45 protein-coding genes are annotated in these 43,351 nt (G+C 64.5%); 15 read left to right on the plus strand and 30 right to left on the minus strand.

The features are described from left to right. Positions 1 to 233: caspase family protein (locus AC0L21_RS34475; protein WP_473266190.1), on the minus strand; the 233-nt coding region annotated here is incomplete at its 3' end. Positions 234 to 654: 421 nt separating this feature from the next. On the opposite strand from AC0L21_RS34475, the gene AC0L21_RS34480 reads away from it, so the two are divergent. Continuing rightward, a complete protein-coding gene (locus AC0L21_RS34480; protein WP_473266191.1) occupies positions 655 to 1,338 on the plus strand; it encodes a response regulator in 684 nt (227 codons plus the stop codon). Beyond that, positions 1,335 to 3,272: an ATP-binding protein gene (locus AC0L21_RS34485; protein ID WP_473266192.1), complete on the plus strand. Its 1,938-nt coding sequence runs from the start codon at positions 1,335 to 1,337 to the stop codon at positions 3,270 to 3,272. Before AC0L21_RS34480 ends, AC0L21_RS34485 begins: the two co-directional genes overlap by 4 nt. Before the next feature lie 121 nt (positions 3,273 to 3,393). Here the strand turns inward: AC0L21_RS34485 and AC0L21_RS34490 are convergent, their stop codons facing one another. Further along, on the minus strand, positions 3,394 to 3,675 hold the full coding sequence (locus AC0L21_RS34490; RefSeq protein ID WP_473266194.1) for a hypothetical protein: 282 nt from the start codon (positions 3,673 to 3,675) through the stop codon (positions 3,394 to 3,396). 234 nt (positions 3,676 to 3,909) lie between these two features. Here AC0L21_RS34490 and AC0L21_RS34495 point away from each other — a divergent pair, with 234 nt between their 5' ends. After that, positions 3,910 to 4,134, plus strand: coding sequence for a cysteine rich repeat-containing protein (locus AC0L21_RS34495; protein WP_007597470.1), 225 nt, complete (start codon positions 3,910 to 3,912; stop codon positions 4,132 to 4,134). A gap of 184 nt (positions 4,135 to 4,318) precedes the next feature. Here AC0L21_RS34495 and AC0L21_RS34500 read toward each other — a convergent pair whose 3' ends face one another. The 6 genes from AC0L21_RS34500 to AC0L21_RS34525 all read right to left on the minus strand — a co-directional run bounded on the left by AC0L21_RS34500 (position 4,319) and on the right by AC0L21_RS34525 (position 8,646). After that, positions 4,319 to 4,507, minus strand: a complete 189-nt coding sequence (locus AC0L21_RS34500) for a hypothetical protein (RefSeq protein ID WP_473266198.1) — start codon at positions 4,505 to 4,507, stop codon at positions 4,319 to 4,321. 73 nt (positions 4,508 to 4,580) lie between these two features. After that, positions 4,581 to 5,420 carry a hypothetical protein gene (locus tag AC0L21_RS34505; RefSeq protein ID WP_473266200.1) on the minus strand — a complete coding sequence of 280 codons (840 nt, stop codon included), beginning with the start codon at positions 5,418 to 5,420 and terminating at the stop codon, positions 4,581 to 4,583. Positions 5,421 to 5,639: 219 nt separating this feature from the next. After that, positions 5,640 to 6,341 (minus strand): hypothetical protein, encoded by a 702-nt coding sequence (locus AC0L21_RS34510; RefSeq protein ID WP_473266202.1) that lies wholly within the window; start codon positions 6,339 to 6,341, stop codon positions 5,640 to 5,642. Positions 6,342 to 6,443: 102 nt separating this feature from the next. Then, a complete protein-coding gene (locus AC0L21_RS34515) occupies positions 6,444 to 7,151 on the minus strand; it encodes a hypothetical protein (protein WP_473266204.1) in 708 nt (235 codons plus the stop codon). Positions 7,152 to 7,283: 132 nt separating this feature from the next. After that, positions 7,284 to 7,532, minus strand: a complete 249-nt coding sequence (locus AC0L21_RS34520; RefSeq protein ID WP_007615367.1) for a hypothetical protein — start codon at positions 7,530 to 7,532, stop codon at positions 7,284 to 7,286. Between the two features lie 139 nt (positions 7,533 to 7,671). Continuing rightward, positions 7,672 to 8,646, minus strand: coding sequence for an NAD(P)H-dependent flavin oxidoreductase (locus tag AC0L21_RS34525; protein WP_473266205.1), 975 nt, complete (start codon positions 8,644 to 8,646; stop codon positions 7,672 to 7,674). A 107-nt stretch (positions 8,647 to 8,753) separates the two neighbouring features. Here AC0L21_RS34525 and AC0L21_RS34530 point away from each other — a divergent pair, with 107 nt between their 5' ends. Beyond that, positions 8,754 to 10,316, plus strand: a complete 1,563-nt coding sequence (locus AC0L21_RS34530; RefSeq protein ID WP_473266207.1) for an AMP-binding protein — start codon at positions 8,754 to 8,756, stop codon at positions 10,314 to 10,316. 37 nt (positions 10,317 to 10,353) lie between these two features. Here the strand turns inward: AC0L21_RS34530 and AC0L21_RS34535 are convergent, their stop codons facing one another. The 7 genes from AC0L21_RS34535 to AC0L21_RS34565 form a co-directional block, all read right to left on the minus strand. Then, positions 10,354 to 11,127, minus strand: a complete 774-nt coding sequence (locus tag AC0L21_RS34535) for a thioesterase family protein (RefSeq protein ID WP_473266208.1) — start codon at positions 11,125 to 11,127, stop codon at positions 10,354 to 10,356. A gap of 87 nt (positions 11,128 to 11,214) precedes the next feature. Then, positions 11,215 to 12,183 carry an NAD(P)H-dependent flavin oxidoreductase gene (locus tag AC0L21_RS34540; RefSeq protein WP_473266210.1) on the minus strand — a complete coding sequence of 323 codons (969 nt, stop codon included), beginning with the start codon at positions 12,181 to 12,183 and terminating at the stop codon, positions 11,215 to 11,217. A gap of 149 nt (positions 12,184 to 12,332) precedes the next feature. Further along, positions 12,333 to 13,733 carry an aspartate ammonia-lyase gene (locus AC0L21_RS34545; RefSeq protein ID WP_473266212.1) on the minus strand — a complete coding sequence of 467 codons (1,401 nt, stop codon included), beginning with the start codon at positions 13,731 to 13,733 and terminating at the stop codon, positions 12,333 to 12,335. Positions 13,734 to 13,762: 29 nt separating this feature from the next. Further along, on the minus strand, positions 13,763 to 14,299 hold the full coding sequence (locus tag AC0L21_RS34550) for a hypothetical protein (RefSeq protein ID WP_473266213.1): 537 nt from the start codon (positions 14,297 to 14,299) through the stop codon (positions 13,763 to 13,765). Positions 14,300 to 14,347: 48 nt separating this feature from the next. Then, on the minus strand, positions 14,348 to 14,950 hold the full coding sequence (locus AC0L21_RS34555; RefSeq protein WP_081747784.1) for a YqaA family protein: 603 nt from the start codon (positions 14,948 to 14,950) through the stop codon (positions 14,348 to 14,350). A gap of 45 nt (positions 14,951 to 14,995) precedes the next feature. Further along, entirely contained in the window at positions 14,996 to 15,400 is a 405-nt protein-coding gene (hisE, locus tag AC0L21_RS34560; protein ID WP_473266216.1) for a phosphoribosyl-ATP diphosphatase, read from the minus strand. A gap of 115 nt (positions 15,401 to 15,515) precedes the next feature. After that, positions 15,516 to 15,884, minus strand: coding sequence for a hypothetical protein (locus tag AC0L21_RS34565; RefSeq protein WP_473266217.1), 369 nt, complete (start codon positions 15,882 to 15,884; stop codon positions 15,516 to 15,518). Between the two features lie 228 nt (positions 15,885 to 16,112). On the opposite strand from AC0L21_RS34565, the gene AC0L21_RS34570 reads away from it, so the two are divergent. The 6 genes from AC0L21_RS34570 to AC0L21_RS34595 all read left to right on the plus strand — a co-directional run bounded on the left by AC0L21_RS34570 (position 16,113) and on the right by AC0L21_RS34595 (position 23,746). After that, complete coding sequence (locus AC0L21_RS34570; protein WP_473266219.1) at positions 16,113 to 17,159, plus strand: ABC transporter substrate-binding protein; 1,047 nt, start codon at positions 16,113 to 16,115, stop codon at positions 17,157 to 17,159. A 90-nt stretch (positions 17,160 to 17,249) separates the two neighbouring features. Next, the gene (locus tag AC0L21_RS34575) at positions 17,250 to 19,046 is read left to right on the plus strand and encodes a glucan ABC transporter ATP-binding protein/ permease (protein WP_473266220.1); all 1,797 of its coding nucleotides are present in this window, start codon (positions 17,250 to 17,252) and stop codon (positions 19,044 to 19,046) included. Positions 19,047 to 19,247: 201 nt separating this feature from the next. Then, positions 19,248 to 20,696, plus strand: a complete 1,449-nt coding sequence (locus tag AC0L21_RS34580) for a D-alanyl-D-alanine carboxypeptidase family protein (protein WP_473266222.1) — start codon at positions 19,248 to 19,250, stop codon at positions 20,694 to 20,696. 189 nt (positions 20,697 to 20,885) lie between these two features. Continuing rightward, a complete protein-coding gene (locus AC0L21_RS34585) occupies positions 20,886 to 22,571 on the plus strand; it encodes a long-chain-fatty-acid--CoA ligase (RefSeq protein ID WP_473266223.1) in 1,686 nt (561 codons plus the stop codon). Between the two features lie 15 nt (positions 22,572 to 22,586). Beyond that, positions 22,587 to 23,141 carry a DUF924 family protein gene (locus AC0L21_RS34590; protein WP_473266224.1) on the plus strand — a complete coding sequence of 185 codons (555 nt, stop codon included), beginning with the start codon at positions 22,587 to 22,589 and terminating at the stop codon, positions 23,139 to 23,141. A gap of 119 nt (positions 23,142 to 23,260) precedes the next feature. Continuing rightward, positions 23,261 to 23,746 (plus strand): peroxiredoxin, encoded by a 486-nt coding sequence (locus tag AC0L21_RS34595; protein WP_007597501.1) that lies wholly within the window; start codon positions 23,261 to 23,263, stop codon positions 23,744 to 23,746. A 163-nt stretch (positions 23,747 to 23,909) separates the two neighbouring features. Here the strand turns inward: AC0L21_RS34595 and rnhA are convergent, their stop codons facing one another. The 3 genes from rnhA to ispH are packed head-to-tail and all read right to left on the minus strand — an operon-like array spanning position 23,910 to position 26,329. Further along, a complete protein-coding gene (rnhA, locus tag AC0L21_RS34600; protein ID WP_473266225.1) occupies positions 23,910 to 24,374 on the minus strand; it encodes a ribonuclease HI in 465 nt (154 codons plus the stop codon). Next, positions 24,371 to 25,354 (minus strand): homoserine kinase, encoded by a 984-nt coding sequence (locus AC0L21_RS34605; protein ID WP_473266227.1) that lies wholly within the window; start codon positions 25,352 to 25,354, stop codon positions 24,371 to 24,373. Before AC0L21_RS34605 ends, rnhA begins: the two co-directional genes overlap by 4 nt. Before the next feature lie 6 nt (positions 25,355 to 25,360). Further along, positions 25,361 to 26,329, minus strand: coding sequence for a 4-hydroxy-3-methylbut-2-enyl diphosphate reductase (ispH, locus tag AC0L21_RS34610; protein ID WP_007597506.1), 969 nt, complete (start codon positions 26,327 to 26,329; stop codon positions 25,361 to 25,363). A gap of 253 nt (positions 26,330 to 26,582) precedes the next feature. On the opposite strand from ispH, the gene AC0L21_RS34615 reads away from it, so the two are divergent. Then, positions 26,583 to 27,278, plus strand: coding sequence for a DUF1013 domain-containing protein (locus AC0L21_RS34615; RefSeq protein ID WP_007597507.1), 696 nt, complete (start codon positions 26,583 to 26,585; stop codon positions 27,276 to 27,278). Positions 27,279 to 27,383: 105 nt separating this feature from the next. On the opposite strand, the gene AC0L21_RS34620 is transcribed toward AC0L21_RS34615, so the two are convergent. The 5 genes from AC0L21_RS34620 to AC0L21_RS34640 all read right to left on the minus strand — a co-directional run bounded on the left by AC0L21_RS34620 (position 27,384) and on the right by AC0L21_RS34640 (position 33,062). Further along, positions 27,384 to 28,130 (minus strand): OmpW/AlkL family protein, encoded by a 747-nt coding sequence (locus AC0L21_RS34620; protein ID WP_473266228.1) that lies wholly within the window; start codon positions 28,128 to 28,130, stop codon positions 27,384 to 27,386. A 163-nt stretch (positions 28,131 to 28,293) separates the two neighbouring features. Next, a complete protein-coding gene (locus AC0L21_RS34625; protein WP_007597509.1) occupies positions 28,294 to 28,554 on the minus strand; it encodes a hypothetical protein in 261 nt (86 codons plus the stop codon). A 169-nt stretch (positions 28,555 to 28,723) separates the two neighbouring features. Then, positions 28,724 to 30,658 (minus strand): propionyl-CoA synthetase, encoded by a 1,935-nt coding sequence (locus AC0L21_RS34630; RefSeq protein ID WP_473266230.1) that lies wholly within the window; start codon positions 30,656 to 30,658, stop codon positions 28,724 to 28,726. Between the two features lie 144 nt (positions 30,659 to 30,802). Continuing rightward, complete coding sequence (locus AC0L21_RS34635; RefSeq protein WP_473266250.1) at positions 30,803 to 32,188, minus strand: tetratricopeptide repeat protein; 1,386 nt, start codon at positions 32,186 to 32,188, stop codon at positions 30,803 to 30,805. 115 nt (positions 32,189 to 32,303) lie between these two features. After that, complete coding sequence (locus tag AC0L21_RS34640; RefSeq protein ID WP_473266231.1) at positions 32,304 to 33,062, minus strand: tetratricopeptide repeat protein; 759 nt, start codon at positions 33,060 to 33,062, stop codon at positions 32,304 to 32,306. A gap of 141 nt (positions 33,063 to 33,203) precedes the next feature. Between AC0L21_RS34640 and AC0L21_RS34645 the strand changes: the two genes are divergently transcribed. Both AC0L21_RS34645 and AC0L21_RS34650 read left to right on the plus strand, forming a co-directional pair. After that, on the plus strand, positions 33,204 to 34,748 hold the full coding sequence (locus AC0L21_RS34645; RefSeq protein WP_473266233.1) for a cation:proton antiporter: 1,545 nt from the start codon (positions 33,204 to 33,206) through the stop codon (positions 34,746 to 34,748). A gap of 34 nt (positions 34,749 to 34,782) precedes the next feature. Then, positions 34,783 to 34,905, plus strand: coding sequence for a hypothetical protein (locus AC0L21_RS34650; protein ID WP_473266234.1), 123 nt, complete (start codon positions 34,783 to 34,785; stop codon positions 34,903 to 34,905). Positions 34,906 to 35,038: 133 nt separating this feature from the next. On the opposite strand, the gene AC0L21_RS34655 is transcribed toward AC0L21_RS34650, so the two are convergent. From AC0L21_RS34655 to AC0L21_RS34675, 5 genes are all read right to left on the minus strand, one after another. After that, positions 35,039 to 35,845 (minus strand): SDR family NAD(P)-dependent oxidoreductase, encoded by an 807-nt coding sequence (locus AC0L21_RS34655; protein WP_473266237.1) that lies wholly within the window; start codon positions 35,843 to 35,845, stop codon positions 35,039 to 35,041. A 90-nt stretch (positions 35,846 to 35,935) separates the two neighbouring features. Further along, positions 35,936 to 36,349 carry a DUF1850 domain-containing protein gene (locus AC0L21_RS34660; protein ID WP_473266251.1) on the minus strand — a complete coding sequence of 138 codons (414 nt, stop codon included), beginning with the start codon at positions 36,347 to 36,349 and terminating at the stop codon, positions 35,936 to 35,938. After that, positions 36,310 to 38,418, minus strand: a complete 2,109-nt coding sequence (locus AC0L21_RS34665; protein ID WP_473266239.1) for a TRAP transporter permease — start codon at positions 38,416 to 38,418, stop codon at positions 36,310 to 36,312. The genes AC0L21_RS34660 and AC0L21_RS34665 overlap by 40 nt, the downstream gene beginning before the upstream one ends. Before the next feature lie 156 nt (positions 38,419 to 38,574). Continuing rightward, positions 38,575 to 39,522 (minus strand): TAXI family TRAP transporter solute-binding subunit, encoded by a 948-nt coding sequence (locus tag AC0L21_RS34670; RefSeq protein WP_473266241.1) that lies wholly within the window; start codon positions 39,520 to 39,522, stop codon positions 38,575 to 38,577. Positions 39,523 to 39,685: 163 nt separating this feature from the next. Beyond that, complete coding sequence (locus tag AC0L21_RS34675; RefSeq protein WP_473266244.1) at positions 39,686 to 40,165, minus strand: hypothetical protein; 480 nt, start codon at positions 40,163 to 40,165, stop codon at positions 39,686 to 39,688. Between the two features lie 194 nt (positions 40,166 to 40,359). Between AC0L21_RS34675 and AC0L21_RS34680 the strand changes: the two genes are divergently transcribed. After that, positions 40,360 to 40,662 carry a hypothetical protein gene (locus AC0L21_RS34680; RefSeq protein ID WP_473266245.1) on the plus strand — a complete coding sequence of 101 codons (303 nt, stop codon included), beginning with the start codon at positions 40,360 to 40,362 and terminating at the stop codon, positions 40,660 to 40,662. Between the two features lie 169 nt (positions 40,663 to 40,831). Here AC0L21_RS34680 and AC0L21_RS34685 read toward each other — a convergent pair whose 3' ends face one another. Together AC0L21_RS34685 and AC0L21_RS34690 are read right to left on the minus strand one after the other, a co-directional pair. After that, the gene (locus tag AC0L21_RS34685; RefSeq protein WP_473266247.1) at positions 40,832 to 42,046 is read right to left on the minus strand and encodes a hypothetical protein; all 1,215 of its coding nucleotides are present in this window, start codon (positions 42,044 to 42,046) and stop codon (positions 40,832 to 40,834) included. A gap of 70 nt (positions 42,047 to 42,116) precedes the next feature. Then, on the minus strand, positions 42,117 to 42,746 hold the full coding sequence (locus AC0L21_RS34690; protein ID WP_473266252.1) for an NUDIX hydrolase: 630 nt from the start codon (positions 42,744 to 42,746) through the stop codon (positions 42,117 to 42,119). A gap of 65 nt (positions 42,747 to 42,811) precedes the next feature. Between AC0L21_RS34690 and AC0L21_RS34695 the strand changes: the two genes are divergently transcribed. Beyond that, the gene (locus AC0L21_RS34695; RefSeq protein ID WP_473266248.1) at positions 42,812 to 43,237 is read left to right on the plus strand and encodes a PaaI family thioesterase; all 426 of its coding nucleotides are present in this window, start codon (positions 42,812 to 42,814) and stop codon (positions 43,235 to 43,237) included. Positions 43,238 to 43,351: the final 114 nt, after the last annotated feature.

A 43,351-nucleotide genomic window follows, 5' to 3' on the forward strand; every position in this document is an offset into this window, starting at 1 on the left:
TCCACGATATCGAACCCCATCCGCTTGAACGCGTCGCTGATGGCAGCCGCGTCGTTGTCGGGATTAGCCAGCCGCGCAACGCTCTGGTAGTCGGACACGCCAAGGACCAGCGCCACCCGCTTGTCGGCCTGCGCAGTCGAGGCCGCGACCAGCATCAGGGCAGCCGCCAGCGCAACGCGGCCGGCCAGACGCTGCAGGCGTGACATCGGAGCCGGGAGGATCAATCCGACCATGGTGCAGGCTTCAATCCGTCAAGGAGGCCCTGGGCTGGCTCCGGGAAGATTTCGAGGGTCTCCTCCCGTAAGTCAACCCGTCTGTGGCCTATCTCACTTCCCGGTGCCGCCGTGGGCGTCAGGCCGAACCTTCGGCGGAATGGCTGCGGCCGACGAAGCTCGACGTGATCAAGGGGCCGTATCAGCAGTTCTACAAGAACAATGCCGATACCGCGCGCATCTGGTGCAGCGACTGCCGAGCCCGCCCATACCGCCGGACAAGCCGACCGCGACGAAGCAGTAGGCATCGCGTCGGGAACGCCAGACCGATGCCTTGCGCACCCAAGATCTTGCGCCCCCATGATTATGGGTGTCGCGGCGCCCGCACCGCAGCTAAACTTGGCCCTGCGCCGCGGGGGACACGCGGTGCAGGACGATGATCATGACCAAACAGGGCGAGACGGGTGAAGCCATCACCATCCTCCTCGTCGAGGACGACGCGCCGACCTGCTGGCGGCTCCACGACGCGCTGGTCAAGGCCGGCTACGAGGTGCGCAGCGCCGGCACGCTCGCGGAGGCCCGCGCCGGACTCGGCGAGCGGGCGCCGCGCGTGCTGCTTACCGATCTGCGGTTGCCCGACGGCCACGGCGTCGAGCTGATCCGCGAGACAAGGCAACGTTTTCCCGACACCGAGATCATGGTGATCTCCGCGCTCGGCGACGAGGAGAGTGTGATCTCCGCGATCACGGTCGGCGCCACCGGCTACCTCCTGAAGGATGCGTTCCCCACTGATATCGCCACCACCGTGCGCGATCTGGTCGCCGGCCATTCGCCGATCTCGGCCTCGATCGCCCGCTTCATCGTGCGCAGAACGCAAGGTACCGCGCAGAATTCAGCCGAGCCTCCGCCGGGTCCCGCGCTCAACACCGCAAGGCTCACCCCACGCGAGATCGACATCCTTTGGGGCATCGCCAAGGGTTTCAGCTACGCCGAGATCGCGAGCCATCTCGGCCTCTCCAGGCAGACCGTGCCCGGCCACATCAAGAACATCTATCGCAAGCTCGAGGTGCACACCCGCAGCGAAGCGGTGTTCGAAGCGGTGCAGCAGGGCCTGATCAAGCTGTGAGCGAGATCGCGGCGAAGGCAACGGTCAAACCCGCGCGGCGCCGGCTGCTGGTCTCGCGCCTCGTGCCCTATCTGCTGCTCCAGGCGCTCATAGTGGTCGCGACCGTCCTCGGGCTGCGGCTGCTCCAGCCCAGCGACCCCGACGACTTTGCACTTGGCGAATTTTCGCTGCGCGAGGACGGCGTGGCGCGTCCCGTAACGCTGCCGCATTTCACGTCCTCACGCTATTCCCTAGCCGACCCGCCGCTCTATACCGGCGCCTTCACGTTCCGCCGCGGCGATGTGGCGTCGGGATGGTCGGTATTCCTGCCGCGCTTCAGCAACGCGGTGGAAGTCTCAATCAACGGCGTCGTCATCCTGGATTCCCGACGCGATGCCAACGCCAACCGGCCCGACCGCAACACTCCGCAGATCGGGGCGATCCCGTCCTCGCTGCTGCGCGAGGGTGCGAACGAGATCACCGTGCGGCTGTTGGTTTGGGGACCGCTCAAGGGCTTCCTCGACACCGTCTATGTCGGGCCGGATGCGGCCTTGCGGCCGGCCTACGAGACACGCACGTTGATGTTCGTCACGTTGCCGGTGGTGTTCTCGGCCTGGCAGTCGATCCTCGCCGTGATCCTGGCGATCATGTGGCTGATGCGCCGCCGCGAGCCGGTTTACGGCGTCCTGGCCGTGGCGATGGTATTCGGCGTAGTGCAGGCCTTCGCGCCGCCACCGGTGCCCCCCGTCAACACGTCCCGGCTCGCCGCGGTGTTGCTCGCGTCCGCACCGATCGAGAGCGCCCTGGTCGTCGTCTTCGGCGTGCTGTTCTTCGGCTGGCGCTGGCCGCGTTACGGCATGCTGCTGTTCGCGCCGGGGCTCGTCGTGTTCGGTGTCGGACTGATCGCCGGCCCGCCGCTGCCGCGCATTCTGTTTCTCCTGTTGGGGATTCCCACTGTCGGTCTCTGCCTGCTCCTGATGGCCTGCGTCACTACCGCCGCGGTGGTGCGGCGGCAGGACGCGGCAAGCTTCACGCTCGGCTGCGCGGTGACGATCGTGCTGATCTGCTGGGTCCATGACATCCTGTCGGTGTTCGAGATCGTGACCGACGAGCGCATCTTCCTCTCGCGCCTGTCCTATTCGGCGATGCTGGTCGCGATCGGCGCCGGCTTGACCTGGCGGTTCGCGCGCGCGCTGAACCAGGTCGACAGCTTTGCCGACCAGCTCGTGACGCGCATACGCGAGGCTGAGGAGCGGCTGAAGGCGAGCTTTGCCCGCGAGGAGGAGCGTGCACGGGCCGCCGCGCTCGCCAATGAGCGCACGCGGCTGATGCGCGACCTGCATGACGGCCTCGGTGGCCAGCTCATCAGCATCGTGGCACTGTCCGAGCGCGGGCACGAGGGTGCGACCATCACCGACGCCGCCCGTGCCGCGCTGAAGGACCTCCGCCTCGTCATCGACTCCATGGACGACATCGGCGGCGACCTGATGCTCGCACTCGGCTCCTGGCGCGAGCGCGCGACCGCGCAATTGCGACCGCACGACATCGCGCTGGACTGGCACGTGGCCACGCCGCAGGGGCTGCCGCTGCATCCCGAGCTCAGGCCATGGCATGTCATCCAGATCGTGCGCATCCTCGACGAGGCCGTGACCAATGCGGTCAAGCACGCAGAGGCCCGCCGCATCGCGGTCACCATCGAGACGGTCGACGAAGGTCAGGGACCGTACGGTGTGATCAAGGTCGCGGATGACGGCAAGGGCTTTGCGAACGGTGCTGCGTCGGTCGGCAGCGGCGGAGCCACCGACGCGAGCCAGACCGCGCGCGGCCTTCGCAACATGAGGAGCCGTGCCGCGCGCTGCGGAGCGATGCTCGATCTGAGCTCGGATTCCTCAGGCACGCGCGTGCGGCTGCAATTGCCGCAGATTTTCCCCGACAGCGGTGCCGCCGTCGGCTGAAAAGCCCCCTCTCCGAACGTGTGGGACGCGCGGAGAGAGGGACGGGCCGGATGATTTGCCTGCGGAAGACGGGGGGGGGGGTCGTCCGCAACGCTCCTTCGCCCGAACTCTTTCGTCTTTCTCAGCGCACGCCGACGCGGTTGACCGGACCACCGCGATTCATCGGCGTGCCCGCGCGCACGCCGACACCGGGGGCACCGACCCCGGGTGTCGCGACCGCGACCGCGGCGGCCGGCGCAACCACCACTGCCGCTGTCGGCCGCACCACGCAGCCCTTGGGTATGCCGACCGTCTTGCAATAGACCACCGCCTGCGCCGGGCTCGTGCCCAGCGAAACCATCACCACACCTGCCAGCGCCAAAATCGTCAGCCCGGCGCTCAGCGCTCCCGCTCTTTTCGACATCTTGCTCTCCTGCTCCCGTTCGGCGTCCCGATGCAATCACCGGGTCTCGCCGCCGACGTGCAGCCTGAATGACAAAAGACGGCGCGCTGATACATGCCATGAAAATGGGGGTACGGCGGCGGGACGGGCTAGCCGATGCCATGAACATGGCATGGACCCGCGCCCGGCGCTCGCGAGATGGTCCGGCCCGCTTGATCCCAGGCGGGACCAACGACATTCCCAAGGAGGTGTTTTATGAAGATTTCGGTTCTTGCCGTGCTGCTGCTCGCCGCTACCGCCCAGACCGCCGCTGCGCAATCCGGTCCGACGCCGCAGGAGCAGATGACGTGCCGAAGCGACGCGAGCAAATTCTGCGCCGAACACATCGGCAAGCCGCCGCAGATGAATGCCTGCCTGCGCGAGAACAAGTCGAAGCTTTCGGACGGCTGCCGCAAGGTCGTGGAGTCACACGGCGGGTGAGCGTACTTCCTTCTCCCCCTTTGCGGGCGAAAGTGCCCGGCAGGCCGCCTCGCCAAAGCACAATCTTGCAGGCGCCCCGCGGAAGGTCCCCGCGGAGGGCCATGAATGTGCGACAGGATCTTCGTAGGCGCCCACTCGGCCGGCTGCGTGCTGGCCAACCGGATGCCTTCATTGCCGACACCGCCTAATCGTCGGAACCATCCTTGTCCGGCGCAACCTCGCCGGCGTCCTGTCGTGCCTTGCGGGCTGCCTCGTCGGTGATCTCCCGCGGCGTCGGCGCACGGTCGGGTCTTTTCCCGCTTCCGGCGCCGCGGATAGCCGCGCGCAACTCCTCGGCCCTGCGTTTGCGGGCCTCCTCATCCTCGGCGTTCATGCGTGATACCTGGTCATAAAGTAGTCAGCAGTCCAGGATCACACTTAATGACGACCGGAGCGACGACAAGCCTTCAGCCGCCGACCGCCTTGATTGCGGCCCGCAGTGCGTCGGCCCGGCTCTTGAATGGATCATTCCTGGCCGGCTTGCCCTTGAGCGCGCGCATGGCGAGCTTGGTATTCGGGCCGCGCTTATCGTGTGCGCGCGCCCGCGCGGCTTCTGTGTGACGATCGATGGCGGCGCGCACGTTGCTTCCGCTCGGCTGGAAATCCTTGATCGCACCGTCGACTGCCTTGGCGCCGGAGAACCAGGTCCGCTGCCACCATGTCTTGGTCGATGGCTCGTACCAGCTCAAATAGCCATCCTTCAGGACTTGCCGCGGCGCCTTCAGCTTGCCGCTGTAGCTGTACCGGACGCCATCCACCCGCATCGGATCGAAATAGTTCGGGGTGTAGAAATCGGAAACGAGCACACCGTTGATGGTGTAGGCACAATCCGTGGCTTCACAGGGATCGCATACCTCGACCAGGAACTTGACGCGCCCTTGTCCTTTCACTGGCGAGTCTCCGGCGACCGTGCGCCGGCCAAACGGATCGGCCAGCATCTCCAGGCATTCGTGACTTGCGGTCAGCGACCACGCCTCGTCGTATTGGACGAGCGAGTAAGGCTGGCCATGTTCGTCCTCGTGATAGCCCGCGGCCGTGGGGTCGCCGATATTGTCCTTGATGATGATCGGCCAATAGTCGAGCGGCACCTCTTCCAGTTTCTCGTACGCGGCAACGTCTGCATTGATTTTCCAGATCGGGCCGAAATCGCGGGAGACCTGCTTGGACAAGGCGCCCGCGACTTTCGCGAGCTGTGCCGGCGTGATCTTCGATTGTTCGGTGACGAGGGCAACATGAGCGGTCAACATGAAAAGCTCCTATGGAAATGCCACGATCGAAATTCGCAGGGACGGCGTCCCTGGCGATGCAATCCGGCGCAACGGCAATATCGATGCACCGTACAACCACGAAGAAACGTTGAAATACTATTCAATCGCAAAGCAGGTGACAATGCCTTTTCGGTGCGCGCCCCCGGGACAGGGCGAAACGCACTCATATCGTGGCGTCAGGGTCACGCTGCCGTCGAGCTAATCGTCGTCGCCGAATAGCCTGATCTGCGGAAAGCCGCCGCGCGGCCTGCTCGGGACCTCGCGCGCATCGGCATCTTCGCGGATGTTTCGCGCGACGTCGTCCCAATCGGTGCGGTCGCGCATCGCACGCGGCTCGCGGGAATCGTAACGACGGCGCTCGGCCCAGCGCTCACGGCGCTCCGTCCGGCGCCGTTCAGACGTGGCGCGCTTGACGTCAGAATCCCTGGCCTTGGCATAGGCGTTGTCGGATGAGGATGACGGCTCTGTCGATGCTTGTCGCTCGGCAGGCTTTGCGACTTGCGGAGGCGATGCCGGTGGCGGTTTCGGGGGCTCCACCGCGGCCGTTTGCGAAGGCTGCTGCGCTGGCTGTTCAGTGTTGACTTGAGTGGTCTGCGTGTCGGGCTTCACCGCTTCGGACTTTGCCTCAGGCTTGGACTCGGATTTGGCTTCGGCCTGCGCTGGCGCGGCGACCATGGCGCCGAAGGCTTGCGAGCCGGTGAGATATTGCAGGCGCTCGGATGGCGCGTCCGTCGTGGCGGGCTTGGCGTCAGCGCGCTGCGCGATCTTGCTGGTATCAGGCCCCTGCTTGGGCGACACCGGATTCATGATATTGCCGGCGACAATGCCGCCGCCGAGACCAATGGCGATGGCTGCGACGATGGTTCCTGCACCGACGAAATAAGCTGTCGAGGCGCGCATTGGTCCACTCCCTCTTTGGAGCGGGCAACGCTTGTCGATTGCCTGATGTTCCCGATACAGGCGCAGTTCCGGGAGGAACTTGGTTCGGAAGAAACTTGCGCGTCAGATCTGCTGCGCGACCTTCTCGAGCCCGATGATGCGGGCGAGCTTGCGCACTTCCTCTTTCTGGTCGTCCCGCAGCTGGAACAGCAGCGGCATCGCGGCCGATTTCAACTGCTGGACCTCGTCGCAATTGGGATCGATCGGCACGCCCTGCACGTGCGGATTGGACAGCTTGTTGGCCGATATCTTGCGGACAACGTTGCGCAGCGCGGTTTCGACCGAGGGCCAGTAATATTCCTGCGACGACGACAACTTCAGGCGGTCCCTGATGCCCGCAATCTGCACGTCGGACAGCAGCGAATAAGATTTCTGCGGCTGCGGCTTGACGACGACCTTCGGCTTGACGGGGACTTCGACGGCAGGAATCTCTGCAGCGGCCGGAGCCTCGTTCACGCTCGCCTTGGGCATCGGGAAATCGGATGGCGTGGCGGCGGCAAACGCCTGGCGCAGCGGCTCGGTCAGCACGGGCATTTGCGAGAGCTTGTCGGCCGGAACCTGGACTGGGTCGATGGCGGCCGAGGCTAGCGCCAGCGTCGGAACCAGACGGTCAGCCTTGGCCGCCCGGTTGGTTGCAAGCGGCTTAGGCGGGGTCTGCGAGATCATCTCAGCGCTGACGCTGGGCACGCTGTCGCGGCCGAGAATGGCGGTGGTGGCGGCGCCGAGGACGAGGAAGCAGGTCAGCACGACGATGGTGATGGCTTTCGACAAACGTCTCTCCGCAACCGGCTTCAAGTCCACGTGATCACTGCCCGGAAACTGGGCAAAAATTAAGGCTTAACCGTGCCATCGCGGCGGCAATCGCGCGGACTGCGGCGACATTACCTGGAAAGCTCAACAAAATCAGGCCGCTAGCGCCAGATCGTAAGCGTCCTGGATGTCGGCCACGATCTCCGAGGCCTCCCAGACTCCACGCGGCTCGACGGATTGCAGCGCCACCGTCCAATTGCCGCCCCGGCGGGTGCGGGGGACGCTGACGATGTCGAAGCGCACGTTGCGGCACAGCGGATGGCGGGCCAGCGCATGGGCCACGCGAATGCGAATTTCGTCCAGCGAAGCCGCCGTCTTGGCATTGAGAAAGTCGAAGTCCATCGCCTGTCCCTCTCGGTCCTGATTGGCGCCTGAGGGGGATTCTGGGTGATCGATGGTTAATCTGCCGTTAAGTGACGGCTTCTAAGGAGCGCTCGATTAACTGTGATGGAGGCGACGGGCGCTGTCAGTCTCCGCGTTTTTACGGGGAGAGGCGGCCACCCGCCTCTCGATACTCGGCGACCGTCCGCGCGACGAGATCGTTGACCTCCATCACTTCGGTCACACCCGATATCGAATGCCCGCCGCTCCAGATATCGCGCCAGCGCTTGGGGCGGCTCTCGCGCGCGTTGACGTCGATGTCCTTGCCGATGTCGATGGCACCGCGCGCCGGCAGATCGTCGGGGTCGAGACCGGCCGCGGCGATCGACGGTTTGAGCATGCTGGTCTGCAGGCCCGTGAACGCGGTGGTCAGCAAGATGTCGTCCGCGCTGCCGTCGACCAGCATTTGCTTGTGACGTTCATCCGCCATGCTCTCGCGCGTCGCGATGAACTTCGTGCCCATGTAGCCGAGATCGCAGCCGAGCACTTCGGCCGCGCGCAATGCGTGGCCGTCGCTGATGCCCCCCGCGAGCACGATGATGCCGTCGTAGAACGCGCGCACCGCGCGGACGAAGGCGAACGGGTTGAGCCAGCCGGTCTGCCCGCCCGCGCCCGCAGTAAGCAGCACGAGCCCGTCGGCACCTGCATCCGCCGCACGTTCGGCGTGGCGGATCGAGGCAACATCCGCAAGCACCAATGTGCCGGCGTCGTGCAGCGGCTTGAGCACCGGCGCGGGCGAGCCGACCGAGGTGATGACGATCTCCGGCCTGTGGTGCAGCAACACGGCGAGATCCTGCTCCAGCCGTGCATTGGAGCGGTGCACGATCAGATTTGGGCACAGCGGCGCGGCCTTGCGGCCGGTTTGATCTTCATTCAGCAGCAGCCGCGCTTCGATGTCGGTGAGCCATTCATCGAGTTGTTCGGTGCTGCGGCAATTCACGGTGGGGAAGCTGCCGATCACGCCGTTGCGGCAGGCCGCGACCATGAGCTCGACGCCCGACACTAGAAACATCGGCGCGGCAATCAGCGGCAGGGCGAGACGACCGTGGAAATGTTGCAGCCGGTCTGACCTCACGCATGCCTCCCTCGCGCGGGCTTAGTCGTTCCATCCCGCATGCCCTGTGCTAGCGTCGCGGTAACATTGGCACGCCAGAAGCCGATGACAAAGCAGCGAGGAAACATATGTCCGATCCGCTCCATGCATCGTCCCCGACTTGCGCGCAGGCGCTGCGGGCGCTGTCGCGCTATCCGGGCCGAACCGCGTTCGCGTGGCCGGGCGGATCGCTGAGCTATCAGGGCACCACCGACCTGATCGGGCGCATCCAGGGCGTGTTCATGCGGCTTGGATTGCAGCCCGGCGCACGGGTCGCCTTCCTCACCGCGAACCGCGCCGACACCTGGTGCGCCGGCGTCGCCGCGCAATTGTCGCGGCTCTGCGTCACCTGGCTGCATCCTTTGGGATCGCGGGGAGACCAGATGTTCCAGCTCGAGGATTCCGAGGCCGAGGTGCTGGTGGTCGATGCGGCCGCCTTCCGCCATCGCGGCGGCGAGCTCGCTGTGCAGGCGGGCTGGCTCAAGGCGGTCTTCACCATGGGACCGGCCGACTATGGCGTCGACCTCTTGCAGGCGATCGAGATCGAAGGCCATGCCAGCGCGCATTGCCTCGCCGGACCCGACGATCTCTCGACGCTGAATTACACCGGTGGCACGACCGGCAAATCCAAGGGCGCGTTGCGCTACCACCGCGAAAATGCCGGAGCCGCGGCCGCGATCCTTGCCGACTTCGAAATCCCCAATGGCGCGCGCTACCTCGCGGTGGCACCGATCAGCCATGTTGCCGGCACGAAAGTGCTGCCGACCCTGATGCGGGGCGGCACCGTTCACATGCTGAAGGGCTTTGATCCCGAGGCGGTACTGGCGGCGATCGCGCGCGAGCGCATCAACTTCACGCTGTTCGTGCCGACCATGATCTATGTGCTGCTCGATCATCCCGCATTGAGCAGGACTGACCTCTCCTCGCTCGAGCTGGTGCTCTACGGCGCCTCCGCGATGTCGCCGAGCCGGTTGATCGAGGGCATCGAACGGATCGGGCCGGTGTTCTCACAACTCTACGGTCAGACCGAATGCTATCCAATCTCGGTGCTGCGCAAAGCGGATCACGATCCCAAGACGCCCGAACTGTTCCTGTCTTGCGGCTTCCCGATCGCGCCCTGCGAGGTCCGGATCCTCGACGACAACGATCAGGAAGTGGAGACGGGCGAAGCCGGTGAGATCTGCGTGCGCGCCCCCCACGCGATGGCGGAGTACTGGAAGCAGCCCGACACCACCGCCGAGACGCTCAAGAACGGATGGGTCCATACCGGCGACATCGCGCGCAAGGACGAACGCGGTTACATGTTCATCCTCGACCGCAAGAAGGACATGATCGTGTCCGGCGGCTTCAACATCTTTCCGCGGGAAATCGAGGACGTGCTGTCACAGCACGCCGATGTGGCCATGGTCGCTGTCGTCGGCATTCCCGACGAGAAATGGGGTGAAGCCGTGACCGCCATCGTCGTGCCGCGTGAAGGCGCTAGGCCCGATGCCGACGAGCTGATCGACATGGTGAAAACGCGAAAGGGTTCGGCTCACGCGCCCAAGCAGATCAAGTTCGTCAGGCAATTGCCGATGACCGGCGTCGGCAAGGTCGACAAGAAAGTGCTGCGCGCGGAATTCTGGAGCGGGCGGGACCGGATGGTGGGGTAGCTCCCGCCCGGGACGCCACGCAGTCTCACGCCGCCCCTCACCGCTTCTCGATCACCAGGCTTTGCACGGCTCGGCCGAAATAGCCCTGCCGGTCGGCGAGCCGCGACATCGCAAGCCCGGCGCCATCGGGACCGATCCAGGAATCGCCGTCGAGCAGGATCCATTCGCCGATCGGCTGGCGCGCAAAGCTCACGGTGAGGTCGGCGTTGATATAGGTCCAGGCGCGGAAATCGAGCGACGAGGCGGTGCCGTTGGAAAAATCGGCCGCGACCACGGCGCGCATCGCCTGCGAGATCGCTTCGCCTGCGATCAGGGGATGATCGACGCGAAACCAGATCGCGCCGGCGCCGGCTTGCCCGAAGCGGCCGCGCGCGGCGCGCATCGAGACTGAACGTACGAACGGGCTGGTGGCGGCATGACCGTCCTCGAGCAGCGAGTCCTCCGGCGACGGCAGCGTAACAGGCAGTGCCTTGATGTCCTCGGGCAGGGTCAGCGCCTGGCGCTTGATCTTGAGCACGGTGGCGCCGACCACCTGTACGCCGTCGGCGAGCAGCTTGACCCCGCAGAGCTGGATCTTGCGGCCCTCGCGCAAGATCTCGGTCGAGATCGTGAGTGGGGCCACCGGCACCGGGCGCATCAGGTCGATGGTGACGCGCGCGATGTCCATTGCAACTGGCGTCGGAATGCGCTCAGCCGCCCACGTCACCAGCGAGGCCGGCGCCGAACCGTGCTGCATACACCGGTCCCACGGGCCCGCGGCATCCGGGCTGGTGACGACGCTGTCGCCGTCGACACGGTAGATGGGGGTCATCGTTTCTCCGTGATGCACATCCGGCGCTCAGCAAGAGCTGGCGCCCGGCCCAGTGCGCAATTGCGCACAAGGCCGGGACGACGAAGCTCACAACGGCGGATCGATTGCCTCGTCGTATTCCTTCTTGAAGCGCGCGATCATTTCGGCGGCTGGCACGATGCCGTCGATGCTGCCGACGCCCTGGCCTGAACCCCAGATTTCCTTCCAGGCTTTTGGCTTGGCGCGCTCGCCGGAGGCGTCGGTGCCGAAGTTCATCTTCGAGGGATCTGACGTCGGCAGGTTCTCCGGATCCATACCGGCGGCGAGAATCGACGGCTTCAGATAGTTGCCGTGCACGCCGGTGAAGAGGTTGGAATAGACGATGTCGTCGGCCGTCGCGCCCGCGATCATCTCCTTGTACTTCTCGACCGCATTGGCTTCCTTGGTGGCGATGAAGGCCGAGCCGATATAGGCAAAGTCGGCGCCAAGAATGCGCGCGGCGCGAATCGCCTTGCCGTTGCCGATCGCGCCCGACAGCGCGATCGGGCCGTCGAACCATTTTCGCGTTTCGGCGACGAACGCCAACGGCGAGATCGTGCCGGCATGGCCGCCGGCGCCCGCTGCGACCAGGATCAGGCCGTCGGCGCCCTTCTCGATCGCCTTGTGCGCAAACTTCTGGTTGATCACATCGTGGAAGACGATGCCGCCCCAGCCGTGCACGGCCTGATTCAGCTCCTCACGTGCGCCGAGCGAGGAGATGATCATCGGCACCTTGTACTTGGCGCAGAGCTGCATGTCGTGGTCGAGCCGGTTGTTCGACTTGTGCACGATCTGGTTGACCGCAAACGGCGCCGACGGCTTGTCCGGATGCGCGCGGTCGTAGGCCGCGAGCTCTTCGGTGATCCGCGCCAGCCACTCGTCGAGCAGCTCCGGCGGCCGCGCGTTCAGCGACGGAAACGAGCCGACCACGCCCGCCTTGCACTGCGCGATCACGAGATCGGGCACCGAGATGATGAAGAGCGGCGAACCGATCACGGGGATCGACAGGCGTCCCTTGAACAGGGCAGGCATGGACATTGCGAGACGATCCTCTATTGACGGTCACATCGAAGTTGGGGGCCATACCAACAAGGCAATCTTTCCACTGTCAAGTATTGCGTTTTGGCGCCGTGGAGGACGCCGTTACCGCAATTCCAAGGCGCGGAATTCAGCGCGGACCGACGACATCACGCAAGCAAATCCGGATTGATCAGCCGCTCGAACGAGAACATCTCGTCCCATTTCTCCTGGGTCAGCAGCTTGCGTTCGACCACGACGATCTGGTGCAGCGACTTGCCGCTCTTGTAGCCCTCGCGCGCGATCTCGGCACATTGCTTGTAGCCGAGCAGCGGCTTCAGCACCGTGACGATGCCGAGCGAATTCAGCACCATGTTGCGGGTGTGCTCCGCGTTGGCGGTGATGCCGACCACACAGTTCTCGCGCAGGCTGTTGACCGCCCGCTCCATGGTGCGGATCGAGAAGAACAGCGCGAACGAGATCACCGGCTCCATCACGTTGAGCTGGAGCTGTCCGGCGGATGCCGCGAGCGTCACGGTGGTGTCGAGCCCGATCACGAGGAAGCTGGTCTGGTTGACGACCTCGGGGATCACAGGATTGACCTTGCCGGGCATGATCGAGGAGCCCGGCTGAAGCTGCGGCAGGTTGATCTCGTTGAAGCCGGCACGCGGGCCCGAGGCGAGCAGGCGGATGTCGTTGCAGATCTTGGTCAGCTTGCTCGCGGTGCGCTTGAGGACGCCGGAGAGCTGCACATAGGCGCCCGTATCCGACGTCGCCTCGACGAGGTCGCCCGCAAGGATGAAGTCGACGCCGGTGAGCGCGCTCAAATGCCGGACCGCGAGCTTGGGATAGCCGTGCGCCGCGGTGACGGAGGTGCCGATCGCGGTCGCCCCGAGATTGATCTCGCGCAGCAGCGCGCGGGCCTCGGAGATGCGATCGACCTCCTCGCCCATGGTGGTGCCCCAGCCGCGGAATTCGGCGCCGAGCGACATCGGCACCGCGTCCTGGAGATGCGTGCGGCCCATCTTCAGCACGCGCTCGAACTCCCGGCCCTTGGCGAAGAACGCCTCCTGGAGCTGGCGCAGCGCCGTCATGTAGCTCTCGAGCCGCAGGATCAGCGCCAGCCGAAAGGCGGTCGGATAGGTGTCGTTGGTCGACTGGCCGTAATTGACGTGATCGTTGGGGCTGACGTGCTGGTAGTCGCCCTTCGCGAAGCCGAGCGATTCCAGCGCGAGATTGGCGATCACCTCGTTGGCGTTCATGTTGGTGGAGGTGCCGGCCCCGCCCTGGATGAAGTCGGTGACGAACTGGTCCATCATATCGCCGGCGATGACGCGATCGCAGCCCACGATGATCGCTTCCGCGACCTTGGTGTCCACCGCGCCGAGATCGCGGTTGGCCATGGCGGCGGCCTTCTTGACGTAACCGAGCGCCTTCACGAAGTAAGGCTCCTGGTTCATCGGAATGCCGGTGATGTGGAAGTTCTCCTTCCCGCGGATGGTTTGGACACCGTAGTAGATGTCGTCGGCGATCTCACGCTGTCCGAGGAAGTCCTGCTCCGTGCGGCTCATGGGCGCTCCTTGCTTGCTCGCGCGCGTCCTCAGTTCTGGCACAGCGCGCTGGTGACGAAGGTATCGGTGCGGCAGTCATCCGGTTTGCGTTGCCTGCCCGGGATCAGAATCTTGGCCGAGCACTTTTCCGCGGAGTCGGCATTCAGGCTCTTGCCTTCCGTGTAGCCCTTGCTCTGGCAGAGTTTGTCGGCGGCGAGCTTGCAGTCGGGCGCGCCATTCGACGAGGCCGGGCAGGCCACGCGTCCCGACACCATGGTCGACGGCTTGGCCAGGCGCGACAAGTCGTTCATGGTCTCGCTCGGGCTTTTGATCGGCGGCAGGATCGAGGGCAGCTTGTCGAAGAGCTTGCCCATTTCGTTGATCAGCCCGGGATTTTCTTCATGCGCCGGCGGCGACGAAGGGGCTGTCGAGGGCGCCGGTGCGGCCTGCGATCCTTGCTCCTGCAAGCCGAGCGCCGGCGGCGCGGATTGCGGCCATCCGGTACCGCCGGTACCCAGCAGGAGCGAAAGCACCGCAAATGTCAGCGTGCCCAGCCGCAGGACCGGATTGCCGGATCGAAGCATCATGACGGCAACCGTAGCCGAACGAGGCGCGGCGGCAAAGCGCCTTTGGGGTTAGATCAATTTGACTGCGACGACAAAGCCGAGCACGAGCACCGCGGCGCCGATTGCCACCACCAATCCGAGATGCTTCTCGATCTTGACCCGGATCCAGTCGCCGTAGCGGTTGAGCAGGATCGCCACGATAAAGAAGCGCCCGCCACGCGCCACGATCGAGCATAGGATAAAGAGCCCGATATTGTAGCCGGCAAAGCCGGACGTGATGGTCACGAGCTTGTAGGGGATCGGTGTCAGGCCCTTGAGCAGGATAATCACAGCGCCCCATTCGGCGTAGGAGGCGCGGAAGGCGTCGACCTTGCCGCCGAGGCCATAGACCTCGATCAGCCAATGGCCGACCGAGTCGAAGAGCAGCGCACCGATGGCGTAGCCCAACAGACCACCCAGCACCGACGTCGCAGTGCAGATCGCCGCATAGACCCAAGCGCGTTGCGGACGCGCCAGTGACATCGGGATCAGCATCACGTCCGGGGGGACGGGAAAGAAGGAGCTTTCAGCGAAAGCCACGGCGCCCATGATCCAGAGCGCGTAAGGCTTGTGAGCGGCGTCGATGCACCAGTCGTAGATACGTTTCAGCATGGCGCCGCGATGAAGCACCATGGGACGGATTTGTCCATGCCGAGATGGGACCGATTTGTGCCAATACTAGTGGCGCTTGCGCGCGCTGCGGCCTTCAAGCGCGACGATTGGCCGCCTCGCGGCGACACGCGGTGACGCAACTTTGGGCAGTTTCATCGCCGACTTCGGCAGCTTCTCGGCGATGCCGAGCATGTCTTCACGCCGCGTCATCTCGCGCCAGACGTCCTCGGGGCGCACGCCGGCGGAGGCCCAGAGCACGGTCAGATTGTAGAGTAGATCGGCGCTTTCCCGGATCACGGCTTCGCTATCGCCGTTGACCGCGTCGATAACGACCTCGATGGCCTCTTCAGCAAGCTTCTTCGCCATTTTTGACGGGCCGCGCTGAAACAGCCGCGCGGTGCGCGATGTTGCCGGATCAAGGTCCCTGGCCGCGAGCACAGCCAGATATAGCCGCTCAAGCGAATCACTCATGTACGCAAAGCTACTCTAAACCCATAGCGGGGACGTTAACGCACGACAACAAAAGCAAAAAGCCGGCCGTCGCGGCAAGAGCGACGGCCGGCTGGTCCACACTTGCTAGCCAAAGCTAGTAGCAAGTCGAAAGGTTACCTTGGCCGCCCTGCGCGGACTGGTATGGGCCGCCGCAACGGTGATACGGGCGCGGACCGATATACGAGTCGCCGCCGTAATAGACCGGACCGTCGTCGTAGTAGACCGGGCCGCCGCCGTAATAGGCAGGAGCATCATAAGCGTAGGCGTCACGGGTCGCTGCGATTGCGAGGCCGGTGCCGATAGCACCGGCAATGGCCGCTCCGGCAAAGGCCGCGCCGCCGCCACCATGCCAATGACGGCCGCCCGCGTATGAAGCGGTCGGAGCCATTGCGGTCAGCGCCAGCACCGCGGCGGTAGCGAAAACGGCCTTACGGCCGACAAATCCCGAAAATCTATCAAACATGTCCTGGACCCTCCTTGGGACCTCGAATGGTGCCTGATGACAGGCTCGTGTCTCTCAAACACCCGCATCCCATGTTGGGTTCCCCAACCCCAACACAAGCTGAACGGGGTTGCGTGATCGTGACGCAACCGCCGCTCATCCGCCGTTCATATTAGCGCAAACAGAGTGCTCCGCCCGCTGACGCTGCGAGCGTCACAAAACCACAATAATGCGGGACCGGCGCGACCGATGTTCGGATTCAGGACCACTGCCCTTCGCTGCCTGCCGGCCCTTGCAATCTTGCTTGCCGCGCTGACGGCACGCGATGTCTCGGGGACCGAGACCGCCGCGCCCTCTATCGCGATCCACTTCACCTTCGACCGCCCGATCGATGCGAGCATGGCGCCGTTCTTTCTCGCCGCAAAGGACGGAAGCTTCGGCGCCGAACGTCTCAACGTCTCCTTCAGCAGCGCGGCCGGATCGCCGGAGGCGCTTGCGCGCGTCGCCAAGGGTGACAGCGAGCTCGCGCTCGTCGACATCAACGAGCTGATCCGCTTCCGCGACAAGGATGCGACACCGGTCAAGGCGGTGTTCGTGCTGTTCAACCGCGCGCCCTACGCGATCGTCGCCCGCAGGAGCCGTGGCATCCACCTCTTGTCCGACCTGGACGGCAAGACCGTCGGCGTTGCCGATAGCGATCTGTCGATGCGGCTGTGGCCGGCGCTGGCGCAGCAGAACGGCATCGACACGGCTCACGTCAAATTCCGCAAGATCAGCGCCGCGGTACGCGAGCCGATCCTCTCCGCGGGACAGGTCGATGCCGTCGCCGGTTTCAGCTATCTCTCGGCAGTGAACCTGCGTGACCGCGGCGTGCCAGGCGGCGATCTCGTCGCGCTTCGCTATGCCGACTATGGTTGCGAGGCCTATGGCTTTGCCGTCGTAGTCAACCCGGCTTTCGCCGCGGCTAGGCCGGACAGCGTGAAGGGATTCGTTCGCGCATTGATCGCCGGCATCAACGCGACCGTGAAGGACCCGGCGCGCGCGGCGGACGAGGCCGCGAACCGCATCGAGGACGGCGACCGCGAACTCGAGCTGGAGCGCCTGCGCACCGTCCTCGTCGACAACATCCTGACCGACGAGGTCCGTCGCAACGGCCTCGGCGACATCGACCCGGCGCGCATGGATCGCTCGATCGACCAGATCGGGCAGGATTTCAAATTCCGCAAACGGCCCGCGGCGGGCGACATTTTCGACGGCGGGTTCTTGCCGCCAGTCGCAGGGCGGTTGATCAACTGAGCAAAACCGACAGCTTCCGCTATATCTCACGGGCGATCCCTGATTAGAGTATGCGCTCACTCCGTTCCAGCCGCCCGAGCTTGTCGTCCCATGCCCATTCTCCGCCTCTACACCCGCGTTCTCGAGCTGCTCGGCAAGGAGGCACGGCTGGGCTGGCTGCTCGCGATCGTCAATCTCCTGCTTGCCGGATCGCAATTCGCCGAACCGGTGCTGTTCGGCCGGATTGTCGACGTGCTCTCCGGCAAGACGGTCGCAGGCTCCAATTCGGCGTGGCCGTTCCTGGTTGCCTGGGTCGCGTTCGGACTGTTCACCATCGCCTGCAGCGCGCTCGTAGCGTTGCAGGCCGACCGGCTCTCCCACCGCCAGCGGCAGGCCGTCCTGACGGACTATTTCGAGCACATCCTGCAACTGCCGCTGACCTTCCACTCCGGTACCCATTCGGGCCGGCTGATGAAGGTCATGCTCAACGGCACCGATGCGCTGTGGCGGCTGTGGCTGGGCTTCTTCCGCGAGCATTTTGCCGCCATCCTCTCGGTCGTGGTGCTGCTGCCGCTGTCGCTCTACCTGAACTGGCGGCTTGCAATCCTGCTGTTCGTGCTCTGCATCGTCTTCACCGCGCTGACCACCTTCGTGGTACGCAAGACATTCGGCATGCAGATGGCCGTCGAAGAGCAATACAGCGAGCTCTCCGCACGCGCTTCGGATGCGCTCGGCAATGTCGCGCTGGTGCAGAGTTTCGTCCGCGTCGAATCCGAGGTGCAGGGCCTGCGCTCCGTTGCCGACCAATTGCTTGCAGCCCAGATGCCGGTGCTGTCCTGGTGGGCGCTCGTCACCGTGATCACGCGGGCCTCCACCACGATCACGGTGCTCGCGATCTTCACTTTCGGCATCGCGCTGCACGACCAGGGGCTGACCTCGGTCGGCGAGATCGTGATGTTCGTGAGCTTTGCGACGCTTCTGATCCAGAAGCTGGAGCAGGTCGTGAGCTTCATCAACAACGTGTTCATGGAAGCCCCGCGCTTACGCGAGTTCTTCAACGTGCTCGATGCGGTGCCTGCGGTGCACGACCGGCACGACGCGATCGATGCGGGTCGGCTCTCCGGCCTCGTCGAATTCAACGACGTCACCTTCTCCTATGACGGCAAACGGCCGGCGGTCGAGGACCTCTCCTTCACCGCGCTTCCCGGCCAGACCATCGCGCTGGTCGGCGCGACCGGCGCCGGAAAATCCACCGCGATTGCACTGCTGCATCGCGCCTTCGATCCGCAGTCCGGCTTCATCAGGATCGATGGCATGGACGTGCGCGGGGTGACGCTGACTTCGCTGCGGCGGAACATCGGCGTGGTCTTTCAGGAGGCACTGCTGTTCAACCGCTCGATCGCGGAGAATTTGCGCGTCGGCAAGCCGGACGCCACCGAGGCCGAGATGCGCAAGGCGGCGGAGCGTGCGCAGGCGCTCGAATTCATCGAGCGCAGCGGCGGCTTCGAGACCAATGCCGGCGAGCGCGGCCGCATGCTGTCCGGCGGCGAGCGCCAGCGGCTTTCGATCGCCCGTGCACTGCTGAAGGATCCGCCGATCCTGATCCTGGACGAGGCGACCAGCGCACTCGACGCCGTCACTGAGGCCAAGGTGAATACCGCTCTCGACGAAGTGATGAAGGGCCGCACCACCTTCGTGATCGCCCATCGTCTCTCCACCATCCGCAATGCCACGCGGATCCTGGTGTTCGAGAACGGGCGTGTGATCGAAAGCGGAACTTTTGATGAACTCGTGGCCAAAGGCGGCCATTTCGCCGACCTCGCCAGGGCTCAGTTCATGGTTCAGGAGAACGCACGGGCCAGCGTGACAGCGGCTGAGGCTGCCGCGACGGCCGCCAAATCGCCTTAACAAGTCGCCTTAGCAAGTCCCCATAGTACCGTCGAAATTCGGCCCATTTCATTGCGGAATACCCCGCTGATGCCCCTATTCCCGACGCACCAGCCGGTATAGGTTTGCGGCGCCGCAAGCGGCGGCGCTGGATTCAGAACCGAACATCAGATCACGAGAGCCGACCGGAACCGGCGGGTCTCCAAGGACCGGAATCGGATAGTGCACGCTCTTCGCCCGCTGCTTCGTCAATCCCTGTTCAACCTGCTCGCCGCGGGACTCGCGTGTGCCGCATTACTGGCGCCGCGCGCGGCGAGTGCCGAAGCGCTGCTCCTGATCGAGGCCGATAGCGGCAAGGTGCTGCAGGCCGAAAACGCAACCATTCCCTGGTATCCGGCTTCCGTCACCAAGATCATGACCGCCTATGTGACGCTGAAGGCGGTCAAGGACGGCAAGCTCACACTCGACACACTGCTCACTGTATCGCCGACGGCAGCCTCGCAGTCGCCTTCGAAGATGGGCTTTCGCCCGGGGACGCAGCTTACCGTCGACAACGCACTCAAGATGATGATGGTGAAGTCGGCGAACGACATGGCCGTCGTGCTCGCGGAAGGCGTCGGCGGTTCGATCGACGGCTTCTCGGCGCTGATGAACGACACCGCGCAGAAGCTCGGCATGACGCAGACGAGCTACGTCAATCCGAACGGCCTGCCCGCCGACGGACAGATCACCTCCGCGCGAGATCTCGGCATTCTCGCGCGCTCGTTCCTGCGCGACCTGCCCGAGTACGAGTATTTCGTACACATTCCGGCAATCCGCTTCGGCAAGCGCGTCACCGGCAATTTCAACAAGCTGATCGGCCGCTATCCCGGCGCGGACGGTTTCAAGACCGGCTTCATCTGCGCCTCCGGCTACAATCTCGTCGCATCGGCCACTCGCAACGGCCGCCGGCTGATCGCCGTCGTGCTGGGCGCCAACTCCGGCACCGCGCGCGCGGTAAAGGCGGCGCAGCTGCTGGAGCGCGGCTTCTCGCAAGATAATCTCACCTGGCTCCGCCCCTCGCTCGGCACCGTCGACAAGCTGGTGCCGGTCGATGCCTCGCCGCCGAACCTGCGTGACGACATGTGCGGCGGCCATCGCAAGCGGCCGGCCAGCGACGATGACGACGCGCTGATCGCGACCAATGGCGGCACGTCCGGCTCCGCCTCGGCCACGGGCGGCGAAGCCCAGGTCACCTTCTTCACGGCCGGGCTTCAGCCGCCCCTGATGAAGGCCTCCGAGCTGATGGCCTCGGCCCCGGCGGCGGCCGAGCCCGTGCTGGTCTATACCGGTCCGACCCGCACCGGGACCGCCCTGATCGCGGCGGTCGCGGCCGATGCCGACCAGCAGGCCACGCCAAAGCCGCGTGGCAAGAAGTCGCGCGTCGCCAAAAAGCCCGACGCGGCAGACAAGCCGAAGGACGCCAAGACTGCGGCGGCGAAGCCCGATGCCAAACCGGCGGCGGCCGCCAAGCCGGCCGACGGCAAATCCGCAGCCAAGCCGGCCGGTGCCAAGCATGCCGCAGCCAAGCCCGATGCGGTGACAAAGCCTGCGGCGAGCGGCGAGCAGGCAGCCAAACCCGCCAAGCCCAAGGCCGCGACCAAGCCCCCCAAGCCGGCCAACAACAGTTAGCGGCGGACGCGAGGCGAGACCGCGCCGCACTTCGCAGTTGCGGCAAGCCGTTTGCGAGGATTCCGATAGCCACTCCCTGACGTTTGTCCTAAGCCTCGACCGCTTGCCACCCGTACCGGCAGGCTCGATACTGACGGCAATGAGGCAAGCCCGAGACACAACGGGCTCTGGTCAATGAGGGGAGTTTCCATGGAGCGCATCTGGCTTAAGCAATATCCGCCCGGCGTCCCCGCCGATATCGAGCCGACGCAATATTCATCGCTGGTCGACCTCCTGGAGGAGAGCTTCGCCAAGTTCGCCGACCGCAAGGCGTTCATCTGCATGGACAAGTCGATCAGCTATCGCGACCTCGACCAGATGTCGCTGGCGATGGCCTCCTACCTGCAAGGGCGAGGCCTGCAACGCGGCGCCCGCGTCGCGATCATGATGCCGAACGTGCTGCAATATCCGGTCGCGACCGCAGCCGTGCTGCGCGCCGGTTTCGCGGTGGTCAATGTCAATCCGCTCTACACGCCGCGCGAGCTCGAGCACCAGCTCAAGGATTCCGGCGCCGAAGCAATCATCGTGCTGGAGAATTTCGCCCACACCGTCGAGCAGGTGATCGCGAAGACGCAAGTCAAGCACGTCATCGTCGGCAGCATGGGCGACCTGCTCGGCTTCAAGGGCGTGATCGTCAATCTGGTCGTCCGCCGCGTCAAGAAGATGGTGCCGGCCTGGTCGCTGCCAGGCGCGGTGTCCTTCAACGACGCGATCTCCGCCGGCCGCTCTCTGGCCTTCAACAAGCCGAAGCTGTCGCCCGGCGACGTCGCCTTCCTGCAATATACCGGCGGCACCACCGGCGTGTCCAAGGGTGCCACCTTGCTTCATCGTAACATCGTCGCCAACGTCCTGCAGAACGACGCCTGGCTGCAGCCGGCGATGGCCGCGCCGCCGCATGTCGATCAACTCATGGTGGTCTGCGCGCTGCCGCTCTATCACATCTTCGCGCTGACGGCCTGCTACCTGCTCGCGGTGCGCGCCGGCGGCTGCAATCTCCTGATCCCCAATCCACGCGACATCCCGGGCTTCATCAAGGAATTGGCGAAGTACCAGGTCAACAACTTCCCGGCCGTGAACACGCTCTACAACGGCTTGATGCATCATCCCGACTTCAAGAAGCTCGACTTCTCCAAGCTGAAGATCTCGAACGGTGGCGGCATGGCGGTGCAGCGCCCCGTCGCCGAGCAGTGGAAGGCGATCACGGGCTGCTCCATCGCCGAAGGCTACGGCCTGTCGGAGACATCTCCGACGCTGACCTGCAACACCACGACCGATCCCGAGTTCAACGGCACCATCGGCATCCCCGTGCCCTCGACCTGGATCTCGATCCGCGACGACGACGGCAACGAGATGCCGCTCGGCCAGCCCGGCGAGATTTGCGCCAAGGGTCCGCAGGTGATGTCGGGCTACTGGAACAGGCCGGAGGAGACCGCCAAGGTGATGACCGCGGACGGCTATTTCCGCACCGGCGACATCGGCATCATGGACGAGCGGGGATACACCAAGATCGTCGACCGCAAGAAGGACATGATCCTGGTCTCCGGCTTCAACGTCTATCCGAACGAGATCGAGGAAGTGATCGCGAGCAACCCGGGGGTGCTCGAATGCGCCGTCATCGGCATTCCCGATTCCAAGTCGGGAGAGGCGGTGAAGGCGTTCGTGGTCAAGAAGGACCCGAACCTCACGGCGGAGGTTCTGGTCAAGTTCTGCCAGGAGCAGCTGACGGGCTACAAGGTGCCCAAGCACATCGAATTCCGCACCGACCTGCCGAAGACCAATGTCGGCAAGATCCTGCGCCGGCAGCTGCGCGACGAGAAGAAGGCGGAGGCGGCGTAAGCCCCTCTTTCGTTCATGACCGACGACAGCAACATCAGCCCGGCCGGCATCCTCGCCTTCTGGCGCGAGGCCGGCCGCGATGCATGGTACGAGCGTAACGACGCATTCGACGCGGAGGTCAGGCGCCGCTTTCTCACGCCGTGGCAGAAGGCGGTCGCCGGCGAGCTCTCGTCATGGGAGGCGACCGACGAGGGCGCACTCGCGCTCGTCATCGTGCTCGACCAGTTTCCGCGCAACATGTTTCGCGGCACGTCGCAGGCCTTTGCCAGCGACGCGTTGGCGCACGACGTCGCCCGCCGCGCCATTGCGCGGGGTGCAGATCAAAGGATCGATCCGGTCCTGCTCGAATTCCTCTATCTGCCCTTCATGCATTCCGAGCACCTGCCCGACCAGTTGCATTGCGTCGCGCTGTTTCAAAACACCGAAAATGCCCAGAACCTGAAATACGCGCGTGAGCACGCCGATATCATCCGGCGGTTTGGCCGCTTCCCCCACCGCAACCGCCTGCTCGGCCGCGACACCACGTCGGACGAGCAGGCCTTCCTCGACGGCGGCGGGTTCGCCGGCTGATGACATAACGGTGAAGGGTCCCGCCCTCACCGCTTCCCGTGTCACTATCGGCGCCGGCAATATTGTGCAGGCCCGCCGCACGGTCTAAAAAGCGGGACCGATTTTCAGGGAGACTGACGATGGCGATCCAGACTGGCGACAAGCTGCCCGAGGCGAAATTCCGCGTGATGACGGCGGAAGGCCCGCAGGTGAAGACCACCGACGATATCTTCAAGGGCAAGAAAGTGGCGCTGTTCGCGGTGCCCGGCGCCTATACCGGCACCTGCCACAAGATGCATCTGCCGAGCATCTTCCTCAACGCCTACGCCATGAAGGACAAGGGCGTCGACACCATCGCCATCGTCTCCGTCAACGACGCCTTCGTCATGAACGCGTGGAAGCGCGACACCGACCAGCGCGACGAGGCCATCTTCCTCGCCGACGGCAATGCCGACTTCGCCAAGGCGATCGGCATGGAGCTCGACGCCTCCGGCAACGGTCTCGGCATCCGCTCCAAGCGCTATTCGATGCTGGTCGAGGACGGCGTGGTCAAGAAGCTGAACCTCGAGGCGATGCCGGGCAAGGTCGAGGTGTCCGGCGGCGATACGCTGCTGGGACAGCTGTAAGCGGCGACCGCTTTCAGCCACAAACGACACTGTCATGCCCCGCGAAAGCGGGGCATCCAGTATTCCAGAGACAGTTGTTGTTGAATCGAGAGGCCGCTGCTTACTGGATCGCCCGGTCAAGCCGGGCGATGACGGCGGAGCATAAGGAGCGCCGACCGTGCGCCTACTCCGCCACCCTCTGCTGCAATCGCGCCTTCACGATCCCGTCGCGCGCGAGCTGATCGGCGCGTTCGTTCTCGGGATGCCCTGCGTGGCCCTTGACCCAGTGCCACCGCACGTCATGAGCCTTCAGTGCAGCATCGAGGCGCTGCCATAGCTCGACATTCTTCACCGGCTTCTTGTCGGCAGTGCGCCAGCCGTTACGCTTCCAGCCGTGAATCCAGCCGGTGATGCCCTGATGGACATATTGGCTGTCGGTGTAGAGATCGACGGTGCACGGCTTCTTCAGCGCTTCCAACGCGGAGATCGCCGCCATCAATTCCATCTGGTTGTTGGTGGTGTGGCGCTCACCACCGTTCAGTTCTTTTTCCTTGTCGCCGAACTTCAGGATCGCGCCCCAGCCGCCGGGCCCCGGATTTCCCGAGCAGGCGCCGTCGGTGTAGATCGTGACGTTGGGAAGCTCGCTCACACCACCAGCCCCGACGGCGACAGCCCGTAGTCGCGCACGCTTGAAACGCTCTGGTGGAAGCGCAACTTGCGGACATATTCCAGCGGATCCTTCGGCCGAACCAGCGCGCCGGGCGGAACGTTGAGCCAGTCGACCAGCCGCGTCAGCAGGAAGCGCATCGCGGCGCCGCGCGCGAGCAGCGGCAGCGCGGCCTCTTCCGCCTCGGACAGCTTTCTCACGCGGCCATAGGCGTTGAGGAAGGCCCGTGCCTTGGTGACGTTGAAGGAATGATCCGGCTCGAAGCACCAAGCGTTGAGGCAGATCGCGACATCATAAGCCAGCATATCATTGCAGGCGAAAGTGAAATCGATGATCCCCGACAGCTTGTCGCCGAGGAAGAAGACGTTGTCGTTGAATAGGTCGGCGTGGATCACGCCTTCGGGCAGCTGCGTCGGCCAGACCCCGCTCTCGAGGTAGTCGAGCTCGTGGCTAAGGAACGCGCGCAGGCCGGGCTGCACCTCGTCGGCCCGGTGTGACGCCGCATCGAACAGCGGCCGCCAGCCGGGGACCGACAGCGCATTCGCACGCCTGATCGCGAAATTCGCACCGGCCAGATGCAACCTGGCGAGCCCCTCGCCGACGCCGGCGCAATGGGCCGCGTTCGGCTTGCGCGGCCAGACGCCTTCGAGAAAGGTGATGATCGCGGCCGGCCGGCCCGACAGCTCGCGCAGCGCCTCGCCGTCCGTTCCCTTCACGGGCAGCGGGCAGCTGACGCCGTGCTCGGCCAGATGCGTCATCAGCGCGAGGAAGAACGGCAGATCGTTCTTCGCCACGCGCTTCTCATAAAGCGTGAGGATGAACGATCCCTCGGTCGTATGGAGCAGGAAGTTGGAATTTTCGACGCCCTCGGCGATGCCCTTGTAGGAGAGCAACTCGCCGAGATCGTATTGGTTGAGGAAGTCCGCAAGCTCGTCGGCGGCAACGTCGGTGTAGACCGCCATGAAGGTCTACTCGGCGGCGGCTTCGGGGCGCACCTGGCGCGGCAGCGGGAAGAATTCGTTCTCTTCCGCGGCCGAGACCGTCTCCACATGCAGAGTAAAGCGCTCGGCGAACGCGTCCATGATCTCCTCGACGATCACTTCCGGGGCCGAGGCGCCCGCGGTGATGCCGAGGCTGGTGATGTTCTCGAACCGCTTCCAGTCGATTTCGGTGGCGCGCTGCGCCAGCACGGCGATCGGGCAGCCCTCGCGTTCGGCGACTTCGCGCAGACGCTGCGAATTCGACGAGTTCGGCGCACCGACCACGATCAGAGCGTCGACCACCGGCGCCACCTTCTTCACCGCGAGCTGGCGGTTGGTGGTGGCGTAGCAGATATCTTCCTTGTGCGGCCCGTTGATGTTCGGGAAGCGTTCCTTCAGCAGCGCCACGATCTCCGCAGTGTCGTCGATCGACAGCGTGGTCTGGGTCACGAAGGCGAGGTTGTTCGGGTCCTTCGGGGCGATGGTCTTCGCGTCCTCGGCAGTCTCGATCAGGGTCACGGCGCCGGTCGGGAGCTGGCCGAGCGTGCCCACCACCTCCGGATGATGGGAATGGCCGATCAGGAAGATCTCGCGGCCGCGCTTGAAATGGATCGCGGCCTCGCGGTGCACCTTGGTGACCAGGGGGCAGGTCGCATCGAGCGAGAACAAATTGCGGGAGGTGGCGTCGGCCGGAACCGATTTCGGCACGCCGTGGGCCGAGAACACCACCGGCGCGGTGGTGTTCTCCGGGATCTCGGCGAGTTCCTCGACGAAGATCGCGCCCTTTTTCTTCAACCCGTCGACGACGTATTTATTGTGCACAATCTCATGGCGAACATAGACGGGGGCGCCGTATTTATCGAGCGCCCGTTCCACGGTGTCGATCGCCCGGACCACCCCGGCGCAGAAGCCACGGGGAGAACAAAGCACGATCTTGAGGTCTGGTTTGGCTGACATTGAGCGATCTCGGGACCGAATCACCTCGCCAAATGGGCGGGCAGCGGTCGATGGATGAATAGGGCTTGGGTACGGTCTTACAGGGACTTCAGAGGGAATTGGGCCCCCTTTCGGGCGCTGTCAAGGCACTATCTATAGCAGAACCATTGCGTGGCTACCCCCTCCGGGCTTATATAGCCCGAATTCCCAGTCATCGCTGATGACCACCGGTTTCGCCTCCAAAGGGGTGGGCGAAGCACAAAGGAGATTTGCCATGAGCAACGCACCTCTGATGCCCAAGGCGACCGCCGTCTGGCTGCTCGACAACACCGCGCTGACCTTCGATCAGGTTGCCGATTTCACCAAAATGCACCCTCTCGAGGTGCGCGCGATCGCCGATGGCGACGCCGCCCAGGGCATCAAGGGCATGGATCCCCTCTCCAATGGCCAGCTGACCCGCGAGGAGATCGAGAAGGGCGAGAACAACCCGGACTACCGGCTCCGCCTCCAGGAGAGCAAGGTGGTGCTGCCGCCGCAGCCCAAGCGCAAGGGCCCGCGTTACACCCCGGTCTCGCGCCGCCACGAACGCCCGAGCGCCATCCTCTGGCTGCTCCGCAACCATCCCGAGCTCAAGGACGCCCAGATCATGCGCCTGGTCGGCACGACCAAGAGCACGATCGCCAGTGTCCGCGATCGCACCCACTGGAACACCTCCCAGCTGACGCCGATTGATCCCGTCACCCTCGGCCTCTGCTCGCAGATCGAGCTCGATTTCGAGGTCGCGCGCGCGGCCAAGGAAAAGCCGATCGACGCGGCCTATGGCGGCGCCACCCTGCTGCCGGCCTCCGAAACCACCAAGAAGGACGAGTACGAACCCGCGGAGAGATCCAGCGACGATCTCAACGTCGATGCCGTGTTCGCCAAGCTGAAGACGCTCGGCGGCAAGAAGCAGGACCAGGAGGAGGAGTAATCCTTCGCTCCCCGTTCATCATCGCATGCGAACGCGGCGGGCCAACCCGCCGCGTTTTTGTTTGTGACTGTCCGCGGTCGCGCGGCAGCGTGCTCCCGCCAAACTTCAGAACTTATACGTCACACCACCGCCGACCAGCCACGGGTCGATATGCGCGGTGCCGGTAACCGGCAGACCACTGACCGTCGCCGAATAGTCCGGCCGCAACCAGAGCTTCTTGACGTCGACGTTGAGGCCCCAGTGCCGATCGAGCATGTAGTCGAAGCCGAACTGCACCGCGCCACCGAAGGCGTTGCTGACATGCAGGCTCGTGGCAGTGGCGACGATCGCGGGCGGACCGACGATCGCGGCCGGCGTGTTGGCTGCGGCATTGTTGAAGAACACGGTGTAGTTCACGCCGGCGCCTACATATGGTTTGAACGCGCCGAAATTGTCGAAGTGATATTGCAGGGTCAGCGTCGGCGGCAGCAGCGTGGTCTTGCCGATCGGCAGATTTGCGAGCGAGCCGGTGCCGCTGATCGAATGCCGGGTCACGCCGAGGATCAGCTCGGCCGCGATGTTCCTGGTGAAGAAATAGCTGATGTCGAGCTCAGGCACGACCTGATCGCTGATCGAGAGGCCCGAATTCGGCGACGACAGCGACGGAACGCCGGCGACATTGACGGTCGAGCCGCCGGCATCCGGCAACACGCCTAGTACCCGCAAACGTACCATCCAGGGATTGAAGGCTTCTACCGGCGGCGGCGTCTTTTTATAGATCGGCAAATCGGCGGCCTGTGCCGAGGCAAGAGCCCCCGCCAGCGCCGCACCTAGCGCCGCGAGCCGCGCCACGTTTCTTATCATACCGTCCATTGCATTCCCCTTCAGCCACATGCGCGCTTCGTTGCGCGACATCAGCGTCAGAGCAGAAAGGCGATGGTGAAGGATTTGATGCCGATCAAATCAGGACAAATGCGATTGCGATTTGGCTGCGGCGTTGCAGATGTGTCGCGGCAGGATAATGCCGCAGCTTACATCATGGCCGGTCCGGATGGTTCAGCATGTATTCGCCGAGGTCGCGCTGGCGGCGGTCGGCGCGGGTGGTCGCAGCGCTGCGCTGGACGTCGCGGTCCTTGCGGCAGGCCACGTATTCGGGCGAGCCGGCCGCATAGCCGCGGCTCTGGCAGACCGCGTCGTCATCATCGCCGCCCATCGCCACCGGCGTCTGGTAGCGCGCGGAGCAGGCGGAGAGAATGAGGCCCGCAAATGCAATCGCTAGAAACGGCTTCGAATTCATGGCAGGCCTTTCATCCTCATGGTGAGGAGCCCGCGCAGCGGGCGTCTCGAACCATGCAGGCCAAGCGGCAGCAGCGGGGCCTTTCATCCTTCGAGACGCGCGCCAGGCGCGCTCCTCAGGATGAGGATTGAGCGGAAAAATGCGGCCTATTCAAGCCCCATTGCAAACTTCACACCCGCCCCTTCAGCGCATCGCCGATCTCGTCGAGCACTTTGGGGTCCTCGATCGTCGCCGGCATGGTCCAGGCTTCACCATCTGCGATCTTCTTGATGGTGCTGCGCAAGATCTTTCCGGAGCGCGTCTTGGGCAGGCGGCCGACGGTGATGGCGAGCTTGAACGCGGCAACGGGGCCGAGCTTGTCGCGCACCAGCGCGATGATCTCCTTCTCGATCTCGGCGGGGGCCCGCTTCACGCCGGCCTTGAGCACCAGGAAGCCGCAGGGGACCTCGCCCTTGATCGCGTCCTTGACACCAAGCACAGCGCATTCGGCGACATCGGGATGCGAAGCCAGGATCTCCTCCATGCCGCCAGTGGAGAGCCGATGGCCGGCGACATTGATGATGTCGTCGGTGCGGCCCATGACGAAGACATAGCCGTCTTCGTCCTTGTAGCCGGCATCCGAAGTTTTGTAGTAGCCGGGGAATTCGGTGAGATAGGCTTCCTTGAAACGTTCGTCCTGATTCCACAGCGTCGGCAGGCAGCCCGGCGGCATCGGAAGCTTGATGACGATCGAGCCCATGGTGTTCGGACCGACCGGCTTTGCCGCTTCGTCGACCACGTCGATCTGGTAACCCGGCATCGGCACCGTCGGCGACCCGTGCTTCACCGGCAGCTGACCTAAGCCAACCGGATTTCCGGCGATGCACCAGCCGGTCTCGGTCTGCCACCAATGGTCGATCACCGGAACTTTCAACTGCTGCTCCGCCCATTCCACCGTCGGCGGATCGGCGCGCTCGCCGGCCAGGAACAGCGTGCGGAACGTCGAGAGGTCGTACTGCCGGATGAATTTTCCTTCCGGATCTTCTTTCCGGATCGCGCGGAACGCGGTCGGCGCAGTGAAGAAGGCGACCGCCTTGTGCTCGCTGATCACGCGCCAGAACGCGCCTGCATCGGGCGTGCCGACCGGCTTGCCCTCATACATGATCGAGGTCGCGCCGTGCAGCAGCGGGCCGTAGACGATGTAGCTGTGGCCGACCACCCAGCCGATGTCGGAGCCGCACCACCAGACCTCACCCGGCTTGACGCCATAAAGATTGAACATGGACCATTTCACCGCGACGAGATGGCCGCCATTATCGCGCACGACGCCCTTGGGAATGCCGGTCGTGCCTGACGTATAGAGGATGTAGAGCGGATCGGTAGCGGCGACGGGCACGCAAGGCGCCTGCTTGCCGTCGTTCATCGCCTTGCGGCGCAGGCCCGCCCAATCATAGTCGCGGCCGGGCGTGAGGGCGCAGACGAACTGCGGACGTTGCAGCACGATGCAGGCCTTCGGCTTTGCGCCCGCAAGCCTGATCGCCTCGTCGAGCAGCGGCTTGTACTGCACGATCCGGCCGGGCTCGATGCCGCAGCTCGCCGACAGGATCAACTTTGGCTGCGCATCGTCGATGCGGGTGGCGAGCTCTTTCGCGGCAAAGCCGCCGAACACCACGGAGTGCACCGCGCCAATGCGCGCGCAGGCGAGCATGGCGACGACGGCCTCCGGTACCATCGGCATATAGAGGATGACGCGATCGCCCTTGGCGACACCAAAATCCTGCATGATGGCGGCGAGCGCCTGCACTTCGGCCAGCAGTTCGGCGTAGGTGAATTTGGTGACGCTATTTGCCAGTGGCGAATCATGGATCAGCGCGATCTGGTCGGCGCGGCCGCGTTCGACGTGGCGGTCGAGCGCGTTGTAGCAGGTGTTGACGACGCCACCGCTGAACCAGCGGCCGTAGACGCCCTGCAAGGGATCGAAGATCTTTTTCGGTGGCTCGATCCAATCGATCTCCTTGGCCGCCTCGGCCCAAAAGCCCTCAGGGTCGGCCAGCGAGCGCGCATAAACCTCGTGATAGAGGCTCTTTCCGTCGATGTTTCCTTGGACGTTTCCTCGGACGTTCATTCCCGCGCTCCCGTTCCCTTTATTCGCCTGGCCCTGACCTTGTGGCAGGACAAACGTCCCGCCATGACAGGGATCAAGGACCAGCCTTGTTTGAGGGTTATTGTCCCGGGAACGGGCCGCGGTTCAAGCTGAAAAGAACAATGCTCAGCTATCCATCGCGTTCAGCCGCTGCAGGCGGTCCTGCATGACCTTCCTCAGATCATAGCCGGGGCGGCCGAAGCTCGTATTGCGGGTGGCGAGGAAGTCGCGCTGGGTGCGACGGAGGTCGCCGGCCGAGCGGGACCCTGCCGATTTCAGCACGCGCTCGTAGGTCTCGGCGATCTGACGATCGAGCACACCCAGTTGCGGATCGGCACAAATCACCTTCTCGACCTCGCGCTTCGCAGTGGCACAATCGAACGACGGGCCATTGCCGGAATTCGCAGCGAGCGGCCGCAGCGGCTCGCCGCCGAATTTCGCAATCTCCGCGATCATAGCGCGGCGGCCGGCGGCGGCGTTGTCATTGCCGGGATCGAGCCGCAGCGCGGTCTCGTAGTCGGCCAGCGCCTTCTTGCGCTCGCCCATCTTCTTGTAGAGCACGGCGCGGTTATTGTAGGTCTGCGCGAAATTCGGATCGAGTTTCAGTGCGGCCTCGTAATCGCTCAGCGCCGCGCCAAGCTCGCCCTTGAGGTGGTAGGAATCGCCGCGGTTGGTGAAGAAGTTCGGCCGCGGTGCCAGCCGGAGTGCCTGATCGTAATCGGCAATCGCCTTGTCGTACTCGCCCATCGCGGCCAGCGACAGCCCGCGATTGTCGTAATATTCGGGCACCTTCGGATCGAGCCTGATCGCCTCGCCGTCGTCGGCAACCGATTTGTCGAGTTGGCCAAGCTTCTTGTAGGCGGCGCCGCGATTGGTGTAGCTGCGCGGCCGGTTCGGATCGAGCCGCAACGCCTCGCTGAGATCGCGGATCGCCTTCTCGTTTTCGCCGCCGAGATAATAGGTCACGCCGCGGTCTGACCAGGCCTGTGCATTGTCAGGCTTCAGCTTGATCGCCTGGTCGTAATCGGCAAGCGCGCGATCGAGCCGGCGCTGGTTGGTGTAGACGACGCCGCGCAGCTCATAGGATTCCGAATCCTGCGGATCGAGCTCGATGGCCTTGCTGAGGTCCGCAGCGGCGCGGTTGAGATCGCCGCCGGCCTCCCGGAGGAGATCGCCCCGCAGGCGCCAGGCTTTTGCGTTCTTGTCATCGAGCGCAATGGCGCGATCGATATCTCGCAGCGCCTGCGTGAGGCCGCCCGAAGTCCGCGCATTGGCGTCGGCGCGCACCAGCAATGCCGCGGCGCGATCGGAGGATGGATTTGAGGCCTGGTCAATGGTGGCGCTGCAGGCCGGGATCAGCTCAGCCGGTGCGGCCTTGCTGCCCATCACGCAATCGACGCCGGCCGAAGCAGGGGCGACGAGGACGACGCTCATTGCCGCGCTGAGCAGGAGCGAGCGAAGCGAGATTTTTGCAAACAAGAGCATTTGCGCGGAAGGATGCGTGCCGCACATGGCATAGGGCTCCGGGACGAGGACTTTCTCCATTGTCGCGGCGGGGAGGCGATGGGTTCAAATTGAGCCAGTCAGGGCGCAAGCCCGGCCATGACGCTGCCGAGGCCTTAAAGCCTCAATACCCGTCCACCCCGTTCAGCCGCTGCAGCCGCTCCTGCATCGCCTTCTTCAGATCGTAGCCGGGCCGGCCGAACCCGGCGTTGCGGCGGGCGATGAAATCGTCCTGCTCGCGCTGCAGCACCTTCGCTTCGCCTGCATTGCGGACTTCACGCAGCGCGCGGGCATGGGACGCAAAAATCTCACGGTCGAGGTCGGCGAGCTCGCGGTTGGCACAGATCGCCTTCTCGACGGGGCGGCGCGCACTCTTGCAAATGAAGCTGGGCTTGCCCGCGACCGCCATCTGCGCGCCGATCCGCTCGATTTCGCGCGCCATCGCCTTGTGATTGGCCTTGGCCTTCTCGTGGTTCGGATCGATCTTCAATGCCGCGCCGAAATCCTGCACCGCCTTGGGCTTGTCACCCTTCCTCAGCCAGAGCTCGCCCCGCGCGTTGAAGATATCGGCGAGACCGGAATCGAGCTCCAGGGCGCGGCTGTCGTCGGCGATCGCACGATCGACCTGATCGCGCCGGGCAAAAAGCGCGCCACGCGCGATCAGCGCCTTGATCAGGTCAGCCTTCGCCGTCTTCTCGTTGTCGATCACGGCGGAGCAGGCCGGGGCGGCCTTGTCGATGTCGTCGGCTGCGGCAGCCGCGAGGCACGGCGCGATGTCGACCTGCGGGACCGCGGCCGGTTCGCCGCCGGTCGCGGCATGAGCCACGACGAACGAGAGCGCGATGATCACCGCGGCGCCGGACCATTGAATGAGAAAACGCATGCTCGTCACAGTCGGCAAATCTTGGGTTTCAATCTTGAGTTAAGGTCCGGGTTGAGGTCTTGCCTTGCGGCCGCACTATCCATCATACGGCCGGATTGGTGCTAGCTTGCGGCGCCGCTCAAATCGGTTTCGGGGATCAACGTGTCGACATTCGAATGGATCATCGTGCTTCTGCTCGGCGCCGTTGGATTATCGGCGCTGGCGCGGCGGATCAAGGTCCCCTATCCGACCTTTCTCGCGATCGGGGGCGCGCTGATCGCGTTTGTGCCCTCGAGCCCGTCTTGGACGCTGGAGCCCGACCTGGCACTGGCTCTTTTTGTCGCACCGGTCCTGCTCGATGCCGCATTCGACACCTCGCTGCGCGATCTCCGCAACAATTGGGTTCCGGTCTCCACTCTGGTGGTCGCCGCCGTCGGCCTGACCACGGCCGCTGTGGCCTACGCAGCGCACCGGCTGATGCCTGACATGCCCTGGGCCGCCGCGGTTGCGCTCGGCGCCATCGTGGCCCCGCCCGACGCGGCCGCTGCGGTCGCGATCCTGAGCCAGGTGAAACTGCCCTACCGCATGGTCAAGGTCCTGGAAGGCGAGAGCCTGCTCAACGATGCGACCGCGCTTTTGATCTATCGCATCGCCGTTGGTGCGATCGCCACCGAGCATCTGGCATGGAGCCAGGTCGCGCCGACGATGGCGCTGGCCCTGGTCGGCAGCGTCGTCGCGGGCCTGGTCGCAGGCCGCATCATTCCGCTGTTCATGGAACGCGTGAAGGAGACCCCCAGCTCGATCATCATCCAATTCGCCACCACCTTCATGGTCTGGATCGGCGCTGAACATCTAGGCCTCTCCGGCATCCTCACCATTGTCGTGTACGCCATCACGATGGCACGCGCTGCACCCGCCCGTATGCCGGCGCGGCTGCGGGTGCCGTCCTACGCGGTGTGGGAAACCATGGTGTTCGTGCTCAACGTGCTCGCCTTCATGCTGATCGGCATGCAGATGCGGCCGATCTGGACGCGGCTCGACGCGGACGTGCGCTGGGAATATTGCATGGCCGCCGCCTGGATCCTGCTCACCGTGGTCCTGGTGCGGCTGCTCTGGGTCACGTTCTACCGCACGACGCTGCGCTCGCTGGTGGCGTACGGGATCTATCATCCCAAGGATCCGAAGCAGGTCGCCTCGGCCAAGGGCGGCCTCATCATCTCCTGGTGCGGCATGCGCGGCCTCGTCACCCTCGCCACCGCCTTTGCCTTGCCGGAAAACTTTCCGCATCGTGACTTTATCGTCTTCTCGGCGTTTGCGGTCGTGCTCGGCACGCTAATCGTGCAGGGCCTGACGCTGCGGCCGCTGATCCTGGCGTTCGGCCTCAAGGACGACGATCCCGTGGGCATCGAGGTCGCGCGCGCCCGGGCCGTTGCCTATCGCGCCGCGCTCGATGCGATCGAGGACGATCCGTCGGAGGAAGCGGAAATCCTGCGGCTCGAATATCGCGCCATCCTGATGCAGGCCGACGACGACCCCCATGGCGGCATCACCAACGGCGAACTGCCCGCCGATCCGCTACGCCGCCGTGGCATCGCGGCCGCGCGCAAATCGATCTTCGAGCTCCGCGCCAGGGAAGTGATCGGCGACGATGCCTTCCATCGGATCGAGGAAGAGCTCGATCGCGCAGAATTGAGCGCAGGGGGTTAAATCCGCCATCCCCGATTGGCGCACCGAGGGCCGCGTGCACCCGGTCTACATCACCGGCACGCTCGCGATGCTGGCGGCGAAGGTGCTGAACTGGCCGATCAGCGAAACGGCAGCATGGCATTCGTTCGCCGGCGGGATTCTGGCGCTGGCGCAGTGATGTCGTCCTGGCGAAAGCTAGGACCCATTACCCCGAATGCGAATTGTTGACATAGGCTTGAGTCGGCAGTCTTCGCCCAAACCTAGCCTTGTGGTAATGGGCCCTGGCTTACGCCAGGGCGACGAGCAAGGAGCTACGCCCCTGCCTTGCACGTGATCCCGCCGTCCACCACGAGTTCGATCCCCGTCACATATTTCGATTCGTCCGAGGCCAGGAACAGCGCAGCGTTGGCGACGTCGAAGGCGTCGCCCATGTGGCCCATCGGCACTTGCGCATCGCGCGCGCGCCACATCGCTTCGACGTCGCCCTTGGCGTAACTGGCGGCGAGACCGGCGGAATGCTCCACCATCGGCGTCTTCATCAAGCCGGGCAGAATCGCGTTGACGCGGACATGGTGGCGCGCGAATTCGATCGCGGTGGTGCGCGTCATCTGGTTCATCGCCGCCTTCGAAGTGCCGTAGGTGACGTAGGAGATGCCCATGTGGCGGATCGAGGCGATCGAGGAGATGTTGATGATGGAGCCGCCGCCCTGCTTCACCATCACGGGGATGACGTGCTTCATGGCGAAATAGGCGCTCTTGAGGTTGACGTTGAAGACCCGGTCCCAGCTCTCCTCGGTCACTTCGACCACGCTGCCCATCTCGGCGATGCCGACATTGTTGTCGAGGACGTCGATGCGGCCGTAGGCCTGCAAGCACGCCGCGACCATCGCCTCGACCTCGCTCGCGCGAGATACGTCAGCAGTGAAGGCAGTCGCCCGGCCGCCTTCGCCGGTGATGATCTTCGCGGTCTCCTCGGCGGCCGCGCCGTTGCGATCGACGCAAAACACCTGCGCGCCCTCGCGCGCAAAGGTGACCGCCGTGGCCTTTCCGTTGCCCCAACCGGGTCCGATCGAGCCGGCGCCCACCACCATCGCAACCTTGCCCTTGAGCCGATCCATCGCGTTTCTCCCGTGTTTTTCTTGTAGCCTGGATGGAGCGAAGCGTAATCCGGGAACGGCGGCCCCGGACTACGCTTCGCTCCATCCAGGCTACGGATCTTTGCAGACACTCATCTTTGTGACGTTAGCACCAATGGGATGACCGACAATCTCGGACAACGTCCGGCACTTGCCGTCATGGCAGAGCCGCCATTCGCCAGCCGCGCCCGAATTGCCCAGCACGACCTCCGGCATCGGCGCGCGCGCGGGCCTCCATTGAAACCAGCCGTCGACGAGGCGCGCCTCGGGCGGCGGCTCCATGCCGGGGCCGGTGCCCTTCACGCGCGCCTGCACCAGTTCGAGCCCGGCCGGGGTGACGCGCCAGTCTTCCTGCCAGTCGACCTTCGCGATCGAATGCGTCCACACCAGCGTGAACGCGGACAGCGCCAGCGCCTTCACGCCTGAGGCTGTGACGAAGCAGAGGCTCACACCGCCTCGACCGGCGCCGGCGGACGCCGCCGCCACTGCCACAGCACGATCGCCGCGGCAAGCAGGAAGCCTGCGGTGTCGCTGAACGGAAAATCGCCGAGCAGGCAGACCGCGGCACCGAGCGCGACCAAACGTTCGAGGAACGTCAGGCGCGTGAACAGGAATCCGATCGCGACCATGCCGAACAGGGCGATCGCCACCAGCGCCTTCAAGGCCGCCAGCGCCACCGCGCCGTAGAAGCCGAGCTTGGCGGCCATGGGGTCGCCGGCCTGCAGCATCAGCGCCGGCGAATAGACGAAAATGAAGGGGATGACGTAGCCGGCGAGCGCGATGCGCATCGCCTCCCAGCCGATCTTGTCAGGATTCTCCTTCGCAATCGGTGCCGCGGCTAACGCCGCCAGTGCGACCGGCGGCGAGAGGTCGGCCATGATGCCGTAATAGAACGCGAACATATGGCTCGCGATCAGGGGCACGCCGAGTTTCGCCAGCGCGGGCGCCGCGAGCGCGGCCGTGATGATGTAGGTCGGGATGGTCGGGATGCCGGTGCCGAGCAGGATCGACAGCAGCATGGTCATGATCAGCGCCAGGAACAGGCTCTTCTCGCCGAGGCCGATCACCCAGCCGCCGAAGATGGTGCCGACGCCGGTCTGCGACATCATGCCGATGATGACGCCAACGATAGCGCAGGCCATGCCGACGGTGATGGCGGATTTCGCGCTTTCGGCCAGCGCATCGCGGCAGGCGCGCAGGGCGGAAAATCCGCCGCGCACGAACGCAGTGATCACGATCAACGCGACGACGACACAGGCGACCGGCACGATCTGAAGGCCGTCGCGCGAGAGCGCAGCGACGACGAGCGCGAGCCCGATCCAGAAGACATAGCGGACGGCAATCGAAGACGCGCCCGTCGTGATAGCGGTGCCGAGGATCAACCCCACTGTGAGCGCGAGGCCCATGCTGCCGGCATAGAGCGGCGTAAAGCCTTCGAACAGCATGTAGACGAGGGCCGCGAGCGGCAGCACCAGGTACCAACCCTTCACCAGCGCCTTCCAGGCGCTCGGGGTCTCCGACTTCTTCATGCCCGTGAGGCCGTGCTTGCCGGCCTCCAGATGCACCATCCAGAAGGCGGAGGCGAAATAGAGCATCGCGGGAATCGCGGCCGCTTTCACGATCTCCGAATATTGGACGCCGAGCGTCTCCGCCATGATGAAGGCGACCGCGCCCATCACCGGCGGCATGATCTGCCCGCCCATCGAGGCCGTGGCCTCGACGCCGGCCGCGAACGCGCGGCGATAGCCGAACCTGATCATCAGCGGAATCGTGAACTGGCCGACGGTGACGACGTTGGCGACGCCGGAGCCCGAGATCGTGCCCATCATGCCCGAGGCGAACACCGCGACCTTGGCGGGGCCGCCGCGGGTCCTGCCGAACAATCCAAGAGAAACGTCGGTGAAGAGCTGGATCATGCCGGCGCGCTCCAGGAACGAGCCGAACAGGATGAACAGGAAGATATAGGTCGCCGAGACGTAGATCGGCACGCCGTAAAAGCCTTCGGTGCCGAAGGAGAGATGCGTAATGATCTGGTCGAAATCGTAACCGCGATGGTTGAGCGGCGATGGCAGATACTGCCCGAAGAACCAGTAGACGAGACAGGCGCCGCACATCAGCGGGAGCGCCGCGCCCATCAGCCGCCGCGTGCCCTCGAAGATCAGGACGGCAAGCAGCGTGCCGACCACGAGATCGAGGCGCGTCGGATCGCCGTCACGTGCGATCAGATCCGCATAGAAGATCCATTGATAGAGCCCGCACAGAAAGCCGGCGCCGCCGATCAGCCAGCCGATCGCGCGGCCGAAATCGCTTTTGGCGGTGAAATTGCCGATCAGACCGAAAGTAAGGAGAATGAGGAAGCCGACATGGACGCCGCGCACCACCTGGCTCGGCAGATAGTTGAAGGCCGCCACATAAAGCTGGAAGGTCGCGAAGGCGATGCCGATCCAGTACGCGAGCGTGCCCCACCAGCCCGGGCCAAAGCCTTCCGGGAAACCGTGCTCGAAATTGTCGAACTCGACCTTGATGGGCGCTTCGCTGCCTTCTGCCTGCAACATCGATATGACCCCAACCGTCCAGCGCTTATAACATTGCACGACGCCTCCAGACCGTCATGCCCGGGCTTGTCCCGGCATCCACGGACTTTCTCGCCTGCTCCTGGAACGTGGATGGCCGGGACAAGCCCGGCCATGACGCCCGATAACGAAAGCTGATTACTTGATCAGCCCTTTTTCCTTGTAGTAGCGGATCGCGCCGGGGTGCAGCGGAACCGGGCTGCCGCTGGCGGCCGTCTCGAGCTTGATCTCCTTGCCGGCCGCATGCGCGTTGGCGAGCTCGGGCAGCGACTCGTAGACCAGTTTTGTCATCTGGTAGGCGAGATCGTCGGACACCGCCGAGCTGGTGACGAGATAGTTGATCACGGCCGCGGTCGGCACGTCCTTGTCCTGCCCTGTGTAGGTGTTGGCGGGAATGGTCGCCGCGACAAAGGGCAGGCCGATCTTGTCGACGGTCTCCTTCGGCACCGATACCACCGTGATCGGGCTCGAGGTCGACAGATCCTTCAGCGAGGCCACGCCGAGGCCGGCCGATTGCAAGGTCGCGCCGAGCTGGCGGTTCTTCATGAGATCGACGGATTCGGCAAACGGCAGATACTCGACCTTGCCGAGATCCTTGTAGCTCATGCCGGCCGCCGCCAGGATCGCGCGCGAATTGAGCTCCGTGCCCGATTTCGGCGCGCCGACCGACAGGCTCTTGCCCTTGAGGTCCGCCAGCGTCTTGATGCCGCTCTCGGCGGTCGCCACGATCTGGATGTAGTTCGGATAGATCGCGCCGATGGTCCTGAGCTTGTCGAGCTTGGACTTGAAGCCCGCCTCCTCTTCGCCGTCCCAGGCCGCTTTCAGCGAGTCGCCCAGCGTGAACGCCAGCTCGCCGCGCCCTTGTTGGAGCAGGATCAGATTCTCGACCGACGCCTTGGTGGCCTGCACCTGCGTCTTCACGTTCGGAATCTTGTCACCGTAGATCTTCCCGATCGCGACCCCGAGCGGATAGTAGACGCCGGAGGTGCCGCCGGTCAGCACGTTGATGAAGGATTGCGCCTGCGCGCAAGGTGCCGACGCCGCCAGAGCAAGAGCCGCGGTCACGCCGAAAATCGTCCGTTTCATGATCTTTCCACTCCCCAAACCGGCCGGGAAGTTGGCCGGATGAGGGGTGCGGGTCAACCCATCCAAAAGTCAAAACAGGACTGCGCTAAATGGCTGTCCTGGCTCGATTTTTGGGGAACTCGGCAGGGTGTGGCGAGGTGGCGCAGCCAGGTCGGTCAGCCCCTCACTGGAAGGTCATGTCCAGGCATTTGGAGATGTCGGAGCCGAGGCCGGAGGAGATGATGATGCAGCCGCGCACCTTCTGCGCGCCGACGTCGGCAGCCCAGACGGAGTAGCCGCCGGGGCCGAAGAACGAATTGGTGTTCGGCGGCTCGGTCTCGGTGGCGTCGAAATCGTAATGGCCGTCGGTGTCGAAAATGCGCGGCTTCTTGGTGCAGGCGCCGTCGGTCTGGACGTTGATGACTTCCTTGTTGTCGCGGGTCAGCGCCAGCGAGACCTGGCAGCGGAAATATTCCGAGGTCTTGGTGTTGAAGAGATAGGTGTAGGACTTGCAGGTCGCGGTGTTCAGCTTGCCCGGGGCAAGGCCGCGGCTGCACGAAATCCTCTGGTTGTGGCTGAGCTGGTAATCATCGGCCCGGGCGGCCGGCGCAAGCGCCGTCAGCATCAGGCCGGCGGCCCAGCAAGCTTTCATGACGAGGTTCATTCGAATCATCCCCTACCCAATGTTTTTGTCGAATTGCGTTCTAGACGGAAAGCGGAACATAGTCGCGCGGGGACGAAGGGAAAATCACAAACTGCTCGGCAAGACGTGAAGCGCTGCGGCGCTTTCGCAAATTGACCTGGAAGCGCCGTTCGTGATTTGTTCAAACCGGGAGCCTCGATGGGGAGGATAGGGTAATGGCATTTTCAACAAAGACTTTTTTGGTTACGGCCGTGCTCGTCGCGTTCGCTGCGCCCGCATTGGCGCAGACCGCTGCAACACCTTGGGAGCTCAAGCCCGACACCGGCTACGCCTATGACAAGGACGGCAAGACCTTTTCCTACAAGATGGGCACCAGCAATGCCGGCGAACTTCTGAAGGGCGCCAAGAAGGTGCCGAAGGGCACGCTGTTCTTCCTCGGCCACAACGGTCAGCTCTACATGCGCAGCGGCCCGTACCTGGAAGGCGACGGCAAGTTCAGGTTCGGGTCGGATCAGTAGCGGCGGCGGTCAGCTGGGCGAGAGCGCCGCGGCGCGCTCGGCGTCATCGTCCGCGCAAGCGGACGATCCAGTATTCCACAGATCGCGTGCTTGAATCGAGAGGCCGCAGCGTACTGGATGCCCCGGTCAAGCCGGGGCATGACAGTGGAAGATGTGGCAGGGCGAATGTCTAAAACGCTCCCGCCAGCTCCCGCGCGCCGGCGTTGTTGCTGTTGCTGTCCATCCTCGTGTCCGTCACCGCCAGCAGCTTCGCCACCGTGTTGTGGCGGATCGCGACCGGGTTGCGCTCGTAGCCGCCGCGCTGGAAGAAGTTCGAGGTCGGCACCTGCTCGCGCATCGCCTGCGGCATCGTCACCATGTCGAGGCCGGTGCCGTCGCCGGTGAGGTTCATCATCTCGAGCTCGGCCGCGCTGAGCGGGCGGCTATAGCCCTTGGCACGCGCGAACAGCACCGACGTCAGCAGCTTGTGAGTCTGCAGCATCGGCCCGATATCGATGTCGAGCACCATGGCATGCATGGCCCAGCCCTGCGCGGTGTTGCCGATCTTCTCATGCTCCGACCAGGTGTCGGGCACCGATTTGGCATGCGCCACCATCTTCTTCAGGACGGTAAGCTTGTGCTCAAGCGTCTGGCGCGCGGGGCCAGAGGCCCTCGCGACCTTGTCGGAGAGCGCGCGGATGAATTCATGGCCTTGCTCGGCCAGCAGCTCGACGCTGTTGGTCGTCAGCAGCTGGTTGTAACCCATCGCAGTCGAAATGGCGCGCTTGCCGCCATGCTCGATTCCCGCCTGCACGTCGTAACTGCCGGTGCCGCCGGTCTCGAACGCATAGACCCGCACCGCCTGCTCGCGCGTCAGCCCCGAGGCCAGCGCGTAGCGTGCATAGACGCGCTTGAACTCGACTTCGCTGGACGGCCGCTGCGGCGTGAACTGATAGAGTTCCTGCACCGCGCGCAGCAGATCGGCGACCACGGGGATCTGCTTTTTCGTCGGGCGGTCCGGGGTTTCCTCCGGCTCCGGATTCACCGGCCGTTTCGGCCCGTTATAGAGCGGTGGATGCTCCAGCACGTAATCGTCGAGCGTGACCTGCTGCCCATTGCGCCGCTTGGCGTTGCGGCCTTTCCGTTTCTCGGAGATCTGGCTCCAATATGCGCCGGCTTCCTCGTCGAACGCAGCACGCGCGGCCTGATACTCCTGCAGCTTGCGGCGATATTCGAGCACGGCGGGCGATACGCCGCCTTGCGCGAAAAACTGCGACAACATCTGGGCTTTGGCATTGCGGACGGCTGGCGACAGCGCGTCGGATTCGCCACCGCGCGCGGCAGGCGCGAGCAGGACGAGCGCGAGTGGAACCAGTCTCACGGCATTTCGAATCGATTGATGCATGCTGCCCTCTTAGCAGGCATCCGGTAACCGTCACGTTAACACGTCGTTTACCTCGTTTTCGCCCCTCCCGTCACTTCCAGGCGAACACCGGCTGTTCCAGCTCGCTGACGCGGGTGTGCCGTCCTGCCAGCACTTCGCGGAACTGGTAGATCAACGCCGCCGTCGGTGCGTGGATCAGGCTCGACTGATGATGGAAGCGGATCACACGGCGCGTGCTCTCGGGGATCGCGACGAAATCGAACGCATCTTCGCGCTCGACCGTCGCAAGCGCGATGCGATGAACGGAGGCGACCTCGTCCGGGTTTGGTTTGATCGCGGCACTATCGGCGGCCCAGACCACGACCGGGGTGATCAGATAGCCGGAGCGGGTCGGATAATCATCGAGCGTGCCGAGCACCTCCACGCCGGTCAGGTGAAGGCCAAGCTCCTCGTCGAGTTCGCGTAGCGCCGCCTCGACCGGCGTCTCGCCGGCATCGCAGCGTCCGCCGGGCAAGGCCCATTGACCGCGATGGGCGCGCAGATGCGATGCGCGCAGCGTGAGCAGCAACGCCGTGTCATCGCCCTCGCTGGCCGCGGTCAGCGCAATTGCCACCGCGGCGCGCTTCAACACCGCTGGCACCTCGTCCTCCGGCAACCGCGTGAAGGCCGCGCAGGCAGCCGCGATATTCCGCCGTGTGGCATCGTCGAACGGTCTCATGATGCTTGACTACACCACGTCCGGCCCCGATGAAATGAGATCGCACGACGCGCTCAGGAATGGACGACATGACCAACAAGGCAGCCGCAAGGCTGAAAGCAGACGGCTGGACCATCCTGGAGACCACGGGCTTCATGCACCTGATCGGCCCATTGTGGGAGCGCAAGGTCGACGGCCAATACGAATTCGCACTTGCAACCGAGGACAAGCACCACAACCGCCGCGGCATGGTCCAGGGCGGCGTGATGATGACGTTCGCGGACCGTACCTGCGGCATGACCGCCCGCTACGTCTCCGGCAAGGAGTTCATGGCGACGGTGCAGCTCGACACTCATTTCGTCGAAGCCGGCCAGATCGGCGATGTCCTGATCTCCCGCCCGCGCGTGGTGCGCTCGACGCGCAGCCTGATCTTCATGAGCACCGAGGTCAGCGCGGGCGGCCGCTGCGTGGTGATGGCCAATGGTGTGTTCAAGATTTTGAAGGGGCCGGGGTAGCGGTGCTGCGTTCACTGCGCTCCACAAATTCCGCCGTGGGGGGGGGGGGGGGGGGGGGGGGGGGGGGGGGGGGGGGGGGGGGGGGGGGGGGGGGGGGTGGGGGGGGGGGGGGGG

It is taken from the genome of Bradyrhizobium sp. WSM4873 (genome assembly GCF_055811355.1).

What these genes read in the sequence shown, in the direction of transcription:
- AC0L21_RS34615 (WP_007597507.1), top strand. Translation starts at nt 26,583, where the DNA reads ATGAGCAACGCACCTCTGATGCCCAAGGCGACCGCCGTCTGGCTGCTC.
- AC0L21_RS34565 (WP_473266217.1), bottom strand. Translation starts at nt 15,884, where the DNA reads ATGTTTGATAGATTTTCGGGATTTGTCGGCCGTAAGGCCGTTTTCGCT.
- AC0L21_RS34545 (WP_473266212.1), bottom strand. Translation starts at nt 13,733, where the DNA reads ATGAGCCGCACGGAGCAGGACTTCCTCGGACAGCGTGAGATCGCCGAC.
- AC0L21_RS34590 (WP_473266224.1), top strand. Translation starts at nt 22,587, where the DNA reads ATGACCGACGACAGCAACATCAGCCCGGCCGGCATCCTCGCCTTCTGG.
- AC0L21_RS34555 (WP_081747784.1), bottom strand. Translation starts at nt 14,950, where the DNA reads ATGGTGCTTCATCGCGGCGCCATGCTGAAACGTATCTACGACTGGTGC.
- AC0L21_RS34630 (WP_473266230.1), bottom strand. Translation starts at nt 30,658, where the DNA reads ATGAACGTCCGAGGAAACGTCCAAGGAAACATCGACGGAAAGAGCCTC.
- AC0L21_RS34595 (WP_007597501.1), top strand. Translation starts at nt 23,261, where the DNA reads ATGGCGATCCAGACTGGCGACAAGCTGCCCGAGGCGAAATTCCGCGTG.
- AC0L21_RS34480 (WP_473266191.1), top strand. Translation starts at nt 655, where the DNA reads ATGACCAAACAGGGCGAGACGGGTGAAGCCATCACCATCCTCCTCGTC.
- AC0L21_RS34505 (WP_473266200.1), bottom strand. Translation starts at nt 5,420, where the DNA reads ATGTTGACCGCTCATGTTGCCCTCGTCACCGAACAATCGAAGATCACG.
- AC0L21_RS34520 (WP_007615367.1), bottom strand. Translation starts at nt 7,532, where the DNA reads ATGGACTTCGACTTTCTCAATGCCAAGACGGCGGCTTCGCTGGACGAA.
- AC0L21_RS34510 (WP_473266202.1), bottom strand. Translation starts at nt 6,341, where the DNA reads ATGCGCGCCTCGACAGCTTATTTCGTCGGTGCAGGAACCATCGTCGCA.
- AC0L21_RS34575 (WP_473266220.1), top strand. Translation starts at nt 17,250, where the DNA reads ATGCCCATTCTCCGCCTCTACACCCGCGTTCTCGAGCTGCTCGGCAAG.
- AC0L21_RS34530 (WP_473266207.1), top strand. Translation starts at nt 8,754, where the DNA reads ATGTCCGATCCGCTCCATGCATCGTCCCCGACTTGCGCGCAGGCGCTG.
- hisE (WP_473266216.1), bottom strand. Translation starts at nt 15,400, where the DNA reads ATGAGTGATTCGCTTGAGCGGCTATATCTGGCTGTGCTCGCGGCCAGG.
- AC0L21_RS34550 (WP_473266213.1), bottom strand. Translation starts at nt 14,299, where the DNA reads ATGATGCTTCGATCCGGCAATCCGGTCCTGCGGCTGGGCACGCTGACA.
- AC0L21_RS34500 (WP_473266198.1), bottom strand. Translation starts at nt 4,507, where the DNA reads ATGAACGCCGAGGATGAGGAGGCCCGCAAACGCAGGGCCGAGGAGTTG.
- AC0L21_RS34685 (WP_473266247.1), bottom strand. Translation starts at nt 42,046, where the DNA reads ATGCATCAATCGATTCGAAATGCCGTGAGACTGGTTCCACTCGCGCTC.
- AC0L21_RS34535 (WP_473266208.1), bottom strand. Translation starts at nt 11,127, where the DNA reads ATGACCCCCATCTACCGTGTCGACGGCGACAGCGTCGTCACCAGCCCG.
- AC0L21_RS34620 (WP_473266228.1), bottom strand. Translation starts at nt 28,130, where the DNA reads ATGGACGGTATGATAAGAAACGTGGCGCGGCTCGCGGCGCTAGGTGCG.
- AC0L21_RS34625 (WP_007597509.1), bottom strand. Translation starts at nt 28,554, where the DNA reads ATGAATTCGAAGCCGTTTCTAGCGATTGCATTTGCGGGCCTCATTCTC.
- AC0L21_RS34695 (WP_473266248.1), top strand. Translation starts at nt 42,812, where the DNA reads ATGACCAACAAGGCAGCCGCAAGGCTGAAAGCAGACGGCTGGACCATC.
- AC0L21_RS34640 (WP_473266231.1), bottom strand. Translation starts at nt 33,062, where the DNA reads ATGCGTTTTCTCATTCAATGGTCCGGCGCCGCGGTGATCATCGCGCTC.
- AC0L21_RS34540 (WP_473266210.1), bottom strand. Translation starts at nt 12,183, where the DNA reads ATGTCCATGCCTGCCCTGTTCAAGGGACGCCTGTCGATCCCCGTGATC.
- AC0L21_RS34665 (WP_473266239.1), bottom strand. Translation starts at nt 38,418, where the DNA reads ATGTTGCAGGCAGAAGGCAGCGAAGCGCCCATCAAGGTCGAGTTCGAC.
- ispH (WP_007597506.1), bottom strand. Translation starts at nt 26,329, where the DNA reads ATGTCAGCCAAACCAGACCTCAAGATCGTGCTTTGTTCTCCCCGTGGC.
- AC0L21_RS34605 (WP_473266227.1), bottom strand. Translation starts at nt 25,354, where the DNA reads ATGGCGGTCTACACCGACGTTGCCGCCGACGAGCTTGCGGACTTCCTC.
- AC0L21_RS34655 (WP_473266237.1), bottom strand. Translation starts at nt 35,845, where the DNA reads ATGGATCGGCTCAAGGGCAAGGTTGCGATGGTGGTGGGCGCCGGCTCG.
- AC0L21_RS34670 (WP_473266241.1), bottom strand. Translation starts at nt 39,522, where the DNA reads ATGAAACGGACGATTTTCGGCGTGACCGCGGCTCTTGCTCTGGCGGCG.
- AC0L21_RS34495 (WP_007597470.1), top strand. Translation starts at nt 3,910, where the DNA reads ATGAAGATTTCGGTTCTTGCCGTGCTGCTGCTCGCCGCTACCGCCCAG.
- AC0L21_RS34680 (WP_473266245.1), top strand. Translation starts at nt 40,360, where the DNA reads ATGGCATTTTCAACAAAGACTTTTTTGGTTACGGCCGTGCTCGTCGCG.
- AC0L21_RS34570 (WP_473266219.1), top strand. Translation starts at nt 16,113, where the DNA reads ATGTTCGGATTCAGGACCACTGCCCTTCGCTGCCTGCCGGCCCTTGCA.
- AC0L21_RS34635 (WP_473266250.1), bottom strand. Translation starts at nt 32,188, where the DNA reads ATGTGCGGCACGCATCCTTCCGCGCAAATGCTCTTGTTTGCAAAAATC.
- AC0L21_RS34490 (WP_473266194.1), bottom strand. Translation starts at nt 3,675, where the DNA reads ATGTCGAAAAGAGCGGGAGCGCTGAGCGCCGGGCTGACGATTTTGGCG.
- AC0L21_RS34675 (WP_473266244.1), bottom strand. Translation starts at nt 40,165, where the DNA reads ATGAACCTCGTCATGAAAGCTTGCTGGGCCGCCGGCCTGATGCTGACG.
- AC0L21_RS34585 (WP_473266223.1), top strand. Translation starts at nt 20,886, where the DNA reads ATGGAGCGCATCTGGCTTAAGCAATATCCGCCCGGCGTCCCCGCCGAT.